This window comes from Streptomyces sp. NPDC002845 (assembly GCF_053591955.1).
The window spans coordinates 1-57,671 of the sequence record NZ_JBSFUU010000002.1 but is presented as its reverse complement, the minus strand read 5'-3'; the positions used below and the strand labels follow the sequence as shown (position 1 = coordinate 57,671).

Sequence of the window (57,671 nt, the reverse complement as noted above, 5' to 3'; positions counted from 1 at the left end):
GAGCTCCCCGGTCAGGGCATGGGTTGTGATCTGCCCCTCGGCCGCCGCGTCCAGGACGAGGTCGCGTCGTCGCTTCGATGCCGGTGAGCCTGGAGAAAAGGCATTCGAGCGGGTGGACGCGTCGAAGCCCAGGAGAAGTAGCAGCAGGTTCCAATTCACCTGCGGGGTCTGGTCCTTCGATGCTGCGGGATGGACCGGGATCTTGTTTTGAGGGTCCGCGAGCCACTCCTCAAGTCGTGCGTCGATGCCGAGCACGGAGGGACTCGCGACGGCCAGGAGCTCGCTGATGCGACGGTCAGCGCGCAGGACGTCGGGGGCGAAGTCGTGGATGTAGGCCCAGGCAGCTCTGATCAGCGGGAACCAGGTCTGTGGGGGAACAGCGGGGGTGGAGATCTTCCCCGTCCGGTCCCGGATGTCGCGGGCGACGTTGCGGGCACTCTGGCCCGGCCACGGATCTCCGGCGGGCCAGGGCAGACTGAGGGCCGGCTCCGCCGCCGCCAGGCTCTTGAGGGTACCCACGTGGCTTCTGACCGTTCCCGAGACGGTGCCTGCGGCGGCCAGATCGGTGATGCGTTGCCGCAGGTCCTCCACCGTCCATGCGTCGGGGTGAGCCGGAAGCCCGCTCTCACGGCCCCAACGCGCTGCCGTCCGAAGGCGCGAGGCGATGTGGGTCAGCGTTCGCGGGTCGCCAGCCCTTTCCAGGACGACGCCGCTCTTGAGGACCTGGGGGTGCCGCGGGTTGAAGGCGAACATGATGAACTCACGAGCCAGCAGATTCCAGTACGGGTCCTCCAGCTCCAGGCTGAACATGACCTTCCAGCCACTGGCGGAGATGTTGGCGGGCCGCTTGAGAACCCCGTTGAAGTCCCAGCAGCCCGTGTCGCCGAACCGGGGGACGTAGGCGCCGGGCTCGCGAGCCTGGGGCAGCAGCGAGCGGCCGGCGACGACGGGTTCGTCGTCCTGGAACAAGGACGGGTGTCGTTGCTGGGGCAGTGTGATGATCATGCGTCGAACTCCGTGTTAGCGGCCAGTGGCAGGTCCAGGACGGCCTGGCCGGCTTCGATGTGCTTGAGGGCCAGGGCGGTGTCCTCGGGTGTGCGGTCCTTCAGGACAGCTCGGAGGTTCACCCAGCTCTGGCCCCATAGCCGGGCGAAGACGGGCGGAGTCAGGACCGTACGAAGTTTTTCCAAGTGCCGCTGGAAGAGGAGAAGTTGGGGCAGGTTGGAGGGCAGGATCCAGGCATTGCGGCACTCCAAGCAGCGCAGCGGTGCGACGGCGCAGAGTTCGCCGGGGCGGCTGTAGGGCCCCTGGTAGGGGTTCTTGCAGTGGGAGACGCCCATGTCGAGCTGGCCGGACATGATGCCCTCGGCCTCCTCGGAGGACAAACCGGTGTCCTTGAGCAGGTCGTGGTCGACGGCCGCGGCGACGTCCGGGACGACGGTGGGGCCGTCGACGCGGTCGAGTGCCTTGTCGAACCAGTGCTGCTGAGCCGTAGTGATCGTCCGGCCGGACAGGATCCGAAGGGTGGTGCCCTGTGCGTAATGGCCGGCGAAGGCTTCCTCGGTGTGATCGTCCGCCGCGTCGCTGATGCGGCCTTCGGTCACGATGGCCTTCTCGACCTTGACCGATTTCCGCAGGCGGCCGATGTTCCGGTCGCCCTTGATCTCGATGCCCATGGCGTCCAGCCAGCAGCCGAACGACCTCCGGGACTGGGGATCCCACTTGCCGAACTCAGGGGTGAAGCTGGGCGAGACGGCGCCGGTGACGAAGAGCGTGTCGGTGACGTGCGGTGCCTTGGCGCGGACCCTGGCGGTGGTTTCCAGGAACTGACGGACCACCGCGCTGGCCTCGCGCCGCGGCCAGTCCACGGTGATCTGGTCGTCACTCGCGCTCTGCGGCTCCGGCCCGTCGGTAAGTGCGGGCTGGTCTCGAAAGGCCCTGTGCCGCAGCAGTCCGGCCCTGTTCTTGAGGAGGGTGAGACGGACTCCCTTCGGCAGGAACTCCACCTGTTTCTCGCCGAACCCGGTGACCTCTTCCGAGGTGTAGCCGGTCGCGTCCATCAGCAGGACGCGGAAGGCATGCAGGTCCATGGTGTGCGGATACAACCTCGCGAACAGCTGTCTCACCAGCTGCTGTCGCGCCGACTGCGGAACGAGGGTCCTGCCGGGGGCGGCGGCGAACTCCTTCAGTTCCGGTGGCCACTCGCGGGACGGAGGTATGTGACGGCGGATGTCGTCGGGGGTGATCTGCTCGTGGGCCAGTCCGAAGAGCAGGTCAGCGATGCTGGTCCAGCTGCCCGCGTCGGGATGCTGTCCTTGTTCGGCAAGAGCCCAGCCCTCGTCGAGGCGCTTGCGGGTGGCGTGGACGCTCTGCCAGGCGGCACGGACCAGGGCCCGCTTCTCCGGCCGGGTGAACTCGTCCCGTTCCGTCTTCTCGCCGCTGGCGAGGAGTGCGGGCCCGCGGGCCCACCTGGCCAGGTCCGGCGCAACATCACGATCGGAGTGGTCGTCGCGACGCACGACCAGCAGCCGCAGTCCAGCGGCCATCACCGAGGGGTAGGTCGAGCTGGGAGCGTAGGTCTCGGGCAGGGACAGTTCCCAGTTGATCAGCAGGTCAAAGAGTCCCTGATCCGTCAAGCTCACCGCCTCTGCCTCCGGCCCCAGCTCCTTGTCGACGTACTCGCAGAGCCGGTTGATCGCCATGTGATAGGTCCTCGCGTGGGACGTGATGGCGGTGGCGGCCACGTACTCCACCCACTCGTCCGCCAGTTGCATGGCCAGTCGTGTGCAGCGGAAGCCTGACGGGTCCACTGCCAACAGCTCTCTGGGGATGCTGATCACTCGGGGGCCGATGCCCCCTGGCGTGACGGGATTCGCCAGTGCCATGAGCAGGCGTTCGCGTTCCTGCTTGTTCCGATACTTCCGGCGGGGCTTCGGCATCAGCGAGCGCCCTTCGTGCTGGCCAGGGCGTGGGAGGCGATCTCGGCGTAGGTCGCCTCGTCGTCGCCGACCCAGCTGGAGAACGCGGCCTCGAACTCGTTGATCAGGTCGTCCGTGTACTGGAGGTACTGGTAGGTGGTCTCTGGGTTGGAGTGACCGAGCCGACGGCTGACGATCAGCAGCGGATTGTGCCGGATATGCCCGGTCAAGTAGGAGCGGTGTCGATGGCGGCGAGCCTGCATGTCCGGCTCCTCGCCGTCCATGGCGTTCTCCAGATAGGTCAGCAGCTGCAGAGCGTACGTATGTCTCAGGTCGTGCCATCTCCACCGCCGGGTGGGCAGGTGCGGGGTGGTCCGGTCGGCGAGCTCGGTCATGCGCGTCCATGCCCGGTGGCGGTAGCTCTTCCAGGCGTCCGCCCCCGGCATCAGCCCACCGCGGCAGACGAACAAGGACAGCGCCTCCAGGCCGAACTCGCCCTCGTGGACAGTGATCCGCCGCAGCTTGGCGGGCATGGCGGACATCTGGAACTCGCGCACGACGCCGTCCAGGATGCCCCGCACCCTCCCGCCGGCGACGTCGACCTCACCGACAACGAACAGGTCGCGGGCCTTGCGCTCCAGGCCTCGGGCGGCCCTGCGGACGATGTCCGGACGCTCCAGGAGGCAGAACAGGTCTGCGGAGGCGACCGCGTCCTCGGGGACGTAGATGGTGCGGGCTTTGCCGTACTTCGCGCAGGCCTGAACCGTGTACTCCACGGCCCCGCCCGGCATCCCGGGCCACAGCCCCATCTCGGGAAGCAGCACCGTCGACCATTCCCGCCACCGGCCCCCTGTGCCCAGGGCCAGATCGGAACCGGTCCGGCCACGCAGCGGTGACCATCCGCGAAAGCGCTGGTCAACCGTGGCGTCGGGCAGCTGTCCTCCCAGTCCCACGTCCCGGAAGTACCGGTACTGTTCGAAGTTCAGATGTCGGATGTCCATGCTGGACCGGACCTGCGGCGCCAGCGCGTTGCGTCCTCGTGCCGCTACCCGCGCCGGCCGGTGCGTCAAGATCTTGCGGTCGACGAGGAACCTGTAGAGGTCGTCCTGGACGAACGACTCCTTGCCCCACGCCGACCAGCCGATCGGCTTCTTCTGCCACCGGGTCCGCTGGTCTCGGTAGGAAACGAGATCCGATTCCACTGCCGACAACACGTCACTGCCCAGGCCAACGAGGTGGTCATCCAGGCGGCCGACCGCCCGCCCGTAGTCCTTCAGCGTCGTCTCGTCCAACAACGCCGTCGACAAGTACCTGCCGTACTCGCACAAGGGCGGCACCGGCATCTGCGTCTCCTCGTCGAGGAACACTGGCGTCCCGTCGAGCACACCCCGCCGCTTCAGCAATGCGTCCACCTCCGCCGCGGAGATGACGTCACTGTCCAGGAACCTTTCCAGCAGCCCGGACTGCACAAAAGCAAGATCCACTCTGGCTCCTCCCCAGGGGCCCGGAGAGGAACTCCCGTCGGCTCACCTGTCTCGTACCGCCACAACGGATCGAGACTGAACCACAGATCTCATGAGACAGATCTGAACAGCGGAAAGAAGAAGTGGGTGAGGACGACGAGGGGGACGCGTGTGATGCCGAGGGTGCTCAGACAGCGGTCGACCAGCATCGGATCGGGTCCCGCGTCCACGACCACACCCGTCCCGTCGCCCGCCGCCAGTACGGTCGCGTCTCCCTGCCCGACGTCGCACACCACGAACCGCCAGCCGGACGGCGGCCATCCCGTGATCACCCTGGTCAGGGGTGGTGGCTGCACCACGACCAGGAGGAACGCGACGAGACATGCGCCGCTCAGCCAGGGGTGGCTCAGGAGCCGCCGGCCGACGAGCACGACGACCGCCGTCACAAGGGTGAGCAGCAGCGCCCCCGTCCAGCTGCCCGGCCAGTCCACCCCTGCGCCGGGCATGGCCGCGCCCGTGCGTGCGATGTCCGCGATCCACCCGGCGGGCCAACTCGCGCACCAGGCCAGGGCCTTGGCGACCGGCATGGCCACCGGGGCCGTTGCCAGCGTGGCGAACCCCAGAACCGTGGCCGGTGCCACGGCGAACTCCGCCAGCAGGTTGCACGGCACCGCCACCAGGCTCACCCGGGCCGACAGCACGGCGACGACCGGGGCGCACACCGCCTGCGCGGCGGCAGCGGCGGCCAGCGCTTCGGCAAGACGCGGTGGCACCCGGCGCCGTCGCAGCGCGGCACTCCACCGTGGGGCGAGCGTGAGCAGGGCTCCGGTCGCGAGGACGGAGAGCAGGAAGCCGTAGCTGCGGGCCAGCCACGGGTCGTACAGCACCAGCAGCAGAACCGCCGTGGCGAGCGCGGGAATCAGGGATCTACGGCGTCCGGTGGCGATGGCCAGCAGCGCGATCGACCCGCAGGCAGCGGCCCGCACGACACTCGGGTCCGGTCGGCACACGATCACGAAGCCGAGTGTCAACGCGCCGCCGACCAGCGCGGTCGCCCGCAGCGGAATACCGAGCCGGGGCGCGAGCCCCCGCCGCTCCGCACGCTGGGCGAGCCCGGGCGGCCCGATGAACAGGGCAAGGAGGATGGTGAAGTTGGCCCCGCTCACGGCCAAAAGATGCGTGAGGTCGGTCGCCTTGAACGCCTCGTCCAACTCGACCGGCACCCGTGAGGTGTCGCCCACGACGAACCCCGGCAGCAGTGCCCGCGCATCCGCGTCCAGCCCGTCCGTCGCCTCGCGCAGCCCACTGCGCAACCGCCCCGCGAATCGCTGGGCCCCGGACGGCTCCGCCGCCACTTCCGGTGGCCCGCCGCCGCGCACCCGCAGCACGGCCGCGATCCGGTCGCCCCCGGCCAGGGCCGGCACAACCTGTGCGGTCACCCGCACCCGGGTGGAGGGCAGGAGGGAGAGCCAGGGTGACCGGGATGGATCGCCGGTGCCTTCCGCGCGTGGGCGCCGGTCCGTGTCGACGATCACCAGGACGGGTGTCCGGGTGACCGCTTCCGTTCCGTCCGGGCTCCTCACGCGCCGTACTTCGGCTTTGAGCAGCACGGCGGTCGGGGCCATGTGGCCTCCCCTGATCCGGGGGCGGGTGAGCCGTGGGTCGGAGGTGAGCTCGACCTCGGCCTTCACATGGGCGTACTGGTGCGCCAGGGCGGGGACCGGGCCCCGGCGCAGATCCGCCCCGTGCAACCCGGCGGAGGCGGCGGCCGCGGCGATGCAGAGCAGGACGGCGGCGACGGAGACCTTCGGCCAGGACCTCCACCGGGACACGAGCAGGGCGGCTCCCGAGGTCAGGCAGACGATCACCACACCCGTGACCCACGCGCCGGTGGCGTCCAGCATCAGCGCCGCCGTCGCCCAGGCGGCCAGCGCCGGCGGTACCAACCGCAGGTCCGTCGGTCCTTCCTGTCTGGGGTGCGCGGCACCGAGCCGGCTCCTGGACGTGGCGTGCACAACGGAACGCCCACGGGACGCCTCCGGCGTCGCCCGCGCCGCCGAGCCCCCGGACCCGACCACGGTCCCGGACCCGACGCCACCCCTGGCCTCGGACCCGACACCCCCTCCAGACCCGACACGGACCTCGGACTCGACCTCGGTGGAGCCGTTCGTCCTCGGCGCCCTCATGGCCGTACGAGATTCTGCAGGTCGGCGAAGCGGCGATCACCGATGCCGTTGACCTCGCGGAGTTCGTCGACGGAGCGGAAGCCGCCGTGCTGGGTGCGGTAGTCGATGATGTGCTGGGCGAGCACGGGTCCGACGCCGGGCAGCGTGTCGAGTTGGTCGGGGGTGGCCGTGTTGAGGGAGATCGGGGTCGCGGGAGCCGCTCCGGCGGCGGTTCCGCCCGGTCCGACGGCTGTGGTGCCGACGGCGCCCGGTGCGGTACCCGGCGCGGGCGCGGGAGCGCCGACCACGATCTGCTCGCCGTCGATGAGGAGGCGGGCGCGGTTGAGGCTGTCGGTGTTCGTGCCGGGGCGTACCCCGCCGGCGGCCTGCAGCGCGTCGGCGACCCGGGAACCGGCCGGCAGCTGTTGGATCCCGGGGCTGCGTACCTTTCCGCCGACATCCACCACGATCGGGGGACCGCTCGCGGAGACCGGCGCCGCCGCCGGGGCGCCCGAGGCCGTCCTCTCCCGCTCGTCCTCCACGCCGTACGGGGCCGTCCGTACGACCTCGGGCGCACTCACCGGCTGAGTTCGTCCCGTCCAGAAGTGCTGTGCGGCGAAGACGGCCGCGACGACCAGCACCACGCTGAGCGCCGCCACGCTCTTCCGTTCGAGGCCGCACCGTGTCTGCAGCCACAGCGGCATCCGCTCCCGCAACGCCGGTCCGAGCCGCTCCCGCAGCACACCGCCGGAGTCGTTCGCGGCTCCGTCACCGTCTGCCGCCTCGCGCTCGCGCGGGATGTCCGGTGCCCGGAGCCCGGCCCGCTCGACGGCTTCGCCCGCGGGGCTCCGGCGCGCTGTTCCGGTCGCCCGGGCGGTACCGAGGCCGACGGCATCGTCCGCCCAGGCGACACCGGCCCCGACCGTCGTACTGCCCCTGGGTTCCACCGGTGGTGGCCCGTTGCCCCACTCCCGCCGTTCCCCCGCGCCTTCGGCGAAGAGTGCCTCCGCGCGCAGGCGGAGCGCGTCCGCGGATGCCTGTCGGCGTCGGGCGCGGCTGCGGGGCTGGGGGCGGCGGTGGCGGGTGCGGCCGTCGGAGAGGGGGCCTCGGCCCGGGCCGCTGGTGGCTGTCGCTGGGTGTGAACGTGATCGAAGTGCCATGCGACGAGGATCGGGCAGCCCCGCACCCTCGCGATGATCTTGCTCAGTTTCCGTGGACCACCGGCCAGTTGTGGATAACTCCGTCACCCACACGAGTCACAGCCACCACACCGGTCCCTACCGTCCCCACCAGTCCCCACCGGTCCTTCGCCCCACGGATGCCTCACCGCGGCGAAACAACCGCCCCCAGCAACCCGGGCCCGGTGTGCGCGCCGATCACCGCTCCGACCTCGCTCACATGCAGATCGGCCAGCCCGGGCACCCGCGCCCGCAGCCGTTCGGCGAGGGCCGAGGCCCGCTCGGGTGCGGCGAGATGGTGGACGGCGATGTCGACCTGGGCGCCGCCCGCGCAGTCGGCGACGATCTCCTCCAGGCGGGCGATCGCCTTGGACGCCGTGCGGACCTTCTCCAGGAGTTCGATACGGCCACCGTCCAGTTGCAGCAGCGGCTTCACGGCGAGCGCGGACCCGAACAGTGCCTGCGCCGCCCCGATCCGCCCGCCGCGGCGCAGATAGTCGAGGGTGTCGACGTAGAAGTAGGCGGAGGTGCCCGCGGCCCGCTTCTCCGCGGCGGTGACCGCCTCGTCGACCGTGCCGCCCGCCTCGGCGGACTCGGCCGCGGCCAGCGCGCAGAACCCGAGGGCCATGGCGACCATGCCGGTGTCGACCACGCGCACCGGTACGGGAGCCTCGCGCGCCGCGAGGACGGCCGCGTCGTACGTGCCCGAGAACTCGGCGGACAGATGGAGGGAGACGATGCCGGTGGCGCCCGACTCGGCCACCTTGCGGTAGGTCGCCGCGAACAGTTCGGGGCTGGGGCGGGACGTGGTGACGGGCCGTCGCTTCTGCAGCGCCTGGGCCAGTGAGCGGGCCGAGATCTCGGTGCCCTCTTCGAGCGCCTGGTCGCCGAGGACCACGGTCAGGGGTACCGCTGTGATGCCATGGCGCTCCATCGTCCGGGGCGGCAGGTAGGCCGTTGAATCGGTGACGATCGCGACATGGCGGGACATGAGCTGGAGGTTACCTGTCAGGGCGCGTGCGCGGCAGCCCCGCCCCACTCACCTGCGACCGGACGGACCCGTACGGACAGGATCAAGTCGTGCTCTCGGGGCGGGTCTTCTTCTGCCACGGGTACGTGGGCCGCGGTCCTGGCGGGGTGATCGCCGACCGCGTCGGCTCCTCGGCGGTGCGGGTTTCCGGGGTCTCCGGCCAGGTCTGTCCGCTGGAGGCGGCGGATTCGGGCGCCGGGGCCTCGGGCCACGCGGGTGTGGGCTCCGTGGTCCAGTGCCGCAGGGCGCCCGCCTCGACGTCTATCTGCGCGCTGAGGGTGTCCAGGTCGTCGTCGGCGAACCGGCGGGCCCGGTCGCGTGCCGCCCAGCGCAGGGAGTCGGCCGACTTGGTGATCCGCTCGATGCGCTCGCGCAGGTCGGGCAGGCGCTCGGCCAGCTTGGCGCGGTCCGGTTCGGACTCCAGGCGCCTGAGCTCGGCGTCCAGTTCGTGGCCGTGCGCGCTGAGCCGCTCGAAAAGGCCGAGCGACTCCTTCAGGGACTCGTCCTCGGCCACGCCCGCGTGCAGCGCGTCCTGGGTTGCCCGCATCGACGTGCGCAGCTTCAGCCGCAGCTCGGCCAGCTCGCCCGCGGGGCCGAGCTGGGCCATGCTCTTGGCGCGCAGGGTGGTGTCCTCGACCGTGCGGCGGGCCTGCGTGATCGTACGGTCGACTCCGCGCTTGGCCGCGCCTACCACCTTCACCGTGGCGTAGACGCCGAGGACGAGGAACAGTACGAAGATCAGCACGACGACTGCGATGACGGCCTCCACGGCGCTCCTCCTCCGACCCGGACGGCACTGCGCCCCGCGCGCAATCCGCTCCGCGCGGCAGCTGCCGCGTGCTCTTCAACGGTAAACGCTGCGGGCAGGCCCGGAGTTCCACCAGAACCCCGAACCTGCCCGTACTTTCCCCGTAGGGGACGACCCCAAGCGTCTCTGATTGGCTTAGGGATCCCCCCGTGTTGCTCGGGGATATGAGCCAGTCGCCTTCGTGCCCTGGTGCTGAACAGCGGAAGCCGTCAGCCCTCGTGACACGTCCCTCCGGACGCTGGTCGGTGAACTCTCGCGACCTCACCGAGGAGGGTGCCCGACGTCGCCTGGGCGCCGGGCGTGCGCGTGACATTCCGCCACGGGATCGCTACGGATCGCTAATCCAACTGGTGAGCCTGTAGGGCCCGCCTCGCTACCCCACCCGGCCTCCAGCCTAGGCCGTGACGATGTTCACCAGCTTCGGCGCCCGCACGATCACCTTGCGGATGCCGGCGCCGTCCAGTGCGGCGACGATCTTCTCGTCGGCCAGGGCGGCCTTCTCCAGCTCCTCCTCGGTGATCGAGGGCGGGACCTCCAGGCGTGCCTTGACCTTGCCCTTGATCTGCACGACGCAGGTCACGGCCTCGTCGACGACGTACGCGGGGTCGGCGACCGGGAAGTCCCGGTGGACGACCGAGTCGGTGTGGCCCAGCTTGCGCCACAGCTCTTCGGCGATGTGCGGGGCCAGCGGCGCGACCAGCAACACCAGGGCCTCGGCGACCGGGCGCGGCACGGCTCCCGACGCCTTGGTCAGGTGGTTGTTCAGCTCGGTGACCTTGGCGATGGCGGTGTTGAACCGCAGGCCCTCCAGGTCCTGCCGTACGCCGTCGATCGCCTTGTGCAGGGCGCGCAGGGTGGCCGCGTCGATGTCGGCGTCCTCTGCGTCGGCCACCGTCACCTCGCCGGTCGCCTCGTCGACGACGTTGCGCCACAGCCGCTGCAGCAGCCGGAACTGGCCCACCACCGCGCGCGTGTCCCACGGCCGCGACACGTCCAGCGGGCCCATGGCCATCTCGTACAGGCGCAGGGTGTCCGCCCCGTACTCGGCGCAGATCTCGTCCGGAGTGACCGCGTTCTTCAGGGACTTGCCCATCTTGCCCAGCAGCCGGGAGACCTTCTCGCCCTGGTAGTAGTACGCGCCGTCGCGCTCCTCCACCTCGGCGGCCGGCACCGCGATGCCACGGCTGTCGCGGTAGACGTAGGCCTGGATCATCCCCTGGTTGAACAGCTTGTGGAACGGCTCGGCCGAGGAGACGTGCCCCAGGTCGTAGAGGACCTTGGACCAGAAGCGGGCGTACAGCAGGTGCAGTACGGCGTGCTCGGCGCCGCCCACGTACAGGTCGACGCCACCGTGGGGCATGCCCTCGCGCGGGCCCATCCAGTACTGCTCGACGGCCGGGTCGACCAGCTTCTCGCTGTTGTGCGGGTCCAGGTAGCGCAGCTCGTACCAGCAGGAACCGGCCCAGTTGGGCATGGTGTTGGTCTCGCGGCGGTACTTGCGCGGACCGCGGCCGTCGCCCAGGTCCAGGGTGACGTCGACCCAGTCCTCGTTGCGGGACAGCGGGGGCTCGGGCTGGGTGTCGGCGTCGTCCGGGTCGAAGGTGCGCGGCGAGTAGTCCTCGACCTCGGGCAGTTCCAGGGGCAGCATCGACTCGGGCAGCGCGTGGGCGACGCCGTCCTCGTCGTAGACGATCGGGAAGGGCTCGCCCCAGTAGCGCTGGCGGCTGAACAGCCAGTCGCGCAGGCGGAAGTTGACGGTGCCCTCGCCGATGCCCTTGCGCTCCAGCCACTCGGTGATGCGCGCCTTGGCGTCGACGACGCCCAGGCCGTCCAGCACCGTATCGTCACCCGCCGAGTTGACGATCTTCGCGTCGTACGACACGAAGGCGTCGTCCCACGTCGACGTGTCCGTGCCGCGACCGTCGGCCGGCTCGACCACACAGCGGATCGGCAGCTCGAAGGCGCGCGCGAAGGCGAAGTCGCGGGTGTCGTGCGCCGGTACGGCCATGATCGCGCCGGTGCCGTAGCCCATCAGCACGTAGTCGGCGATGAAGACGGGGATCTGCTCGCCGTTGACCGGGTTGGTCGCGTACGCGCCGGTGAAGACGCCGGTCTTGTCCTTGGCCTCGGCCTGCCGCTCGACATCGGACTTGGAGGCGGCCTGCGCGCGGTAGGCGGCGACGGCCTCGGACGGGGTGGCGTGGCCGCCGGTCCACACGTCGTGGGTGCCCTCGGGCCAGGCGGCCGGGGTGAACTTCTCGACCAGCGGGTGTTCGGGGGCCAGCACCATGTAGGTGGCGCCGAACAGGGTGTCCTGGCGCGTGGTGAAGACCGTGATCGCTTCGCCGTCTACGGGGAAGTCGACGCGGGCGCCCTCGGAGCGGCCGATCCAGTTGCGCTGCTGCAGCTTGATGGCCTCGGGCCAGTCCAGCGCCTCCAGGTCGTCCAGCAGGCGGTCGGCGTACGCGGTGATGCGCATGTTCCACTGGCGCAGCTCGGCCTTGAAGACGGGGAAGTTGCCGCGTTCGGAGCGGCCGTCGGCGGTGACCTCCTCGTTGGCCAGGACGGTGCCCAGGCCGGGGCACCAGTTGACGGGCGCGTCGGAGGCGTACGCCAGGCGGAACTCGCCCAGGACGTCGGCTCGCTCGACGTCGCTCAGCTCGCTCCACGCGCGCGTGTGCCCGGGTACGGCGCGCTCACCGGTCTCGAACCGGTCGATCAGTTCGGCGATCGGGCGGGCCTTGTCGGCTTCGTCGTCGTACCAGGAGTTGAAGATCTGCAGGAAGATCCACTGGGTCCACTTGTAGTAGTCCGGGTCGATCGTGGCGAACGACCGGCGGTTGTCGTGGCCCAGGCCCAGCCGGCGCAGCTGGATCTTCATGTTCTCGATGTTGGCCTCGGTGGACACGCGCGGGTGCGTGCCGGTCTGCACGGCGTACTGTTCGGCGGGCAGGCCGAAGGCGTCGAAGCCCAGGGTGTGCAGGACGTTGTGGCCGGTCATCCGCTGGAACCGGGCGAACACATCGGTGGCGATGTAGCCCAGGGGGTGGCCGACGTGCAGGCCCGCACCGGAGGGGTACGGGAACATGTCCATGATGAACTTCTTGGGCTTGGCGGCCAGTTCGGGATCGCCCGCCAGGTCGCCGCTCGGGTTGGGCGCGGCGTACGTGCCCTCGGCGTCCCAGAAGTCCTGCCAGCGTGCCTCGATCTCGGCCGCCATGGCGGCCGTGTAGCGGTGCGGCGCGGCCTCCGCCGCCCCAGCGGCAGTGGCGGCGGGGTTCGTCTCGCTCATGATCCTCAAAGCTCCATCGATCGTCTCTGCCAGCGGCTGCGACATCCAAGAAACGAAAAATCCCCTCGCACAGGAGGGGACGCCGCGCCGATTCCGACCGCGTTCCACGGGCGGTCGGGACTGATCAGCGCGGCTCGCTAAGCAGAAGGCGTACGGCACGCATGGCGTCAGGGTACCGCAGCCCCCGCGCGCGTCGCGACGAGCTTCCGCGGGCACCTCGGCACCGCTCCGCACGGGTCGACACGCCTCGGCACCGAGTGTCATCCACCACAACCCACCCCGAAAAGCTGAACAATATTCAAATATTACTTCGCGTAACGGGCACTAAGGGGCAACACAAGTGTCCGATTGCCCTTTGGTAACAACGCAATAACTCAAATCTCGTACTGCTCGGTTTGCCCACCACTTAGAGTGCGACGGCGGGACCGCTTTCCCGAACTGTTCGGAGTTGCCCCCATGAACCCTCGTCGCAGTAACAGCTCGCTCCCCATGCCCGGCCGCTCGGCCTATGGGGCGGTGACCGCTGCCGCTCTGCTGCTCATACCCGTGATCGTGCTGGTCGGAGGTGACAACTTCCGGGAGTTCCTCAACTTCGGCGCCGGCGTGCTGTCGCTGGTCTCCTTGTCCTGCTCGGTCATCTGGGGCTTGGTCGCCAGCGACCGGATGTTCCTCAACGTGCGCCAGCGCATCGTGGCGCAGGCCGTGCACCGCACGACCGCCATCGCCTCGGTCGCCTTCCTGGTGGTGCACATCTCGGTCAAGCTCGTGCTCGAACACACGACGTATCTCGGCGCGCTGATCCCCTTCAGCCTCGCCTTCACGGACGAAGACGCCGTCATGGGCACCGGCGTACTCATCGGCTTCGGCTCCCTGGCCGCCATGCTCATGATCATCACGGCCGTCACCGGCGCGCTGCGCAGCGTCTTCGCGTCCCCCGCACTCGCCGCACGCTGGCGGGCCTTCCACATGCTGGCCTACCCGGCCTGGTGTTTCGCGCTGGTCCACGGACTCTACGCGGGTCGAGAGGCCAAGCCGTTCTTCGTGATCCTGTACAGCCTGTGCCTGGTCGGGGTCGCCGCCGCCCTCGCCCTGCGTTCGGCGCCCCTCCGGTTCAAGCGCCAGGTGGCCGACAAGATCCTCGCGGTGCTGGGCTCCGAGACCCCGTCCGCCCGCGAGGCTCTCGACGCGAGCCGCGCCCGGGTCGCGGAGGAGGCCCTGGGGGGCGCCGACCGTGGCCGCCGGGCCGACACGCCGCTGCCGGGCTTCGGCTCCCGCGGTGGGGCGGACCCCTTCGGGGACTCCACGGTGCCGCCGCAGCGGACGCCGTCCCCGACGATCTACGAGTCCATCCAGCGCGTCGACGCGCCGGACACCGGCCCCGGCTTCGCGGCCGCCTACCGTGCCGTGTCAGCGTCCCCGCGCGCGCAGGAACCGGAGATACCCGACCTGCCCCAGTCCGCGCAGTTCCCGGCGGACATGCAGCCCACGCAGACACTGCCGCCCGTCGACGGCGGCAGCACCACGGGCACGCGCTGGCCGGCCCCGTCCCCGCCGCCGGTCGGCGAGGCGCCCCCGTCCGCGTACGACCCGCTGTACGACACCGCCGCGGGCGTCGCGTACCCGGGAATCACCGAAACTCCCTACGGAACGACTGAAACGAACAGCCCCTACGACACGTACAACACGAACGACACGTACGACAGCGGTCCCGCCACTGAAACGCTGCCCGGCGCCTTCGACTCGCCGGGCTCAGGCGAACCCTGGAACGCGCCTTCCGGAGGCTTTAAGTGAACGAGGCCCTTCCCGACGTCCCCGAAGTCCGAGTGGTGGGGCTCCCCCAGCTCACCTCGGGCTTCGACCTCGTCGAGAGACTCGACCTCCCCATGCACCTGAAGGTGCACGGTCCGCTGGAACCGATGGGTGGCGAGCAACTCGCGCAGCTCGCCGAGCGCATCAACCTCAAGGGGCGCGGCGGCGCGGGCTTCCCGTTCCACAAGAAGCTGCGGTCGGTCGCCGAGTCGGCGATCAAACGCGGCATCAGGCCCGTGGTCGTCGTCAACGGCAGTGAGGACGAGCCCGCCTGCCGCAAGGACACGGTGCTGATCAACCGTGCCCCGCACCTCATCCTGGACGGCGCCCTGCTGGTCGCCGAAGCCCTGGGCGCCCGCCAGCTCGTCATCGGGGTGACACGTGAATCCACCCAGCGGTCGATGGAGGCGGCCCTCTCCGAGCGCGGGCTGAGCAACCGGCGCGGCGCGGCGATACGCGCGCGCGTGCAGCGCAATCCGGTACGGATGGTCACCGGGGCGGCCGCCTCGCTGATCCGTTCGATCGACGGCGGCCCGGCCATCCCTCCGGGCCGCAAGGTCAGTGCGTCGCAGAACGGTGTCGGGGGCGCGCCCACACTGCTGTCCAACGCCGAGACCTTCGCCCAGCTGGCGATCGGCGCCCGCATCGGCTCCGAGCGCTACGGCAACACCGGCCTGTACGACGAGCCGGGCACCGTCATGCTCACCGTCTCCGGCGCGGTCGCCCGCCCCATGGTGATCGAGGCCCCCACGGGTGTACCGCTGCGCTACATCCTGCAGCTCGCCGGGGCCCCGCCCGTCCCGCAGGGCGTGCTGACCGGCGGCTACCACGGCAAGTGGATCGACGCGGCCACGGTCAACGAGGCGATCGTCTCGCGCAACTCCCTGGACGCGGTGGGCGGTGCGCTCGGCGCCGGCGCGATCCTCCCCATCACCCAGGAGACCTGCCCGCTGGGCGAGTCGCTGATGGTGGCCAAGTGGCTGGCCGAGGAGAGCGCGGGACAGTGCGGTCCCTGCTACCTCGGCCTGCCCGCCGCCGCGCGCGGCATGGAGGACATCCTCAACGGCGGCGGCCCGGCCGCCCTGGAGGCGGTCAAGCAGGTCGCCAAGAACGTGAAGCGGCGCGGCGCGTGCTCGCACCCGGACGGCTCGGCGATGTTCCTGGAGTCGACCATCAAGGCGTTCACGGACGACCTGGCCGCCCATGTCCTCGGCAACGGCTGCGGAAGGCCCGTGGAGGGCGTTCTGCCGCTCTTCGAGGGCGGCAGGGCCCCGACGGGCATCCCGGGCGCCTCGGAGGGCGAGAACGGCCCCAGCCGCCAGAAGATCCACGTCGACTGGACGCTGTGCCGCGGGCACGGCCTGTGCGCCGACATCCTCCCGGAGGTCTTCGAACTCGGCGCCGACGGCTTCCCCACCGTCGCGCAGGCCGCGGTTCCCCGCTATGCGGAGGCGAAGGCGATGCGCGCCGTGCGCCGTTGCCCGGCGCTCGCCCTGCGCATCGAGGAGCAGACGGAGCGGGCGCCGTCCCGCAACAACCTCCCCGTGCTCTCCCCGGGGCGTGGCCGCCGGGCCCTCGGCAGCGGCCGCTGAGCCGGAGACAGACGAAGGGCGGGCCACCGTGTCGGGTGGCCCGCCCTTCGTCTGTCTCCGACACATCGTCAACAATGCGAAGAGCCCGTCCTGTTGGACGGGCTCTGTTCCATGGAACTTCTGTGGAGCTAAGGAGATTTGAACTCCTGACCCCCTGCATGCCATGCAGGTGCTCTACCAACTGAGCTATAGCCCCTTGCGGCCACGCGGTGGAGCCGCGTATTGACCGGGCCGCCGGTGCCCCGGCGGCGACGCCAACATTACACGGTCATCGGGGGCCAACACCAAATCGTTTCCGTCGCAGCCCGCGCGCGTGACGGTCAGGCCGTCACGAACGAGTAGAACCGCTTGAGCGTGCAGTGCTCCTCCAGGAGCCGGCCGTAGATCGGCTCGCCCTCCAGCTCGCGGTACGTCTCGATCGGGTCGCCTTTTATGATCAGCGCCCTCGCGCATTCCTCGCACCAGTACTGGTAGTCGCTGTTGACCGGTTCCATGTCGCGGACAATCGGCGTACCGCTGCCGCACCAGTCGCATTTCCTCCTGTGCGCACCCATCGATCAGCTCCAGCTGTGGCCGCAGGCCGTGCACACGAACGAGATCCCGCCGTTGTCACCGAGAACTTGGGCGACGTGGAAGGAGCCGCAGGAAGGGCAGTCGAGGCGGGTGGCTTTCTTCCGTATCACCACCGGTTCGAGGAGATCGTCGACCTCCCCGCGGATGCTCGCAGGCATCGCTTTCTCCCTCCCGTCGGGCCGCGCCCCCTTCCGGCCGTTTGATTCTGCCACGGCCGGACCAATACGGTCAGCGACGCCCTCGTACCAGTCCGGACACGGCGGCCGGCGTCCGCAGAGGTATACGCCTCGGGGGCCCCAAGTGACTCAAGCCGGTTCAGGAAGAGTGTGCCGCGTGGGTACGAAAAATCCCGCCCCCTGACGGGAACGGGATCTTCGGTTCGATCTGTGGAGCTAAGGAGATTTGAACTCCTGACCCCCTGCATGCCATGCAGGTGCTCTACCAACTGAGCTATAGCCCCTCGTGCCACGCGGCTGAGCCGCATGGTGTTTCGCCCCGCTCGGCGGGGCGAACAAGAAGAACTTTAGCCTGCGACCTGCCGGAAAGTGAAATCCGGGTCCCAGCACGGGCAGGGGCGTTCAGTCGTCGTCGCCGAGGACCGGCTCGGGCAGGGTGCCGGCGTTGTGTTCCAGCAGACGCCAGCCGCGGGCGCCCTCGCCGAGGACGGACCAGCAGCAGTTGGAGAGACCGCCGAGGCTCTCCCAGTGGTGGGGGTCCAGACCGAGGAGGCGCCCGATCGTGGTGCGGATGGTGCCGCCGTGGCTGACCACCACGAGGGTGCCGTCCGCGGGGAGCTTGTCGGCGTGCCGCATGACCACCGGGGCGGCGCGGTCGGCGACCTCGGTCTCCAGTTCGCCACCGCCGCGGCGGACCGGCTCACCGCGCTTCCAGGCGACGTACTCGTCGCCGTACCGCCCGATGATCTCCTCGTGCGTCAGCCCCTGCCAGACGCCCGCGTAGGTCTCGCGCAGGCCCTCGTCGTGCGTCACCTCCAGGCCGGTGAGCGCGGACAGTTCGCCGGCCGTCTCGGCGGCCCGCTTGAGGTCCGAGGCGAGGATCGCGTCCGGCTGCAGGGAGGCGAGCAGCCGGGCGGCGCGGCGGGCCTGGCCGACACCGGTCTCGGTGAGGTCGACGTCCGTGGTGCCCTGGAAGCGGCGCTCCACGTTCCACGAGGTCTGGCCGTGCCGCCAGAGGATGACGCGGCGGCCCCGCCCCGGCTTCTGCCCGGGCTCTGTACTGGTCGTACTCGTCATGGCACCGCTCACCGCAGCTCCCCGCCCAGCTCGGCGGCGTCCTCGGCCTCCTGCAGCTTGGCGTGCTCCTCGGCCTTGCCGCGGGTGGCGCGGGCATCGGCGGGCAGCTCCAGCTCGGGGCAGTCCTTCCACAGTCGCTCAAGGGCGTAGAAGACGCGCTCCTCGCTGTGCTGGACGTGCACCACGACGTCCACGTAGTCGAGCAGCACCCAGCGGGCCTCGCGGTCGCCCTCGCGGCGCACCGGCTTGGCGCCGAGCTCCTTGTTCAGCCGTTCCTCGATCTCGTCGACGATCGACTTGACCTGGCGGTCGTTGGGCGCGGAGGCGAGCAGAAAGGCGTCTGTGATGGACAGCACATCGCTGACGTCGTACGCGATGATGTCGTGCGCGAGCTTGTCGGCGGCCGCCTGGGCGGCCACGTTGATCAGCTCGATGGCGCGATTGGTGGAAGTCACCCTCATCCTTTCGGGGGAACCCCGGCCTTCAGGACTGGGGCAAGTGCTACTTTCGGCACCGTGCTGAGCGAGAACCAAGCCAGCACGGCAGCACCTTCAAGTACATCATCCACCGGGCAGGTTCCAACCCGGCTGGCGTCGATCGCGTAGGACCAGGCCGTTCGTCGAACGATCTGGCAGTGTGAGCCAGGAATCCCCGTACGGGGAGGGTTCAATACAAGGCTTTCCGTCGGACCCCGACAAGCCTCACTGCATACCGGCGCCCCCTCCCAGAGGGGGCGCCGGATTATTTGCCGGTGTAGTTCTCACCCAGTACGACCGAGACGTCCGCGTTGGACGTGGTCTCGCCCTTCTCGACGGCGCTGGTCGGCAGGCCGAGGGTCTTGGCGACCTCGACCGCGTCGTCCTTGCGGGCCGCGTCGGAGTACGTGATCCGGGACCCGGCCTCGGCGGTGCCCGCGGTGCCGGCGTCGAGGAAGGTGTAGCCGCCGTTGAGCAGGACCACGCGGGCCTGTTCGGAGGCGTCCTTGTCGCCGGTGGCGTTCCTGATGCCGACCCGGACGGCGTCGCCGGCCTCGGGGCTCTTCGCGGTGCCGCCGAGCAGGTCCTTGACCACTCCGTCGGAGTCCTCGGTGCTGAGGGTGCCGTCCTGCTGGACCGGCAGCAGGGCCGTCTCGTAGTCGCCGCCCTTGGCGAGGTCGGCGAGCCTGGCGAGGAAGGCGCCGAGGTCCTTGTCGGTCAGCGAGGGGTCGAGGATCTGGGCCAGCGTCTGCACGGTGACGGTGGCGGCCTGCGAGTCGGAGGACAGCTTGCGCAGCACCCCCTGCATGACCTGCCCGAACCGCTCCAGCTGGGCGTTCTCGGACTCGCCGGAGGCTCGGTAGGTGGCGTAGGCGACGGCCATCTTGCCGCTGAGGGTCTGGCCCTCGCCCTTGCTGACGAGGGGAGCCTGGCCCTTCTTGGCCTTCGGGTCCGGCACATCGGTGTCGGTGTCGATGTCGATGTTGCCGACGAGTTCGACGAGGTTGTTCAGGTAGGGGGTGTCGAGGCGCCAGGTTCCCTCGATGTTGGTGCCCAGGACGGTGTCGAGTTCGTCACGGGTCCCGGAGGAGCCGTCGTCGTCGACGGACTTGGCGAGGGTGGTCGCGGAGCCGTCCTCGGCGGTCAGCGCGAGGGAGTTGGGCAGCAGGACGGTGGCGCCCCGTTCGGTGGTGGTGTTGTTCACCAGCAGCGCCGTGGAGGTGCCGTCCTTGCCGGTGTGGTGCAGGTGGACGACGATCACGTCCCGCTGCTGGGCGCCCGCGGCCGTCGTGGTGCCGGACGTCTCCTTCGCGGACGAGCCGGGCAGCTTGCCCGCGAACCAGAGGTGACCGACCCCGCCGACCGCCACCAGGGCGAGGGTCACGACCAGGGCGATGATCCGGCTGCGGGCGCGGCGCTTGGCCTCCTCGCGGCGCTCGGTGCGGTTCTCGGTGAACTGCAGCCAGTCGATGACGTCCTCGGAGTCGCCGTCGGGCTCCTCGACGAAGGCGAACTGCTCGGTGCGGTAGTCCCGTTCACCTTCGCCGGCCGCTTCGCCCGATCCGTCGCCAGGGCGATCACCAGGGCGGTCACCGGGTCGGGTCCGGCTGTCCCCGGCGGGCTCCGCGGGGCCGGCCTGCTGCGGGATGTAGGCGGTCTGCTCGGCGACCGGGGGCTGCTGCCCGGTGCTCGCGTGCTGTCCGTACCCGTAGGGGTCGTAGCCGGTGGCCGGGCCCGTGGGAGCGCCGCCGCCGTGGGGGTCGTAGTAGGCGGACTGCTGGTGACCGGTGTCGTAGGGGGCGGTCGGGGGCTGCTGTCCGGTGTCGTACGAGGACACCGGCTGCTGTCGGCCGGTGGCGTACGGGTCGTAGCCGTAGCCGTAGCCGTAGCCCTGGTACTGCTGCTGCCCGTTGTTCGCGGCCTGGCCGTAGGGGTCGTGGCCCTGAGGGGCCTGAGGGGGCTGCGCGGAGGGCACCTGCCGGTACACAGGCTGCCCGAACTCGTCGTAGCCGACGAGCTCGTACTGATCGCCCCCGTGCCCAGCGTCGTATCGGTCGTTCACCGGTGCCCCTCTCGGCTCAGTCGCCGCGGTACAGCTGCCGCTTGTCGATGTAGCGCACCACTCCGTCCGGCACCAAATACCAGACGGGGTCACCCTTGGCGACTCTCGCACGGCAGTCTGTGGACGAGATGGCCAGGGCCGGGACCTCGACGAGCGAGACACCGCCCGCCGGCAGGCCCGGGTCGGCCAGGGTGTGGCCGGGGCGGGTGACCCCGATGAAGTGCGCGAGGGAGAAGAGCTCTTCGGCATCACGCCAGGTGAGGATCTGGGCGAGGGCGTCGGCGCCGGTGATGAAGAAGAGGTCCGTGTCGGGGTTGAGCTGGCGCAGTTCGCGCAGGGTGTCGATGGTGTACGTCGGGCCGTGGCGGTCGATGTCGAGGCGGCTCACGGAGAAGTGCGGGTTCTCGGCGGTCGCGATGACCGTCATCAGATAGCGGTCCTCGGCCGGGGAGACCGAGCGGTGGGACTTCTGCCACGGCTGGCCGGTGGGGACGAACACCACCTCGTCGAGGTGGAACTGGGAGGCGACCTCCTGGGCCGCGACGAGGTGCCCGTGGTGGATCGGGTCGAACGTTCCGCCCATGACGCCGAGACGGCGCCTGCCTGGGGCTGACGGGCCGGTTCCGGATGTGTCCGCCACAACCAGGCCGCTCGGACCGTGCGTCCCGCCGTCCGCCATGCCGTGCGTGACGTCGCCCGACGCGCCGGACGTGTCAGACGTGTCGTAGGTCACGTCGGTCGGCGTGCCGTGTATCGGGCCGCTCGTCGTGTCGTGCGCCTGGTCGTCCGCCGTGGTGCGCTCCGGACCGGTAGGCACTGCCTGCTCTCCCATGCGTGCTGACCCTACCGGCCCGGCCGACGCGCCCCGGTCGAACAACCTTTTGCGTGGATTCAGTGGTGAATTCAGCGGTCGCGGTTGAAACGGGTGGTGATCCACAGCAGCAGCATGAGGGCGACGAAGGCCCCGCCGCCGGTCAGGTAGGGGTTGAGGCTCTCGTGGTTGCCGCTGTGCTCCTCGCCCTCGGCGGCGAGGGTGACCAACTGGGCGGCGGCGCTGTGGAAGCTCATCGTCGGCAGGACCTTCGGGTGTGGGATCGGGATAAAGACGTCCGGGCCATCGTATGCGGGGGTCTCGGCCGCGATCACGCCGACTCCGCTGTCGGGGAGGGCGCACGGCCGGTGAACACGTCGGGCGCCGCGTACGTACCCCTCGTACGAGACCGTCGGCCGTCTTCTCGTACGGAACCTTCTCGTACGGAACGGCTGTCAGTCGTCGTCCCGCTTGTACCCCCGCAGCAGGAACCAGGCGAGCAGCACCGATCCGAGGACCATGACGATCAGTACGACGCGGAGCAGATTGCCCGGACCCTGCTGTCCGGCAGCGTTCGCGGCCCCGGTGAGCCAGCCGGCGTGGGACTCCATGGGATCGCTCCGTACCGGTTGCTGCCCTGTCACGGTATCTCCGCCTAGGCTGGACATCGCTTCGGGGGCACACATGGGCCATCAGACGCATGGGGGAAAGACATGTCCGACGACAGCCACGAGCAGAACGGGCACGAGAACGTGCCCAGCAGGCAGCGCAGGCGCTTCGAGGGGATCTCCTCGCGGGCGTACGAACATCCCGCGGACCGCTCGGCGCTGGTGGCGCTGCGCAAGCTCAGCGGCTTCGACACGGTCTTCAAGGCGCTCAGCGGTCTGCTTCCCGAGCGCAGCCTGAGGCTGCTGTTCCTGTCCGACTCCGTACGGGTCTCGGACGCGCAGTTCGCACACCTGAACGACATGCTGCGGGACGCCTGCTACATCCTGGACCTGGAGAAGGTCCCGCCGATGTACGTCAACCAGGACCCGCAGCCGAACGCGATGTGCATCGGCCTGGACGAGCCGATCATCGTCGTCACCACCGGCCTCGTCGAGCTGCTCGACGAGGAGGAGATGCGGGCGGTCGTCGGCCACGAGGTCGGCCACGCGCTCTCCGGCCACTCCGTCTACCGCACGATCCTGCTCTTCCTGACCAGCCTCGCGCTCCGGGTGGCCTGGATCCCGCTGGGGAACCTCGCGATCATGGCGATCGTGACCGCGCTGCGCGAGTGGTTCCGCAAGTCGGAGCTGTCCGCGGACCGCGCCGGGCTTCTGGTCGGGCAGGACCTGCGGGCCTCGATGCGGGGCCTGATGAAGATCGCGGGCGGCAACCATCTGCACGAGATGAACGTGGACGCGTTCCTCGCGCAGGCCGACGAGTACGAGGCCGGGGGCGACCTGCGGGACTCCGTGCTGAAGATCCTGAACGTCCTGCCCCGCTCCCACCCCTTCACCACGGTCCGCGCGGCCGAGCTGAAGAAGTGGGCCGAGTCCCGCGACTACCAGCGGATCATGGACGGGCACTACCCGCGCCGCACCGAGGACAAGGAGACCTCGGTGACCGACTCCTTCCGGCAGTCGGCGGCCAGCTACGCCAGCGACGTCAAGGGCTCCAAGGACCCGCTGATGAAGCTGGTCAACGACATCGCGGGCGGTGCGGGCGACCTCGGCGGCCGGGTACGGCGCGGATTCGGCGGGTTCGGCGGAGGCGGTGGTGCCTCCAACGGCCGGGACACGCGTCCGGACGACGAGTGACCGGACGAGTGACCGGCGGACAGCGGCGCTGAAGAGGGCCGGCTGAGCCTCCCGGGCTCAGCCGAAGCCACACCGGCTCAGCCGGAGCCACCGTTCACGGCCGCTGTGCGGGCCGGGCGCGGGGTCACACCCTGGGCTGGGCGCTCGCTGCCAGGGAGCCGCACAGGGCCGTCGCGCTTCCCGTGGCGTAGGGGTCTGTCCCGGCCGGGCCTCCTGCCTTCGCCGTCTGGTCCGCGAGCAGGGGGCGCAGGTGGTTGGTCGAGTCCTCGGAGCAGGCGAGCGGGCCGGCCTGGACGTAGGAGACGACGAGTTCGGTCTGGCGGGTGCGCAGGTCGTTGTCGTCGAAGCGGAAGTGGAGTTCGCGCCGGACGGTGAAGAGGGAGGCCTTGGCGTCGTCGTCGGCGTCGGCGGGGCGCAGCGCGTAGACGAAGGTGTGGTCGGCGACCACTTCGAGCGTCCTGGAGTCGAACTCGGCGGCCTGCAGGGTGCCTTGGACGCGGACCTTGGGGTCGGCGAGTTCGGCGCGGGACGGGTCGAAGCGGACGAGCCAGCCGGTGGGCGCGTGCCTGCCGTCGGCGGCCGGGCGCTCGAAACTCTGGTCGAACTGGTCGAGTTGCTCCGGGTCGAGCAGCATCCGCGCGGGCCGTACGGTCGTGCCGCTCAGTACCTCCGGGTCGAGGGCGGAGGCGACGAGGTAGTTCTTGACGGTGGTCAGGGCGGTGACCACCTGGCTGTCGGAGAAGTGCTCGGTACGCCGGGTGGGCGGCATGGTGATGCCCTCGGCGCCGGTGCGGAACTGGGCGGCCGGGCTGCTGTCGTACAGGGCCTCGATGTTCGTGGAGCCGGGCACCCGGCCCTGCGGCGACAGGGGGATCACGGTCATCCGCAGCGGTTCGGTGGGCCGCTCGGCGGCCCGGGTGTCGTACGGGTTGCGTACGCCCATGTAGATCGCGGTGCCGAAGGCCACGGCGATCAGCAGGACCAGGATCATCGCCTGCCGGGTCAGGCCGCGGCGCATGGGCGGGCGGCGGCGTACGGCCGGGGCGTGATCGTCTATCCGCTCCTGCGCGGAGAACTCCTGGAGGCGGGCAGCACGGACGAACGATTCGTCGAAAACGACGGATCGGTACTCTTCCTCGCCACCACCGGGAGCGCCCTCGGGTGTCCCCTCAGGTGGGTCTCCAGGTCCGCCCATACCTTCAGAGTAGGTCTCCTGAGGCCCGGGTAAACGCCGTGGTACACGACAACTTCTGACAGGTTCTCACCAGGTTTTCGAACGGATGTCGAACCCCGGGCCAGAGCGCCGACCGGGTGTGCGCAGGCCTTTTCCGCCGCGGCTCTCAGGGGGTGCGCGGGACCGCCGGGACCGGGGGCTGGGAGTAGTCGGCCGAGGCTGAAGGGCTCGTTCCGCTGCCCTGTTCCAGGCCTGTGGAGGCGGGGGGCGGCGGGACCTGGTCCTGGCGGTTCGAGGAGGCGCCCCGGTAGACCGCGGTGAAGGCCAGCGCGACCATGCCGATGCCCATCACGAGGGCGAGCATCCAGGCGACGGGACGGTGCCAGCGGGTCTGCTTGCCGTACAGCCGGCCGTACGTGCCCGGTGCGCCGTAGCGGCCCTCCAGGATCTCGGTGTCGTCGAGGTCGTCGAGATCGCGGTCGTGGCCGGGACAGTCGCCGTCGTCCGGCCCGAAGCCGTCCTCGTAGCGTTCGTCGTCGCCGCGTACGCCCCTGGTGTGCGCCCGGCGCGCTTCGGCCTCCTGCGCTTCGGCGCGGGCCTGGGCGGCGGCGAGGAGTCTCTCCACGGCGGTCGGCTCATGGACCGCGGCCGCCTGTACGAAGGCCTCGTCGAAGACCACGGAGGCGAACTCTTCGTCCATACCCCCGCGGTCGCGGTCGTCGTCGGGCTCCCAGCCGTCAGGGAACGGCGTGCCCTCCACGTCCTCCGGCACGCAATCCAGAGTAGACCTGGGTGGTCAATTTGGGCAGACGGTAAGGAAATTCATCCGCCTGGCGAGACAGTTCACAGGTACGCGACAGCTCCTCGCGTCCCCCCAAGCGCCCCACTGCGCCCCTTTTCCCCTCGGGCGCCCCGCGCACGCGACAGCCCTCGCGAGCCCCGCGCACGCCGGGCGCCCGAAACACAGCCGCCGGCACCACTACCCCGGCAGCACAGCCCCAGCGCGTCAGCGCCGTACGTGCCCGTCCCCCGTCACGATGTACTTCGTGCTGGTCAGCTCCGGCAGCCCCATCGGCCCCCGGGCGTGCAGCTTCTGCGTGGAGATGCCGATCTCGGCGCCGAACCCGAACTGGCCGCCGTCCGTGAAGCGGGTCGAGGCGTTGACCGCGACCGTCGTGGAGTCGACGAGCTGGGTGAAGCGCCGGGCGGCCGGCTGCGAGGTGGTGACGATGGCCTCGGTGTGGCCGGAGGTCCACAGGCGGATGTGCTCCACGGCCCTGTCGAGCGAGTCGACGACGGCGGCGGCGATGTCGTACGAGAGGTACTCGGTCTCCCAGTCGTCGGTCGTGGCCTCGACGACGTTCGCGCGCGTGTCCTTGGCGTACGCCAGCACCCGTTCGTCGCCGTGGACCGTGACCCCGGCGTCGGCCAGCGCGTCCAGGGCGCGCGGCAGGAACTCGGGGGCGATGTCCTGGTGGACGAGGAGCGTCTCGGCGGCGTTGCAGACGCTCACGCGCTGGGCCTTGGAGTTGACGAGGATCTCGACCGCCATGTCGAGGTCGGCGTGCGCGTCCACGTACACATGGCAGTTGCCGGTGCCGGTCTCGATGACCGGGACCGTCGACTCCTCGACGACCGTGCGGATCAGGGAGGCGCCGCCGCGCGGGACGATCACGTCGACCAGGCCGCGGGCGCGCATCAACTCCCGTACGGACTCCCGGCTTTCGCCCGGCACCAGCTGTACGGCGTCGGCGGGCAGCCCGGCGCCGCCGACGGCGTCGCGCAGGACGCGGACCAGGGCGGTATTCGACTCGTACGCCGACGACGAGCCCCGCAGCAGCACCGCGTTGCCGGACTTCAGGCACAGGGCGGCGGCGTCCACCGTCACGTTCGGGCGGGCCTCGTAGATGATCCCGACGACGCCCAGCGGTACGCGGACCTGGCGCAGGTCGATGCCGTTGGGGAGGGTCGACCCGCGGACGACCTCACCGACCGGGTCGGGCAGCGCCACGACGTCCCGTACGTCGGAGGCGATGGCGCGCACCCGCTCCGGCGTCAGCGTCAGCCGGTCGATGATCGCCTCGCTGATGCCGGCCTCGCGGGCGCGCTCGATGTCCTTGGCGTTGGCCGCGACGACTTCGCTCGTACGGACCTCCAGGGCGTCCGCGATGGCGAGCAGCGCGTCGTCCTTCTCGGCGCGCGGCAGCGGCGCGAGGTCGGCGGCGGCGGCCTTGGCACGGTAGGCGGCCTGGGTGACCGGGGACATCGAGTCGTACGGCGAAAGCGTGGTCATGCTGGAAGGGTAGTGCTCCGGACAGGCGGGTCCATCGCCTATCCCCCTCTTTGCGCCTAAACCGGCGCCGCTCTCGCGGACATGGTGCTCGCCGCGATGGCGTCCCGCCTGGGGGTGTAGGGGATCAAGGCGCCGGAATCCGCAGGTCGGGGACGGTGGCTCCGCCGGGTCGGGTGTTCAACCCGCCTCAGCGGGACGCTTCGTGGGCTGCCGCCTCTGCGGAGATCGTCGCGGGCCTCGTACCGGAACGCGTAGCGCTTGATCCCCTACACCACGTCGTGGCACGTCGTGGGACACGACCCTCGCCGCGGGGGTTTCTCACTTGATGGTTGCGGTCCGTGGTCGTCAAAAATCAGAAGGGGTGTACGCCGACGGGAGTCGCGGGCAGCGGACCGTACCCCTCGGCGATGCGCTGGTGGTAGGTCTCGCGGTCGATGACCTCCAGGCCGACGATCTCCCAGGGCGGGAGCTTGGCGGTCTGGCGGTGTTCGCCCCACAGGCGCAGGGCGACGGCGGCCGCGTCGTGGAGGTCGCGGGCCTCCTCCCAGTAGCGGATCTCGGCGTGGTCGTTGGCGTAGCGGCTGGTCAGCAGAAAGGGATGGTCGTGGGCGAGCTGTTCGAGGCCGCGCCGTACCTCCTTCAGCGGGGCCTCCTCACCCGAGACGCTCAGGGTGACGTGCCACAGCCGGGGCAGGTCCTTGGGCTCCACCTCGTCCGGGTGATCCTCCGCGCACGCCTCGCCCTTGTACGCGTCCCCGGCCGCCACGCTGGTCAGCATCCGTTCCTCGCCCACTCCACGGGAGGAACCACCACCGCGGGACGCCGCCGCCCCGGGGCGCACTCGTCTCACGACGGCCTCCTTCTCGCAATGGCTCGCAAGAAGCCCGCAAGGGCTCTCTACGGCTCTCTATGGCTTGATCGCTTGATGGCTTGCATGGGTCGTGCGGAATCTCCCTGAGACAAAGTTGAGCAGGCCGCGGCGGATCGCGGGGCGGTTTTACGGAACGTCAACCCACCGGAGGCCCGGGATTCGGTCGTTCCCGGGCCGGAGCGAGCCCGGGCGATCAGGGATGGAGCACCACGAGGTCGTCCCTGTGTACGACCTCTCGTTCGTACGCGGGACCCAGCTCGCGCGCCAGTTCCCTGGTCGAGCGGCCGATCAGCTGGGGGATCTCCTTGGCGTCGAAGTTGACGAGCCCGCGCGCCACCGCCCGGCCCCCGCTGTCGCGCAGCTCGACGGGGTCACCGGCGGTGAACTCGCCCTCGACCGAGGCGATGCCCGCGGGCAGCAGCGACTTGCGGCGCTCGACGACCGCGCGCACGGCACCGTCGTCGAGGGTGAGCGAGCCCTGCGGGGTGGAGGCGTGCTGGAGCCACAGCAGCCGGTCGGCGGAGCGCTTGCCGGTGGGGTGGAAGTAGGTGCCGGTGTCCCTGCCCGCGAGGGCGTCCGCCGCGTGGATCGCGCTGGTCAGCACCACGGGGATGCCCGCCGCCGCCGCGATCCGGGCCGCCTCGACCTTGGTGGCCATGCCGCCGGTGCCCACGCCGGCCCTGCCCGCGCTGCCGATCTCGACATGGGCGAGGTCCTCCGGGCCCCGTACCTCCGCGATCCGCGACGTACCGTCCCTGCTGGGGTCGCCGTCGTACACGCCGTCCACGTCCGAGAGCAGGACCAGCAGATCCGCCCGTACGAGGTGGGCGACGAGCGCGGCGAGGCGGTCGTTGTCGCCGAAGCGGATCTCGTCCGTGGCAACGGTGTCGTTCTCGTTGACGACCGGCATCGCCCCCATCGCGAGGAGCTTGTCGAGGGTGCGGGAGGCGTTGCGGTGGTGGGCGCGGCGGCTCATGTCGTCGGAGGTGAGGAGCACCTGCCCGACGCGTACGCCGTACCGGGCGCAGGACGCGGTGTAGCGGGCGACCAGCAGCCCCTGGCCGACGCTCGCGGCCGCCTGCTGCCGGGCCAGGTCCTTGGGGCGGCGCCGCAGGCCCAGCGGGGCGAGACCGGCGGCGATGGCACCGGAGGAGACCAGCACGATCTCCTTCTCACCGCCGCTGCGCACCTTGGCCAGCACGTCGACGAGGGCGTCCACCCGGTCCGCGTCCAGGCCGCCCGAGGCCGTGGTCAGGGACGAGGAGCCCACCTTGACGACGATCCTGTGCGCTTCCGCAGCGCCCTGCCTTGCCGCTGACACCCGAATTCCCCAATTGCTCCGACCAGCCCGGTGTGTGCACCCTGCAATCTACGTGAGCGCGCGGGTCGGATGCCGCCGAGTATCGCTGGATGGACGCTGGGGAGCCGTTGCGGCAAGACGCGGTGAGACAGTGAACAGCCCTTCGAGATTCCTGACCTTATGTTCGCTTTTTGGCAATCGTCCTCGCGGCAGATTGCTCCCCGGCCCGCGGAAGCCATACCGTCGGTAGTCGGGCGGCTCTGGCCGCCCTTCACCTTCCCCATCCCCCGCAATCCCTCCGCAGGAGCCCAGCCCGTGCCCTCCGCAGGCCCCACCCCCCGCCGCATCGCACAGCTGTCCGCGCTGCTCGCGATGTTCGTGCTCTTCACGGCCCAGATCGTCTCCGCGCTGCTGCCGAACATCCCGGTGTTCGTGGCCGCGAGCGCGGCGGGCCTCGCGCTGGACGTGTACGTGCAGTACCGCGACCCGGGGCTCCTCTCGGTTCTCAGCAGGGTCCGCTTCGACGCCATGATCCGGCAGCTGCTGCGCGACATGCTGATCCTGGTGGGGCTGCTGCGGATCGACGGCATCGACCCGACGCGCGAGCAGGCGCCCCTGCTGATCGCGCTGTGCGCCTTCCACATACTGAACTTCGCCTGCCAGGCCGTCGCGATCCTGGTCCGCCGCTCCCGGACGCTGCCGATCGTCACCCGCAACATCGACGCGTCCGCGCTGCGCCTGTCCACCGCCCCGCCGCGCATCCTGGCCCGCCGCCAGTCCCACCGGCTGCTGACGTTCTCCCTCCCCGCCACGGCCGGTCTGCTCGCCTCCGCGGCGACCACCGACGCGTACTGGGGCGGCCTCGGCCTCGGCGTCGCGCTCGTGCTGATCAGCGGCGGCACCGCGTACCTGGCGACCTGGCTGCTGCCGAAGAAGCGGGCACTGAGCGAGCGGCAGGTCATGAAGTGGCTGGACACGTGGCTGGCGGACTACAGGCCGACCGTCGCCATGTACTTCTCGGGCGGTACGACATCGGCGTACCAGGCGAACATGTGGCTCTCCACGCTCTCGGCGCTCCCCCAGGTCCCCGGACTCCCCGAGGGCACCGTCAGGCCGCTGATCGTGCTGCGTGAGCGGTTCATGGTGCAGAAGATCGACGCGACCGACGTGCCGGTCGTCTGCCTGCCGACGGTCTCGACGTTGTTCTCCCTGGAGAACTCGACACTGAAGATGATGCTGCACCCCGCCAACGCCGCGAAGACCTCGCAGGTGCTGCGCATCCCGACGATCAAGCACGCGTTCACCAACCACGGCGAGAGCGACAAGCTGTCCTCGTGCAACCCGTACGCGAAGGCGTACGACGAGGTGTGGGTCGCCGGTCCCGCGGCGCGCGAGCGGTACGCGCTCGCCGAGGTCGGCGTCGAGGACAAGGACATCGTGGAGGTCGGCCGCCCGCAGCTCGCGCCGATCCGCCCGTACGCGGGCCCGCCGACGGGTACGTACACGACGGTCCTGTACGCCCCCACCTGGGAGGGCTGGGACGGCAACCCCGGCAACACCTCGGTGGTCCTGGCCGGCGAGAACATCGTCCGCGAGCTGCTGGCCGACGACAACGTACGGCTCCTCTACAAGCCGCACCCGTTGACCGGCTCGGTCGACCCGCGCGCGGGTGCCGCCGACGAGCGCATCAGGGCGATGATCCGCGAGGCGAACACCAAGCGCTCGGGCGCGCGCCCCGGCCCCGAGGCCGCCGCCGAACTGGCCCGCCGCACCGCCGAGTTGGACGCGCTGACCTCGACGTCCTTCCGTGCCAGTGCGGACGAGATGGAGCGGATGCTGCTCCAGGGCGCGCCCAATGGCGACCGAGAGGCCGCCATCGCCGAGGCCGCGCTCGCCTGGGAGCGGGCGTACTGGGCGTCGTTCCCGGAGTGGGAGCACCTGATCATCACGGACGCGCGTCCCGCGATCTTCGCCTGCTTCAACCAGGCGGACCTGCTGGTCAGCGATGTCTCCTCGGTCGTCTCCGACTGGCTGTCCAGCGAGAAGCCGTACGCCGTCGCCAACACCTCCGGCATGACCGAGGAGGCGTTCCGGGCCGGCTTCCCGACGGTGTCGGCGGGCGTCATCCTGACTCCGGACGCGGACGGCGTCCCGTCCCTCCTCGACTCCGTCCGCCACCTCGAGATGGACCACTTCGCCAAGGCCCGCGCCGACCTCAAGGAACACCTCCTGGGCCCGTCCGACCCGCCCTCCCTGGTCCGCTTCGGCCAGGCGGTCCAGGCCTTGTGCGCCAAGGCGGACGGGCGGCGGGCGCGGATGGAGTCCCGGCCGGCGAGCGAGCTCCAGCCGCCCCGGGAGGCGGCCGAGAAGTCCGGCGACGGGGCGGGGGACCCGGTCACCGCGTAGTCGGTGCATAGTCGGTCGCAGGCGGTTCTGTTCTACGACGGCGAAGGGCCCCGGAGGCGTGTGCTGCCTCCGGGGCCCTTCGCCGTCGCGTCCCGTCGCGTCCCGTCGCGTCCCGTCGCGTCCCGTCGCGTCCGGAACGGCCCGATGCCGTCGTCTAGAACGGCTCGAAGTCGTCGTACTCCCGCTCCACATCGTCCCGTTCCGCCTGGCGGTCGCGGCGGCGCTGGGCGGCGGGGCGGGGGGCCTCGAAGCGGTGGTCCTCGCCGCGGCGGCCGAGCATCTCGGCGCCGGCCATGAGGGTGGGCTCCCAGTCGAAGACGACGGCGTTCTCCTCGGGGCCGATGGCGACACCGTCGCCCGCGCGGGCGCCCGCCTTCATGAGCTCCTCCTCGACGCCGAGGCGGCCCAGCCGGTCGGCGAGGTAGCCGACGGCCTCGTCGTTGTTGAAGTCGGTCTGGCGGACCCAGCGTTCGGGCTTCTCGCCGCGCACGCGATACAGACCGTCCTCTTCGCGTACGACGCTGAAGCCCGCGTCGTCGACCGCCTTCGGGCGGATGACGATCCGGGTCGCCTCCTCCTTCGGCTTGGCGGCACGCGCCTTCGCGACCAGGTCGGCCAGGGCGAAGGACAGCTCCTTGAGGCCGGTGTGCGCCACCGCCGACACCTCGAAGACCCGGTAACCGCGCGCCTGAAGGTCGGGCCGGACCATCTCGGCCAGGTCCTTGCCGTCCGGTACGTCGATCTTGTTCAGCACCACGATCCGGGGCCGGTTGCCGAGGCCGCCGTACTCCTTCAGCTCCTCCTCGATGACGTCGAGGTCGGAGACGGGGTCGCGGTCGGACTCCAGGGTGGCCGTGTCGAGGACGTGCACGAGGACGCTGCACCGCTCGACATGGCGCAGGAACTCCAGGCCCAGGCCCTTGCCCTGGCTGGCGCCCGGGATCAGGCCCGGCACGTCGGCGATGGTGTAGACGGTCGCGCCCGCGGTGACCACGCCCAGGTTGGGCACGAGGGTCGTGAAGGGGTAGTCCGCGATCTTCGGCTTGGCCGCGGACAGCACCGAGATCAGCGAGGACTTGCCCGCGCTCGGGTAGCCCACCAGGGCCACGTCGGCGACCGTCTTCAGCTCCAGCACGATGTCTTGGAGGTCGCCGGGCTCACCGAGCAGCGCGAAGCCCGGGGCCTTGCGCCGGGCCGAGGCCAGCGCCGCGTTGCCGAGGCCGCCACGGCCGCCCTGGGCGGCGACGTACGACGTGCCGTGGCCGACCAGGTCCGCGAGGACGTTGCCCGCCTTGTCGAGCACGACCGTGCCGTCCGGCACCGGCAGAACCAGGTCCTGGCCGTCCTTGCCGGAGCGGTTGCCGCCCTCGCCGGGCTTGCCGTTGGTGGCCTTGCGGTGCGGGGAGTGGTGGTATTCGAGGAGGGTGGTGACGGACTGGTCGACGACCAGGGTCACATCGCCGCCCCGGCCACCGTTGCCGCCGTCCGGGCCGCCCAGCGGCTTGAACTTCTCACGGTGGACGGAGGCACAGCCGTGACCTCCGTTACCCGCGGCGACATGCAATTCGACGCGGTCCACGAAGGTGGTCATGGGATGTGCCTCCAGTTACGTACGGGACTGTCTTTTCACCAACACGCGAAAGGCGGACCCGCTTCCCCTGAGGGAAGTGAGGTCCGCCTCGCGAAGAGTCCGGTCAGGCGACCGGAACGATGTTCACGACCTTGCGGCCACGGCTGGTGCCGAACTCCACCGCGCCGGCCTGCAGCGCGAACAGCGTGTCGTCGCCGCCACGGCCGACGCCCGCGCCCGGGTGGAAGTGGGTGCCGCGCTGGCGGACCAGGATCTCACCCGCGTTGACGACCTGACCGCCGAAGCGCTTCACGCCGAGCCGCTGGGCATTGGAGTCGCGACCGTTCCGGGTGGACGATGCGCCCTTCTTGTGTGCCATCTCTCCTCAGTCCCTTACTTCGCAGCCGCGGGGATCTCAGTGACCTTGATCGCCGTGTACTGCTGGCGGTGGCCCTGACGACGGCGGTAGCCGGTCTTGTTCTTGTAGCGCAGAATGTCGATCTTCTGGCCCTTGTGGTGGTCCACGACCTCGGCCTGGACCTTGATACCGGCCAGCACCCACGGGTCGCTGGTCACGGCGTCGCCGTCGACAACGAGCAGGGTCGAGAGCTCGACCGTGTCGCCAACCTGGGCAGTGGAAATCTTGTCAACCTCAACGATGTCGCCGACAGCAACCTTGTGCTGGCGACCACCGCTGCGCACGATGGCGTACACGCGGATCTCACTCTCTCGCTCGGGAACGGCACCCCCGCAGTCCAGCCGCCCGGCACGCGGACGGCCTCTCCCGTGGCGCGCGGCGCCCGGAAGGATGAGGTTTACGGGGATGTGACGCGTCAGTCGACACGCCGACGGTCAAGGTTACGGGGCCTCGGCCGAAAGGGTCAAACCGAGCCCTGGGCTCCGGGGCCCGAGGCCCGGGACCCGGAGGGCTCTTCAGGTGGCGGCCTTCTCGCCGTCCGCCGGCAGCGGCTTCACGCCCTGGCACAGGCCTGCCCTGTCCGCCCGGGCCGGCCAGGCGACCTTGACGATCGCCTCGTCGTTCTCGCGCAGCGAGGGCCCGGTGTCCGGTCCGGTGCCGAACGCGCCGGTGCCCTCGCCCGGCGGTGAAGCTGTCGGGCGAGGGCACCGGTGGAGACTGCTCCGGGCGGGCGGTTCAGCCCTCGTCGGTCGCGGTCGTGTCGGCCGTGGAGGCCGTGACCGTGGACGAGGCCTTCTGGGCGGCCGCCGCCGTCTTCTTCGACGTCGCCTTCGTCGCCTTCGTCGCCTTCGTCGCCTTCTTGGTCGTCGCCTTCTTCGCGGCCGTCTTCTTGGCCGCGGTCTTCTTGGTGGCGGCCTTCTTGGCCGTGGCCTTCTTCGCCGTCTTACGGGCCGTCTTCTTGGCCGGGGCGGCTTCCTCGGCTTCCCCGGCGACCCCGGCGGCCTCGGCTGCCTTCGCCGTGTCTATGGCGCCCTCGGCCTCCTCGGCGTCTCCGGCCTCCTTGGCCTCCTTGGCGCCCGCCGGAGCCTCGGCCTCGATGGCCGGAGTCGACGGGACGACCACGACGGCCGCTTCCGCGGGCGCCGTGGGCGCGGTGGCCTTGCGGACGGCCCGACGGCGCGGACGGGCGGGGGCCGCGGCCTCGGAGGGTGCCTCGGACGGCTCCTCCGCGGCAGCGGGCTCGGGCGCGGGCTGTTCGACGGCAGCCTCCGCCTGCTCCGGCGCCGCGACCGGCTCCGTCACCACGGCCTCCTCCGCCCCCGCGGGCGGCCCGGCCGGCGCGGACACCTTACGGGTGGCCCGGCGCCGCGTACGGCCCTTGGGCGGCTCCTCCACGGCGGTCACCGGCTCGGCGCTCACCGGCTCGGCGGCCTTGGGTGCGGCCTCCTCGACCTCGGCCGGCGTCTCGACGACCGGGTCCTCCACCGCGACCGGCTCCGCCTCGGCGGCCTCCCGCGACTTGGGCACCCGCTCGGCGGCCTCCCGCGACTTCGGGGCACCGGACGGCGCCGACGCCCGCCGGGACGCCCGGCGGCGCGAACGCCCACGGGACACCGCGGCCTCCGCCTCGGCAACGCTGCTGTACAGCTCCTCGTCCGGCTCGACTGCACCCATGAGCGGCTCCGCCGCGGACGGCGCGGCCGGCGCCACCGGCTCCGCGACCTCGGCGGCCACCTCGGCCTCGGTCTCGACGACGTCGGCCTCCGCCACCTCCGGCACGACCTCGTGGACGTGCTCCTGCTCGGCACCCCCACGCCCGCGCTTGCGGCGCTTGCCGCCACCGCCCGCGGAGGTCGGCTGGTCCATGTGCACGATCACGCCACGCCCGTTGCAGTGGACGCAGTTCTCGGAGAAGGACTCCAGCAGCCCCTGGCCGACCCGCTTCCGCGTCATCTGCACCAGCCCCAGCGAGGTCACCTCCGCCACCTGGTGCTTCGTACGGTCCCGGCCCAGGCACTCCAGCAGGCGCCGCAGCACCAGGTCCCGGTTGGACTCCAGCACCATGTCGATGAAGTCGATGACGACGATGCCGCCCAGGTCACGCAGCCGCAGCTGGCGCACGATCTCCTCGGCCGCCTCCAGGTTGTTCCTGGTGACCGTCTCTTCGAGGTTGCCGCCCTGACCGGTGAACTTGCCGGTGTTGACGTCGACCACGACCATCGCCTCGGTCTTGTCGATCACCAGCGAACCACCGCTCGGCAGCCACACCTTGCGGTCCAGCGCCTTGGCGAGCTGCTCGTCGATCCGGTACGTCGCGAAGACGTCGACCTCACTCGTCCACTTCTGCAGACGGTCCGCGAGGTCGGGGGCGACATGGGAGACGTACCCGTGGATGGTCTCCCAGGCGTCGCCACCGCTCACGATGACCTTGGAGAAGTCCTCGTTGAAGATGTCGCGCACGACGCGGACGGTCATGTCCGGCTCGCCGTACAGCAGGCTCGGCGCGTTGCCGCTCTTCGCCTTCTTCTTGATGTCCTCCCACTGCCCCTGGAGCCGCTCGACATCGCGGCGCAGCTCGTCCTCGCTCGCGCCCTCGGCGGCGGTGCGCACGATGACGCCCGCGTCCTCGGGGACGATCTTCTTGAGGATGGTCTTCAGCCGGGCCCGCTCGGTGTCGGGCAGCTTGCGGCTGATGCCGGTCATCGAGCCCTCGGGGACGTACACGAGGTAACGGCCCGGCAGCGAGACCTGGCTGGTCAGACGCGCGCCCTTGTGCCCGATCGGGTCCTTGGTGACCTGCACGAGCACGGACTGCCCGGACTTGAGGGCGGACTCGATACGACGGGGACCGTTCGCGAGCCCCAGCGCCTCGAAGTTGACCTCACCGGCGTAGAGCACCGCATTGCGGCCTTTGCCGATGTCGATGAAGGCGGCCTCCATCGACGGCAGGACGTTCTGCACCTTGCCGAGGTAGACGTTGCCGACGTACGAGGTCGACTGCTCCTTGTTGACGTAGTGCTCGACGAGCACGTTGTCCTCCAGGACGCCGATCTGCGTACGGTCGCCGTACTGACGTACGACCATGACGCGCTCGACGGCCTCACGGCGGGCCAGGAACTCGGCCTCGGTGATGATCGGAACGCGGCGACGCCCCTGCTCACGGCCTTCCCGACGCCGCTGCTTCTTGGCCTCCAGACGGGTCGAGCCCTTGATCGACTGCACCTCGTCCGACGGCTCGTCCTTCTTGCGCGGCTCGCGCACCTTGACGACCGTACGCTCCGGGTCGTCCTGCGTCGGCTCGGCTTCGGTGGACGAGTCCCCGGCACGACGGCGACGGCGACGGCGCCGACGGCTGCTGCTGGAGCCGGCTCCGCCGGACTGCTCGTCGCGGTCCTCGTCCTCGGCGTCCTCATCGGCACGCTCGGCAGTGTCCGCGGCGTCCTCATCGGCCCGCGCGGTCTGCTCGGCGGCGTACTCCTCGCCCTCTGCGGACTCGCCCTCCGCCTCGGCGGACTCGCCCCGGCGACGGCGACGGCCACCACGACGACGGCGACGGCGCGACCCGGTCTCCTCGGCTTCGTCACCCTCGGCCGTGTCCTCGGCCTCGGTGGCCTCCTCGGCCTCCTCCGCCTCGTCGACGGTCGTCTCCACAGCCGCGGGCGCGTCCTCCGCACCCCGGCGACGGCGACGGCGCCTCGGCCCGGTGCTCGCCTCCTCGGGAAGCACGGCGGCCTCGGGCGCCTCGGTCTCCTCGGGCTCCTCCTCCACGGCCTCGGCGGCAGCGGCGGCAGCCGCCCGCTCCGGCGTCTGGAACATCGGCTCGGTGAACACCGGCGCCTGGAACACCGCCACCGCGGGCCGCGCCGGACGACGCGCCCCCTCGTCGGCCTCGGGGACCTCGGCGGCCTCGGAGGCGGGCTGCGGCGCGGGCGCCGCGAACCCGGCGGCGGCCTTGCTCACGGCCCGACGACGCGTACGACGCGGGGCGGCCTTCTCGACCGGCTCGGTCTGCTCAGCCTGCTCGGCCTTCTCGACCGACTCGGCTTCCCTGACTTCCTCGGCTTCCTGGGCGGCGGGCGCCTGCGCCTCCTCCGGCTCCTCGGCAGCGGCCATGGGCTCCTCCTCGGTCACGGGCGCGGACACGCGACGCGTGGCCCGACGGCGGGTACGACGCGGAGTGGTCTCCTCGGCAACCTCCACGGCTTCTACGGCCTCGACGACCTCGCCGTCAGCGACCACGGGCACCTCTTCGGCAGCCTCGGCCGCCTGGGGCGCACCGGCGGGAGCGGAGGCACGCCGGGTCGTACGACGACGCGTACGACCGGCGGGCGCGGCCTCCTCAACGGCGGCGGCCGGCACCTCGGCGACCTCGGCGGTCTCGGGGGCCCCGGCAGGCGCGGACACGCGACGCGTGGCCCGGCGGCGGGTACGGCGGGGAGCGGCGTCCTCGGAAGCGACGACCTCCTCGGCGGGGGTCTCGGTCTCGACAGCGGTCACCGGGGCGGCAACCGCAGCCTCGGCCGCAGCCGCGGGCACGACCGTCTCGGCGGCCGCGTCGCTCTCCGCCGCCTTCGGCGCACCGGCCGGCGCGGAGGCACGCCGGGTCGCACGACGACGCGTACGACCAGCGGGCGCGGCCTCTTCAACAGGTTCAACAGCGGCCTCAACCGCTTCCTGGACCTCTTCGGCCTCTTCGGCGCCTTCAGCCATGGCCGTTGTGATGTCCATGACCTCGGCGTCGGCCGCCGCAAGGTCCTTGGACTGTGCGACCGCCACGGTCGGCGCCGTGGTCTCGGCCACGGCTTCGGCGGCGGCCTCGGCTTCGGCGGAGGCGGCCGGGGGTCCCGCGGGGCGGGACGCGGCGCGACGGCGCCGCCGGGGCGGCAGGGTGTCGCTGGGGGTGTTGTGTTCGGAACCCTCTGTGGGTTCGATCGGTTCGAGCATGCGGGCGGTTCTCCCGTCAGGCTCCCGGGCGCCGCGCCTGGTCCGGCGATGTCGCCGTTGACGTCCGCGGCTCGCGCGATGCGCGCTGCCGCCGTCCGGGGCGCGGGCGCCGCACGGGAGCTCTCTGTGTCCTGTCTCGCCGGTTCCGTACGCCGTGTTGCGTACGGCCTGGCGAAAGTCTTCTGGTCGGTGCGCTGCCCGACCCAGGTGGCTCCCGGATACGAGGGCGGCGCTTCGGCGTCCGTCCTTACGCGAGACCTTCCTTACGCCGGCGCCTTCGCGGCGGCAGCGGAAGCGGCCGTCGAGAGGGCCACCGCTGCCTCGCGGTCGGGCGCGAGCGGGTCGGTCACCGTGCCGGTCTCTTCATCGAACAGCCCCTGCGCCAGCCTGGTCACCGCTGCGGGGACCGGCGGCGCCAGGTCGGCCACGGCGCGGAGACCGGACAGGACGTCGTCGGGTCGTACGGCAGGCGTCACGTGCCGAACAACCAGCCGCAGTATCGCACAGGGCTGGTCGGTCGGCCTATCAGCCTCGGAACTGTGCGTCTGGAGAGCGGCTCCCTGGCCGACCTCAAGACTGGCAACGGCGGCGCGGGCGTCGAACGTCCGCACGCCGTTCTTGGTTCTGCGCTGGACCTCGACGATCTCGGCGGCCTTGAATGCCTCGACCGCGCGCCCAGCCTCCGCCGGGTCCACGCCGTCCAGGCGCAGCTCCCACACGGACGCGGTGAGCCGGTCGGCGAGCCCGGAGGTGTGGGCCTCGACCGCGTCGATGATGTCGAGCCCGGTGGGGAGCGACTCGTCGAGGAGCTCGCGCAGCTTGTCCGGATCGCGCGCCTCGGTGAGCGCGATCTCCAGGAACTCCGCCTCACTGCCCGTGCCGGTGGGTGCGGCATTGGCGTACGACACCTTCGGGTGCGGCGTGAACCCCGCCGAGTACGCCATGGGTACCTCGGCGCGGCGCAGCGCGCGCTCGAAGGCACGCTGGAAGTCGCGGTGGCTGGTGAACCGGAGGCGGCCGCGCTTGGTGTAGCGCAGTCGGATGCGCTGCACCGCGGGTGCGGGCGGCGGGCCTTCGGGCTGTCGCTTGCCCAGTGTCCTAGTCCTTCGTGAGTGCGGTCGTACTGCTACCAAGAGTACGTGCCGCACCGGCTCCGTGTTCCCGCCGGGCCACCGCCGGCTGCTTCGCCCGTTCCCCGAAGACCATCCGCCGGAAGTCGGCCCTGGCCTGCCGCGCCGCCTCCCCCGCCGAGGCCAGGGCCTGCCGCGTGACCCTGCCCACACCACGCGCGGCCTCCGCCGCGGGCCGCCACAGCACGTCCCGTACGACGTGCCCGACGGGCGTGAGCACGGTCCGGTACGCCCATCGCGCCGGCTCCACGAAGGTCCACCGGAAGAGGTTCGCGAGGAACCGCCCGACGACCAGCGAGACGTGCCCCGCCACCCGCCACGCATGCCCCAGCGCCTCCCCCACCTCCCGCACGACGACACCGAGGGCCCGCCCGACCGGCACGAGCACCCAGCGCCACACGGCGAGCACGGGCAGCACGAGCAACACCCGCACCGCCCAATAGACCACCACGTCAACCCCGGCGAAAACCCTCCGGACGAGCCACAGCACCCCACCGCCCACCCAAACGACCCCATGCCCGACAGGCGTGAGCACGTACTGATACAGCCACAGGGACGGCACCACGAGGAGGTACCGCACCAGCCACTCCGCAGCCCCGTACACCCCCAGCCCGACGGCGGCGAGCACAAGCCCGACTCCCCTGCCCACCCAAGCGATCCCCTGCCCGACCGGCGCAAGCACCCACGCGTACACCCAGCCGACCCCGGCCCCGACCCCCCGGGCCACCCGGACCACCCCGGCCCAGACCCCCCGGCCGACCCAAGCGACCCCACGCCCGACCGGCGCCAGCACACACCGGTACAGCCACACACCAGGCACGACGACGACCCGATACCCGAGCCACCCCACCCCCCGCCCGACCGGCGCCACGACATACCGCCACAACCCCACCCACGGCCACACGAACAGCGCCCGCCCCACCCACCCCAACGCCCGCCCCACCGGCCGCAACACGACGTCCCTCAGCACCCGCCCACCCACGACGAGCGCGTCCCACGCCACCCGCACGGGCACGACAAGCACGAACACCACAATCCGCACGGGCAGCCGAATGGCGACGACGAGGCAGCCTTCAGAGGACTGTCCGGCGGACTGATCAGCGGGCCGACCGGTCGGTGGCTTTTCGAGATCCATGACTGGGTAGACGCGTCACATTCCCCATTGGATGCGACTGGATGCGACGGCCGGTGGGCGCCGGTGCCCGCGCGACGTCACTCCACGTCGATGCCGTATTCCTGAACGAGCGCCTCCAAGCCGCCCACGTACCCCTTGCCACCGAGGACGAAGTCCCAGTCACCGTTGGCGCGGCGGCGGAAGGAGCCGAGGACCAGGGCGGTCTCGTGGACACGTCCGTCGGAGACGTCGAGTTGGCCGAGCTCGTTCCTGGAAGGGTCCAGTAGGCGGATGCGGGCGTCGGTGAAGCCGGACAGGTCAGCGTCGGGATTCACGGTGGGGTCGATCGCGGCGACGAGGACGAGCCGGTCGGCCCGCTGCGGCAGTGCGTCGAAGGACACCCGGATCGCGGCCTTGTCCGGTGCGGGAACGGCGAGGGCGTGGACGGCGCCGTCAGGGGTCCGGGGGTTGTTGAAGAAGACGAAGTGGTCGTCGCTGAGGACCCGGTTGCCGGAACAGACGAGTGCGCACACGTCCAGCGCCACGTCTCCGGCCCAGGACATGCCCAGCACACTGTGGTCGTCCATCGGTTCCCGCTCGTCCGGTGCCGTCCGCTGGGCGGGAACGGCGCGGCCGCCGCCGCTGCCCAGGCGCCCGCGGAGGCCGTGCCGGTGCAGCAGGTCGACGAGTTCGCCGCCCGAGACCAGTTCGAGGGGCTTGCCGTTGGCGAAGGTGTGCGAGCCGGGTCCGAACCGGGACGTCGTGACCAGGACGCCCTTGTTGGCTCCGGCGCCCTGGACCGTTCCGTACAGGTCACGGACGGCGCTCGGGGACACGGTGCCGCGATACCGCTTGACCTGGACGACGATCTTGCCGCCCCGGATCGGGGCCGGATCCAGCGCGTCGACGTCCACGCCGCCGTCGCTGGAACGCTGCGTGGTCACCGCCTGCATGCCCATGGCCCGGAACAGGTCCGCAACCAGCGACTCGAAGGCGATCGGGTCCATCTCGTACAGATCCGGTTCCTCGTCGCCCCCATGCGTGACGACGCCACCGCCGACCTCCTCGGGCCGACGGCTCGGCCGCACAGCGGCACGTTGGTCGGGCCGGGCCGACAGCTGGCCCCGGAGCCCGTCCATCAGGCAGTCGACCGCGCTCACCTGCTCCAGATGCAGCCCGGTAAACACGGACCGTGGAGCCATGACGGTCGCCAGGAAGATCTGTGCCTGTCTGCCGGTCGCCGGATCGTGATCGTCCACGAATCCGTTCAGCGCCACCGACTCGAGCGCGTCGAACTCGTCGGCCGCGAAGAGATCGTGCAGCACCAGCAGAACACACTGCGCGAGCACGTCCCGGTACAGCGCCCGGCGCTGGGCGACCGGCCGGGCCGTCTCCTTGTCCTGGTCGGCGGTGGGCATGTACCGCACGGACTTCGCCTCGGGGACGATCTCGCACTTCGGCAGCTCCCAGTCCACCACCAACTGCCGTGCGGCCGGGTCGTACGCAGCGGACACCTGGCGCGGCATGTCCTCGGGCCATGAGGAAGAGGAGTAGAGGGCAGCGGAGAAGTAGTCGACGGCGGCCTCGGGATCCTTGTTGCGCAGGGCCGTTGTCATCTCGGCGATGCCGGTGTTGTGCCGACGGATGTCCGCCAGTTGCGCTTCGGCCCACTGCTCGTACTGCCGCTGGTACGCGGCCAACTGCTGCTGGCGCTGCGCCTCCGCGGCCTGCGCCGCGTACCAGTCGTGCTCGAACCGGGCCCGCGACTCCGCCTGCGCCTGTGCCCGCCGGTTGGCCGTCCAGCCGCCCTGCGCCTGGTAGCTGTCGGGGTGCGGCATGGGGATCGGGTGCGCAAGCGTTCCCGGCGCGAACGGCTCCAGCCGTTCGGAGCGGGTGAGCATGGCCGCTCTGAACGCCGGAGCCCGGGACCCCGCCGCCAGCAAGCCCTGCAGGGCCTCGACCCGCGCGTCCAGTTCGTCGGTCCGTCGCTGGGCATCCGCCTCACGCTGCTGCCGGTACGCCGCCCGCTGCTCCCGGTGAGCACGCGCCAGTTCCCTTTGATACGCGCGCTGTTGTCGCTCCTGGTCCCGCTGCCACCGGGCCTGCGCCTCCATCTGACGCTGCTGCTGGCGTTGCGCCTCGGCCCAGACATTGATCAACCCATTGGAGCGACGACTCATCTGCGTACAGGTCCTCCCCACCAGAACCAGGTCTCACCCACCCACAGTCCTGGCCCCACAACCACCAGTAATCAGACAACTTTATCCCGCAACCGCCAGCTCGCCCATCCACGTGCCTCAGGCAATTCCGCAGCGGCGCAACGTCTGCTCAATGCCGTCACCCATTCGGGTGACACGGCGCCACTCCATAGTCCGCTCGGGCCATTGCGGACGAGTCGTAACTAGGGTGTTGGGCCACTCCCGCCCTGCGCAAAGATGAAGCGCGGCGGAAAAGCATCAGCCCTGCCTGGTGGAACGCCGAGGCGGACGGTCCGTCGGTCACGTGCCGAGCGTCGCCGTCCACTTCCCTCGGGACAGATGGCACACCCCGTCCGGGGTGACCTCCACACGGCTGCCGTACAGCGGCAATCCGCCCTCGGCGTTGAGGCGGTTACGGATGCGTTCCAGTTGGCTCCACAGGCGCCGTGGGCCGCCCTGGTGGACTTCCGGCGGGTCCAGCCGTTCGGCGGAGGCTCGGGCCCATGAACCGTCCGCGTGCACCATGTACGCCGTCCGGCGCCGCCCGTGTTCCTCGTAGTCGAGTTCCACCCCCGGTGTGGTGATCTCCAGCATGGACCGCAGCTCCCACGCGGAGGCCACGTCGAGGACGGGATACCAACCCACCGCTACCTCTGTCCCCTCGGCCTCGCGCGCGTGCGCGAGCAGGTCACCGAGGCCGGGGACGTAGTCAGTGCCGTGCCGGGTCTTCATGAACCCCGCCCAGTCCCGCTCGATCTGCCCCACCGCCCCGCCATCCTCGGTCTTCCACGCGGTGAGGATCAGCGACGTATTGGCGAGAGTGGTCACCAGGCGCCCGCCAGGGCGAAGAGCGCCCAGCACGGGCACCAGCCCTTGTCCCGGCTCCAGAGCCACCGTCGCGACGATCCGGTCGTACAAGCCGGGAATGCTGCGGGTGGCGTCCATGGCGACGAACTGCGGATGGAGGCCCATGTGCGCGAGCCGACCGGACGCCGCATCGGTCAGGTACCGGTCGACGTCCAGGCTCGTCACGTGCCGACTCCCCAGGCGCCGCGCCGCGTACGCCGCCAGCCCACCCGCGCCCGTGCCGAGGTCGAGCAGGTCCAGGCCCTCAGCCAGCCTGGCGTGCCGCAGGAAGCGCACCACGAGGCTGGGCAGCGTCGACGACGAGGTGGGCAGTCCGCACGGCCTGTCGTCGTCCCGAGCGTGGTCTGCGTGCAGTCCACCCACACGCGTGACCAAGGACGTATCGGAGTACGCGGCAACCAGCCACCCCTCAGGGTCGGACCGCCCATCACGCAGCACCCACCCACCCTCCGCCCGCTCCCACCAGCGCGGCACAAGATCATGGCGTGGCGTGCTCGCCACCGGATCACGCCATCGGGACACGGGGTCGGTCACCTCGTCCGCCAGCCTCGCGGCGTGCTTCTCCCACTCCACGCCGTTCCTCCTAGTCGTACGCGAGGTCACACGCTTCGGTGTTCGCCGGATCGCAGTCGCCCGAGTCGTCCGGCGTGCAGGCACCGCGCGAGCGGGGCGGGATACCGGCAAGCATCTGCGACCATTCGGGACTTCCCAGGATGTCAGCCAACCGCCGCTCCCGGACGTTGCCCGTGGGCAGGAACCGCGACAGCACGCACCCGGACAGGTTCCCGTTCGGCAGCACGGCAGCCCGCCCGCGCCCGCAGTTCCCGCACAGCTCGTCCACGGTCGGTGTCCGGCCCGGCAGAGCAGCGCGCCCGACCGCCCGTACACGATCGGTGTTGATCTGTGTCACGCCCATGGACAGCAGTTCCTCACGTGCTTCGGCAGCATGCTGGCCCGGGAGGACCGCGACGATTCCGGCGCGCACGGGGATGCCCCGACGGACAGCCTCGCGGATATTGCACCGGGTCCGCATGTAGCTGCCCGATCGCCCCGTGATCCTGTCGTGTTCCGCCGGGTCGTTGCTGTAGTAGCTCGTCCCCAGCGTCACGTCGTCCCGCTGGAACACCTCCCACCACTCGTCCCGCACATGGAACAGATTGCTGTAGACCTGCACCCGCAGCCCAAGGGAAAGTGCAAGATCCGTGTACTCGATCCAGTGCGGGTTGACCGTCGGCTCACCGCCGATGAGCTGGACCTGAGGAATCTCCAGCGCCGCCGCGTCGACGATCACCGCCCGCCAGTCCGCCGGAGTCATGGCGCCGTGGGTCGCTTGCGGGTGGGACTCGGAAAAGCAGTGCTGACAGGCGAGTTGGCACTTGCCGCTGATCTCCAGTTCAAGCATGTTGATCCCTGCGAAGGATTTCGAGATCGGGACGTCAATGAGTGTGGTCACGGGCTGCACTCCTCCGACTGTTGGACTGCCTGGCGTTGTGCTCGTCTGGCGAACTGGCATCACGCCCTCCGCCAGGCGCGGTATGGCCGCGTGATGTTTTCCCGGTAGGTGTGGTGCGACGGGTGCCGACCGAATGCTCCAGCACCCAGTCCTGCGGCTCGGCGAAGTTCTCACTCGGGGGCGACGTCTCACCGTCCATCGAGTGCACGCTCACAGCGACTGCTGAATGCGCTCCCACAGCGCACGCCCCGATCGTTCGTTGGCGGCCTTGACACCCGCGCTGAGCCGCTCTTCCGATGTCGCCGGCCGGACCAACGCCGGATCGGCCTCCCACTCACGACCACCGCCCACCGGGCGCAGCATGGAGTACGGGCCGACTATGTCCTGGAACTCGCCGACCCTGCGCGTCGCCGGGTCGTAGACGAGGGCTCCAGCCTCAGGTACCGCCGTCTCTGCCGCTCTGCCTTGAGTCGCCATACCGATAACGCTAGGTAGCAGTACGGACACGCCTCAATGGCACTTTGGCGAGGTGCCAGCGCGAAGTGCCACACGGCGTCACAGCGGTACGCCGATAGCGTCGGCAAGGCTCCGCATCTCCGGGGTAAGCGTGCGCCGACGTGCGATCACCCGGCCGAAGATGTCCCGCGCGTACCGCTGGTTGGGCAGCCACTGGGGGGCGTCTGCGCGGATGCCTTGCAGCACCTCGACCGTCTTCGCGTAATCGTGCGAGCGGGCATGGGCCTCCGCCACGTCGAGGAGGTGACGGTTGCGGTTGTTGGAGGCGGGCCGCATGCCTCCGGTCGGGATGCGCGCCGAGAGCTTGAGCACCAGGTCCGGCTTGTCGACGATCATGGCGTTCTCCGCACGTTTCAGAGCCACCGTGACCGGACCGAAGGCTTGCAGGAAGTCACCACGCGGCGCGAACTCACGCCCCATCGCAACCGCTGCCGAGTTGGCGTACCGCAAGGCGTCTTCCGCCTCCCCGGGCCGGTTGTCGCGGATGGCCGCAGCAGAGGCACGCAGCAGCAGCCAGCCCCACGCACTCAGCTCCGCCGGAGTCGCCCGCGAAATACGCGGCTCTGCCTCATCGGCCCACCGGGTCGCCAGCTCCCGTGCCTCAGCCAGCCGCCCACGACGCAACAGCAGCCAGCACTGCGTGTTCACCGTCACCGCCGCCTGAAGCCGGTCCGAGGCATCCTCCAGAGACCGGGTCAGAGCAATGTCCGCCGCTTCGAACTGCCGCGTCTGCGTCAGCAGCCAGCCCGTCAACTGCGAGAGCCGAACACGCACCGCCCGCCCCTCAGCGCCGCTCTCGGCGACGAGATCCGCGTCCCGGAGCAACGGCGGCAGAACGACGCTCAGCTCCGCGAACCGGTCCCGGGAGAAGAGCGGAAGGGCGGACTCAACGGCCGTCCGTACACCATCCACGGTCGGCTCTTCACTCGGCCCATCCGCACCCACCGGAGCCACGAGCGCACGACGGACAGCCTCCCAGCGTTCTGAAGCCCCGGGCGCCGCGTCATTCCCGTCTTCGTATTCAGCGATGAGACTCGTCGTGGGCACACGCAACGCCCCCGCCAGTCGGCGCGCGGTCTCCAGCCGTGTGTCATCCCGCTCCCCCTGTCCCAGTTTCCGGATCAGAGACAGAGACACACCGGACTCGCTCGCCAGCTGACGCTGCGTCATGCCGCGCCGCTTGCGTACCTCCTGGAGCCGCTTGCCGATGTTGGTGCTCATGATTCGAGCCTACGGCGGCAGCCAGGGCCTGACGCAGCCTTCGCATTACGTCACTGCGCCATGCCCCCTCAGTCCCACTCAAATCTTCGAGTGAAGTCCTGACCAGTCCTCACCCTCAAGGAGCACCTCAGGAGACGACGACCTCATCCTCGCTATGTCGACCGCCACGATGCACCGCAACGTCACCTCTCAACGAAATGCCCGGATCAGCCGGTCGCCGCAGGCTTCTTCACCGTCAGCGGCAGCAACTTCTTGCCCGTCGGCCCGATTTGAATGGAAGTGTCCATCTGAGGACACACACCACAGTCGAAGCACGGCGTCCACCGGCAGTCCTCGACCTCCGTCTCGTCGAGGGCGTCCTGCCAGTCCTCCCAGAGCCAGTCCTTGTCGAGGCCGGAGTCGAGGTGGTCCCAGGGGAGGACTTCCTCGTAGGTGCGCTCGCGGGTCGTGTACCAGTCGACGTCGACGCCGAAGTCGGCGAGGGCCTTGTCGGCGCAGGCCATCCAGCGGTCGTACGAGAAGTGCTCGCGCCAGCCGTCGAAGCGGCCGCCGTCCTCGTAGACGGCACGGATGACGGCGCCGATGCGGCGGTCGCCGCGGGAGAGCAGGCCCTCGACGATGCCGGGCTTGCCGTCGTGGTAGCGGAAGCCGATGGAGCGGCCGTACTTCTTGTCGCCGCGGATCTTGTCGCGGAGCTTCTCCAGGCGGGCGTCCGTCTCCTTCGCCGAGAGTTGCGGGGCCCACTGGAAGGGGGTGTGGGGCTTGGGGACGAAGCCCCCGATCGAGACCGTGCAGCGGATGTCGTTGGAGCCGGAGACCTCGCGGCCCTTCTGGATCACGCGCGTCGCCATGTCAGCGATCTGGAGGACGTCGTCGTCCGTCTCCGTCGGCAGGCCGCACATGAAGTACAGCTTCACATGGCGCCAGCCGTTGCCGTAGGCGGTGGCGACCGTGCGGATCAGGTCCTCTTCCGAGACCATCTTGTTGATGACCTTACGGATGCGCTCCGAGCCGCCCTCGGGGGCGAAGGTCAGGCCCGAGCGGCGGCCGTTGCGCGTCAGCTCGTTGGCGAGGTCGATGTTGAAGGCGTCCACTCGGGTAGAGGGGAGGGAGAGGCCGATCTTGTCCTCCTCGTACCTGTCCGCCAGGCCCTTCGCGATGTCGCCAATCTCCGAGTGGTCCGCCGAGGAGAGGGACAGCAGGCCCACCTCCTCGAAGCCCGTCGCCTTCAGGCCCTGGTCGACCATGTCGCCGATGCCCGTGATCGAGCGCTCGCGCACCGGGCGCGTGATCATGCCCGCCTGGCAGAAGCGGCAGCCGCGCGTGCAGCCGCGGAAGATCTCGACCGACATGCGCTCGTGCACCGTCTCCGCCAGCGGGACCAGGGGCTGCTTGGGGTACGGCCACTCGTCGAGGTCCATGACCGTGTGCTTGGACACGCGCCACGGGACGCCTGAGCGGTTCGGGACAACTCGGCTGATGCGGCCGTCGGGGAGGTATTCGACGTCGTAGAAGGACGGGATGTAGACCGACCCCGTCTTCGCCAGGCGGAACAGGGCCTCTTCGCGGCCTCCCGGGCGGCCCTCCGCCTTCCAGGCGCGGATGATCTCCGTCATGTCCAGCACGGCCTGCTCGCCGTCGCCGATGATCGCCGCATCGATGAAGTCGGCGATCGGCTCGGGGTTGAAGGCCGCGTGGCCGCCGGCCAGGACGATCGGGTCGTCGATCGTGCGGTCGCGCGACTCCAGCGGGATGCCCGCCAGGTCCAGGGCGGTGAGCATGTTCGTGTAGCCAAGCTCCGTCGAGAACGACAGACCCAGGACGTCGAAGTCACGCACCGGACGGTGGCTGTCCACCGTGAACTGCGGGACGCCGTGCTCCCGCATCAGGGCCTCCAGGTCCGGCCACACGCTGTAGGTGCGCTCGGCGAGGACGCCCTCCTGCTCGTTCAGGACCTCGTAGAGGATCATGACGCCCTGGTTGGGCAGCCCGACCTCGTACGCGTCGGGGTACATGAGCGCCCAGCGGACATCACAGCTGTCCCAGTTCTTGACCGTGGAATTGAGCTCGCCGCCCACGTACTGAATCGGCTTCTGCACATGCGGGAGCAGGGCTTCGAGCTGTGGGAAAACCGACTCGACAGACATCGCGGGATTACCTTCATGAGCTGACAGGGGTGGCCCTCCAGCCTAACGCGCTCCGGGCCACCCCTTGCACGGCGATCACAGCAACCCCGCGTTGGCGGGGACCACGTATGCCTGGACACACGCCACGGCACTCCCGACGGACCACCCCCGCGTCGGCGGGGAAGCCGTGCATCAGATCAAACGACCAACGGCCCGCCAGGTCACGCCCTGAGTCCGCTCAGACCGCCATCGCGCCCTTCATCGTCTTCCAGGCCTCGGGCAACGTCGCCTCCGCGTCCGCCGCCCGCCGCTCCTCCCGCCCGTACAGCACCCCGTACGTGAACGAGCTCTCCCCCGCCGCGTGCGCCTGGGCCGCGATGTCGCGCAGGGCCTCGCGGGTCATCACGCTGTCCTGGTGGTCGCCGAGGAGGCCCTGGAGGGACTTCATGGAGCGGACCAGGTCCTTGGCCGGTCCGCCGAGGAGGGGCGTGGCCGCCTCCGCCGAGTACCGGGTGCGCTTGGCCTTCTTGCGGGCCTCGTGCATCGCGAGGTCGCGGTCGGGGCCGGGTGGACGGCCGACGGCCTGCTCGACCAGGGCCGACAGCTTGGCGAAGTCCCGTCCGACCGCCTTGCGGATCACCTCCTCCGGGTCGCCCGTGGCCGCCTTGAGCAGCGGCGGGTCCTCGACGAGGGTGTCCAGGGTCTCCAGCAGTTGCAGGTACCGCTTTCCGTCCAGTACGGCGATGAGCCGGCGCCGGGAGCCGGAGCCGCGGGCGTGGGACCAGGTGCGCAGCCGGGTGCGGACCGGGCCGGTCACCAGCGTCCTGGGGAGCTCGGAGAGCGCCTCCGTGAGCCGTTCGTCCAGCACCTCCTGATCCCGGTCGACGCCCAACTCCCCCGCCAGCCACTTCAGTTCCTCACCGATCGGGTCGGTGACGGCACGGTCCAGGATCTTGGCGTACGACCGGAAGGCGCTGCGCATCCGGCGGGTGGCCACGCGCATCTGGTGGACGGAGTCGGGCAGGTCACGGCGGACGGCGGGGTCGAGGGCGACGATCGCTTCGCGCTGGGCGCGGACGTAGGCGAGGACGTGGTCGCCGGGCGTGACCGGCGACGCCTTGGGTGCCTTGGGTCCCTTGGACGCCTTGCGCTTTTTCTTGGGCGCCGTCTCCGCCAGGGCCCTGGCCAGCTTCGAGGGTGACGCGGACGGTCGTACGCCCGCCTTGCGCAGCTTCTTCTCGGCCTTGTCCAGGAACGCCGGGTCCCCGCCGTCCGCGAGCTCCACCTCGATCTCGGACCACTGGGCGGTACGGCCCCCGTCGACGAGCCGTTCCGCCCGTACGGCGTCGACGCTGACCTCGGCGAGCAGGGTGCCGTCGGCGTCGAGCAGGTCGCTGACGTCCCGGGTCGAGCGGAGGCGGACGAGGGGGGCCAGCTCGGCGTCCCGGACCCGGGAACGGACGAGCCCTGCCAGGGTGCGGGGCACGGTGTCGGAGAGCGGGGCGCGGATCTCGTCCCGTACGCCGGAGGAGACGGGGAACTTCAGGTGCCAGCCGGCGTCGTCCCCTCCGGTACGGCGGCGCAGGGTGATGGCGGAGGCGGCGAGCCGTTCGTCGGGGGTGTCGTAATAGACGGCGTCCAGTTCGGCGACGCCCTTGTCGATGACGCTCGCGACCCCGGCCACCCCGGTCAGGTCCGGCAGCCCGCTTTCGTCGGACTCGTACTTCCGCTCGATCTCGCGCTTTGTGTCCGCCATGACCTGAATTTAGTCGCTCACGCGTTTCACCGGCAGACCCCAAAGCGACACAAGCCCGACATCATCCGTTCCCCCATGGTTAACCCGGGCGACGATTGACCCCGGCGACGCCCCACCCGCCCCCGAGCGGAGCGCTCACGCCGACATGGGCCGCTCGACCCGGATCGACTGCAGCAGCCCCACCGCCACCCACACGGCGAACATCGACGACCCCCCGTACGACACGAACGGCAGCGGCAGCCCCGCCACCGGCATGATCCCCAGGGTCATCCCGATGTTCTCGAAGGACTGGAAGGCGAACCAGGCGATGATCCCGGCGGCGACGATCGTGCCGTACAGCTCGGTCGTCTCCCGGGCGATCCGGCACGCCCGCCACAGCACGACGCCCAGCAGCACGATGATCAGCGCCGCGCCGACGAAGCCGAGTTCCTCCCCCGCCACCGTGAACACGAAGTCGGTCTGCTGCTCGGGCACGAACTGTCCCGTGGTCTGCGAGCCGTTGCCCAGTCCCGTCCCGAAGAGCCCGCCGGAACCGATCGCGATACGTGCCTGGTTGGTGTTGTAGCCCACGCCGGCCGGGTCGAGGTCGGGGTTGGCGAAGGCGGCGAAGCGGTTGATCTGGTACTCGTCGAGGATCTTGAGCTGCCACACCGCGATCGCGCCGATCGCACCCGTGCCGATCAGCCCCAGCACCCACCGGTTGGAGGCGCCGGAGGCGAGGAGCACGCCGAGCACGATGACGACCATGACCATGACCGAGCCGAGGTCGGGCATGAGCAGGACGATCAGTATCGGCACGGTGGCGAGGCCGAGGGACTGCATGACCGTGCGGTGGTCGGGGTACGGCTTGTCGCCCGCGTCGACCCGGGCGGCCAGGAGCATCGCCATGCCCAGGATGATCGTGATCTTCACGAACTCGGAGGGCTGGAGCGAGAAGCCGCCGCCGATGACGATCCACGCGTGGGCGCCGTTGATCGTGGCGCCCAGTGGGGTGAGGACGAGCAGGATCAGGAACACCGAGATGCCGTACAGGATCGGCACCGCCGTGCGCAGCGTGCGGTGGCCGAGCCAGACCGTGCCGACCATCAGGGCGAAGCCGATGCCGGTGTTGAGCAGGTGCCGGAACAGGAAGTAGTACGGGTCGCCCTGGTTGAGCGCGGTGCGGTTGCGGGTCGCCGAGTAGACGAGGGCCGCGCCGATGAGGGAGAGCGCGATGGCCGACAGCAGTATCGGCCAGTCGAGCCTGCGGGCCAGCGAGTCGCGGGCGAACAGCCGGGTCCAGCCGGAGCGTTCGGGCCCGTACCCGGAGACGGAGAAGGTCTTCGCGCCGGTCATACGGTGGTGTTCCTTCGGTTCCTTCGGTTCCTTCGGTTCCCTCGATTACTTCGGTTCCCTCGGCTACTTGGGTTCCTTCGCCTCTTGCCCCGGCGTGCCGAGCGCCTTCGGGTGTCGCGGTTGCCGGTGGCGGGCGTGGCGACGGTCGCGGCCGGGTCGCCGGCGGCCACCGTCCGCACGCCTTCCTCCTCGTCCGTCGCCTGTTCGGTCTCCTTCGGCGGGTACGCCTCGACCTTCGGCGCGTCGATCACGCCGTCGGACTCGATCTTCGGCAGGCCCTTCTGCGGGGTGGAGAGCAGGGCCTTCTTCTTGTCGATCGTGCCGTCCTCGGAGACGCCGTACAGCGCGTTGTAGAGCTTGCGTACGGCCGGGGCGGAGGCGCCGGAGCCCGTACCGCCCTGGGAGATGGTCATGACGATCGAGTAGTCCTTGGTGTACGTGGCGAACCACGAGGTGGTCTGCTTGCCGTAGACCTCGGCCGTACCCGTCTTGGCGTGCATCGGGATCTCGTCCTGCGGCCAGCCGGTGAACCGCCAGGCGGCCGTACCACGGGTGGCGACTCCCGCGAGGGCTTCGTCTATCTCGTCGCGGGTCTTCTTCGTCATCGGCAGCTTGCCGTGCGACTTCGGCTCGATCTCCGTCACCCGCTGCCCGTCGGGGCTGATGATCGCCTTGCCGACGGTGGGGTCGTAGAGGGTGCCGCCGTTGGAGATCGCCGCGTAGATGGTGGCCATCTGGATGGGGGTGACGAGGGTGTCGCCCTGGCCGATGGAGTAGTTGACGGAGTCACCGGCGCGCATCTGGTTGCCTTCGAGGCAGTTCTCGTACGCGATCTGCTCGGCGTATGTGCCGCCCCTCTTGCCGTACTTGCACCAGGCGTCCTTGTTGGCCTCCCAGTACTCCCGCTTCCACCGGCGGTCGGGGACGCGGCCGGTGACCTCGTTCGGGAGGTCGATGCCGGTCTCGGCGCCGAGGCCGAACTGGTGGGCGGTCTTGTAGAACCAGTCCGCCGTGTTCTTCTTCGGCTTGATGCCGCCGTCCCGCTTCCACTCCTCGTGGGAGAGCCGGTAGAAGACGGTGTCGCAGGAGACTTCCAGGGCGCGGCCGAGGCTGATCGGACCGTAGCTCTGGGACTCGAAGTTCTTGAAGACCTGGTTGCCGATCGAGTACGAACTGGAGCATTCGTAGGGGCCGTCGAAGGAGTAGCCGGCATTGACCGCGGCCGCGGTCGGGATCACCTTGAAGATGGAGCCGGGGGCCGACTGGCCCTGGATCGCCCGGTTCAGCAGGGGGTAGTTGGACTTCTTGCCGGTGAGCCTGGCGTAGTCCTTGGCGGAGATGCCGCCGACCCAGGCGTTCGGGTCGTACGTCGGGTTGGAGGCCATCGCGACGACACGGCCGGTCTTGGCCTCCATGACGACGACGGCGCCGGAGTCGGCCTTGTAGTTCTCGCCGGTGTTGTCGTCGAACTGCTTGCGGGCTTCCTTCATCGCCTCGTTGAGCTCGTACTCGGCGATGCGCTGCACCCGGGCGTCGATGCTGGTGACGAGGTTCGAGCCGGGCTCGGTGGGGTCGCTCTGGGCCTCGCCCATGACCCGGCCGAGGTTATCGACCTCGTAGCGGGTGACGCCGGCCTTGCCGCGCAGCTCCTTGTCGTACTGGCGTTCCAGTCCACTGCGGCCGACCTGGTCGGAGCGCAGATACGGCGAGTCGGTGTCCTGGGCCTGCTGGATCTCCTCGTCGGTGACGGGCGAGAGGTAGCCGAGCACCTGGCCGGTGTTGGCGCCGCCGGGGGCCGGGTAGCGGCGTACGGCCTGGGGCTCGGCGGTGATGCCGGGGAAGTCCTCGGAGCGCTCGCGGATCTGCAGGGCCTGGCGGGCGGTGGCCTCGTCGGTGATGGGGATCGGCTGGTACGGGGAGCCGTTCCAGCACGGCTGCGGGGTCTCGGAGTCGCAGAGGCGGACCTTGTCCATGACCTCCTGGGGCTTCATGCCCAGGACCCCGGCGAGCTTGGTGAGGACCGCCTTGCCGTCGTCCTTCATCTTCAGCAGGTCGGTGCGGGAGGCGGAGACGACCAGCCGGGTCTCGTTGTCGGCGATCGGCACGCCGCGCGCGTCGAGGATCGAGCCGCGTACGGCGGGCTGCACGACCTGCTGCACGTGGTTGCCGGACGCCTCCTTGGCGTAGGCCTCGCCCTCGCGGATCTGGAGGTACCAGAGGCGGCCGCCGAGGGTGAGCAGGAGGGAGACGACGAGGATCTGGATGATGACGAGCCGGATCTGTACCCGTGGGGTCCGTCCGGTCTCCGGGATGTTGGTCATGTTCCCCTCCCCTCAGTTCGTACGGCGTGCTGCGGTCGTACGGCGTGCCGCTGTCATACGGTGTCCTGCCGTCGCACGGTGTGCTGCTGTCAGCTGCCCTGCTGCCAACTGCCTTGCTGTCAACTGTCTCGCTGTCAACTGGCCCGCTCTCACAGCCGCTTGACCCCCTTGATGCGTCCCGCGCGGGCCATCCGCGACCGGGCCGCCTTCATCCGGAGCCCGCCGCGCTGGCTGCCGATGCGCAGCCCCGTGCCGGAGGAGACATCGGCAGCCTTGGTGGCGGAGTTGGTCTCGGCGAGCGGATCGTTCTCGGCGCGCCGGGCCAGGGCGATGATCCCGGGGACGACGAAGGGCGCGAGCAGCAGGTCGTACAGGGCGGCCGTGAACAGCAGGCTGCCGAGGCCGACATGGCGGGCGGCGGTGTCGCCGACGAGGGCGCCGACACCGGCGTACAGCAGGGTCGTGCCCACGGCGGCGGCGACCACGACGGCCATCGGCCCGGTGGCGGACCTCAACTGCCCGTTGTCGGGCTTCACCAGGCCGGCGAGGTAGCCCACGACGCACAGCACGAGCGCGTACCGCCCGGCCGCGTGATCGGCGGGTGGGGCGAGGTCGGCGAGCAGACCGGCGCCGAACCCGACGAGGGCGCCGCCGACATGGCCGTACACGAGCGCCAGGCCGAGGACGGTGAGGAGCACCAAGTCCGGTACGGCGCCCGGGAGATGGAGGCGGGAGAGGACGCTCACCTGGACCACCAGGGCGACGATCACGAGGGTGGCGGAGAGCAGCATCCGGTTGAAGCGCATGGGGTGTCAGCTCCTACTGCTCTTGCTCTTGGTTCTGCAGTTGCTGTTGCAGCTGTCCGTCGGCGGGCGCGAACGCGTCCGGGGTGACCGTCACCGTCACGGTTGGTGTGGGGGTCGGCTTCGGCTTGTCCGGCAGTACGGTGTCGCGCGGGTCCTTGCGGGGCGCCTGGACGACGACGCCGACGATGTCGAGCTTGGTGAAGCCGACGTACGGCGTGACGTAGACCGTGCGGGTGAGATCGCCGCCGGAGGGGTCGACGCGCGAGACGACGCCCACCGGTACGCCGGGCACGAACGGCTTGTCGGCCTGCGAGCCGAAGGTGACGAGCCGGTCGCCCTGCTTCACCTTGGCCTTGCCGTTGAGGAGCTCCACGCGCAGCGGGCGGTCGCCCTGCCCGGAGGCGAAGCCGAGTTCGTCGGTGGCCTCCATGCGCGTACCGACGGTGAAGTCGGGGTCGTTGGCGAGGAGCACGGTGGAGGTGTGGGGCCCGACGGTGGTGACGCGCCCGACGAGCCCGTCGCCGTTGAGGACGGTCATGTCGCGTGTGATCCCGTCGCTGGACCCGATGTCGATGGTGACGGTCCAGGAGAACCCCTGAGCGGCCCCTATGGCGATGACCTCGGCGCCCTTGATGCCGTACTGCCCGTTGGCGGCGGTCTTGAGCATCTTGTCGAGCTGGTTGATCCGGCTGCGGTTGCGGTCGTCGCTGCCGAGGCGCGCCTTCAGCGCCGCGTTCTCCTTCTCCAGTGTGGCGAGCCGGTCGTGGCGGTCGCCGGAGTCACGGACCGCGGAGATCGCGTTGCCGATGGGGTCGACCGCGGTCGCCACCCCGTCCTCGATCGGGCCGAAGACGGCGGCCGCGGCCTGTCGGGCACCGTCGACCGGTGAGTCCTCCCCGCCGCGGATGTCCACCGTGATCAGTGCGAACGCGATGGCGATCAGCAGCACCAGGAGCAGCCGGCTCTCTCGTGTGTCCCTCACGTGCGGCGGCCGTGCCTTCCTCGTCGGAATGGTCAGGAGTGGTCAGGAGTGGTCAGTTCGAAATACTCACATACTCAACAAGGAGTCCGCCCCGAGCGCGAGGCCCTCCGCGAGGCACTCACGGGTGTGAAGCGGGATGGTGAAGCGGGATGTCATGGGGGAGCCTATGCCTCCATGCCAACGATCCGCCGTACGAGAAGGGTTCGTCTCGTACGGCGGAATCGAAGCGTTACGTCATCTGCGGGGCTGGGCGTCGAGCACCTGCTGCAGCGCCTCGAACTCCTCGACACACTTGCCCGAGCCGAGCGCCACGCTGTCCAGCGGGTCCTCGGCGATGTGGATCGGCATACCGGTCTCACGGCGCAGCCGCTCGTCGAGACCGCGCAGCAGGGCTCCGCCGCCGGTCAGAACGATTCCGCGGTCCATGATGTCGCCGGAGAGCTCGGGCGGGCACTTGTCGAGGGTGGTTTTGACCGCGTCGACAATGGCGTTGACGGGTTCCTCGATGGCCTTGCGTACTTCGGCCGCGGAGATGACGACGGTCTTGGGCAGCCCGGAGACGAGGTCCCGGCCGCGGATTTCGGTGTGTTCGTCAGCGTCGAGGTCGTACGCCGAACCGATCGTGATCTTGATCTGCTCGGCCGTCCGCTCACCAAGAAGCAGGCTGTACTCCTTCTTGATGTGCTGGATGATCGCGTTGTCCAGCTCGTCGCCCGCGACGCGGATGGACTGTGCGGTGACGATGCCGCCCAGGGAGATGACCGCGACCTCCGTGGTGCCGCCGCCGATGTCCACCACCATGTTGCCCGTGGCCTCGTGGACCGGCAGGCCGGAGCCGATGGCCGCGGCCATGGGCTCCTCGATGATGTGCACCTGGCGGGCGCCGGCCTGGGACGACGCCTCAATGACGGCACGGCGTTCGACGCCGGTGATCCCGGAGGGCACACAGACGACGACCCGTGGGCGGGCGAGATACCTCCGCTTGTGGATCTTCAGGATGAAGTAGCGGAGCATCCGCTCGGTGATCTCGAAGTCGGCGATGACGCCGTCCTTGAGCGGACGTACGGCGACGATGTTGCCGGGCGTCCGACCGATCATCTTCTTTGCTTCCGCACCGACCGCGAGGATGCCACCGGTGTTGGTGTTGATCGCGACGACGGACGGCTCGTTGAGTACGATCCCGCGACCCCTGACGTACACCAGCGTGTTGGCGGTCCCGAGGTCGACAGCCATGTCACGGCCGATGAACGACATTGAGTTCCCCATCAGGATTCGTCTGGCCTTCCCAAGTGGAGCGTTGACGGCTTTTCGGGTTGGCGAAGTGGGTGCTGTGACGTGAAGGCTTACATCGTAGTCTCGCCCGCACGGACACTGCGCGAGGGTCTTCGCCATTGTCAGCAGATGGCGAGCCGCCTCGCTTGTGGAGACGGGCCATCGGGGGCACTCGTTCCCCCGATCGGCACGCATATGCCGCTGGGGCGGCGGAGTTCTCGGGAGGGGTGGGGGTCGACCGCGTGGTTTCCTCGCCCCCGCCGCCCCTACCCGTCCCATCCCCCAGGGGCTCCGCCCCTTCGACCCCGGCCCGTGGGGGCTCCGCCCCCTGGGCCCCGGGCTGAGGTGTGGGTGGGCAGTGTGCGG

At 70.2% G+C, this 57,671-nt stretch carries 43 protein-coding genes, 2 tRNA genes and 1 pseudogene (1 of these 46 running past the window's edge); 4 read left to right on the top strand and 42 right to left on the bottom strand.

Annotated features, from left to right (window positions below):
- The 8 genes and pseudogenes from ACWD3C_RS01505 to leuS form a co-directional block, all read right to left on the bottom strand.
- A protein-coding gene (locus ACWD3C_RS01505) for an integrase (RefSeq protein ID WP_451138854.1) crosses the window boundary here: on the bottom strand, positions 1 to 1,005 show its 5' end (the start). Its footprint begins 1,098 nt before the window's first position; only the first 1,005 of its 2,103 coding nucleotides appear in the window; the start codon lies at positions 1,003 to 1,005; the stop codon falls past the left edge of the window.
- Complete coding sequence (locus tag ACWD3C_RS01500; RefSeq protein WP_451138852.1) at positions 1,002 to 2,939, bottom strand: hypothetical protein; 1,938 nt, start codon at positions 2,937 to 2,939, stop codon at positions 1,002 to 1,004. Before ACWD3C_RS01500 ends, ACWD3C_RS01505 begins: the two co-directional genes overlap by 4 nt.
- A complete protein-coding gene (locus ACWD3C_RS01495) occupies positions 2,939 to 4,402 on the bottom strand; it encodes a hypothetical protein (RefSeq protein WP_451138850.1) in 1,464 nt (487 codons plus the stop codon). The genes ACWD3C_RS01500 and ACWD3C_RS01495 overlap by 1 nt, the downstream gene beginning before the upstream one ends.
- Before the next feature lie 119 nt (positions 4,403 to 4,521).
- Positions 4,522 to 6,396, bottom strand: a pseudogene (locus tag ACWD3C_RS01490) (ComEC/Rec2 family competence protein); the annotation flags it as partial.
- 167 nt (positions 6,397 to 6,563) lie between these two features.
- Positions 6,564 to 7,706, bottom strand: a complete 1,143-nt coding sequence (locus ACWD3C_RS01485; RefSeq protein ID WP_451138848.1) for a helix-hairpin-helix domain-containing protein — start codon at positions 7,704 to 7,706, stop codon at positions 6,564 to 6,566.
- A 163-nt stretch (positions 7,707 to 7,869) separates the two neighbouring features.
- A complete protein-coding gene (locus ACWD3C_RS01480; RefSeq protein ID WP_451138846.1) occupies positions 7,870 to 8,715 on the bottom strand; it encodes a DegV family protein in 846 nt (281 codons plus the stop codon).
- 82 nt (positions 8,716 to 8,797) lie between these two features.
- Positions 8,798 to 9,523 carry a hypothetical protein gene (locus tag ACWD3C_RS01475; RefSeq protein ID WP_451138844.1) on the bottom strand — a complete coding sequence of 242 codons (726 nt, stop codon included), beginning with the start codon at positions 9,521 to 9,523 and terminating at the stop codon, positions 8,798 to 8,800.
- A 433-nt stretch (positions 9,524 to 9,956) separates the two neighbouring features.
- Positions 9,957 to 12,854 (bottom strand): leucine--tRNA ligase, encoded by a 2,898-nt coding sequence (gene leuS, locus ACWD3C_RS01470; protein WP_451138842.1) that lies wholly within the window; start codon positions 12,852 to 12,854, stop codon positions 9,957 to 9,959.
- 456 nt (positions 12,855 to 13,310) lie between these two features.
- Between leuS and ACWD3C_RS01465 the strand changes: the two genes are divergently transcribed.
- Positions 13,311 to 14,645, top strand: coding sequence for a cytochrome b/b6 domain-containing protein (locus ACWD3C_RS01465; protein WP_451138840.1), 1,335 nt, complete (start codon positions 13,311 to 13,313; stop codon positions 14,643 to 14,645).
- Positions 14,642 to 16,255 carry an NADH-ubiquinone oxidoreductase-F iron-sulfur binding region domain-containing protein gene (locus ACWD3C_RS01460; RefSeq protein WP_451138838.1) on the top strand — a complete coding sequence of 538 codons (1,614 nt, stop codon included), beginning with the start codon at positions 14,642 to 14,644 and terminating at the stop codon, positions 16,253 to 16,255. Before ACWD3C_RS01465 ends, ACWD3C_RS01460 begins: the two co-directional genes overlap by 4 nt.
- A gap of 123 nt (positions 16,256 to 16,378) precedes the next feature.
- Here the strand turns inward: ACWD3C_RS01460 and ACWD3C_RS01455 are convergent.
- The 10 genes from ACWD3C_RS01455 to ACWD3C_RS01410 form a co-directional block, all read right to left on the bottom strand.
- A tRNA-Ala gene (locus tag ACWD3C_RS01455) sits at positions 16,379 to 16,451 on the bottom strand.
- 124 nt (positions 16,452 to 16,575) lie between these two features.
- Entirely contained in the window at positions 16,576 to 16,809 is a 234-nt protein-coding gene (locus ACWD3C_RS01450) for a hypothetical protein (RefSeq protein WP_356572862.1), read from the bottom strand.
- Positions 16,810 to 16,812: 3 nt separating this feature from the next.
- A complete protein-coding gene (locus tag ACWD3C_RS01445; RefSeq protein WP_451138836.1) occupies positions 16,813 to 16,986 on the bottom strand; it encodes a hypothetical protein in 174 nt (57 codons plus the stop codon).
- Between the two features lie 229 nt (positions 16,987 to 17,215).
- Positions 17,216 to 17,288, bottom strand: a tRNA-Ala gene (locus ACWD3C_RS01440).
- Positions 17,289 to 17,406: 118 nt separating this feature from the next.
- The gene (locus ACWD3C_RS01435; protein ID WP_451138834.1) at positions 17,407 to 18,081 is read right to left on the bottom strand and encodes a histidine phosphatase family protein; all 675 of its coding nucleotides are present in this window, start codon (positions 18,079 to 18,081) and stop codon (positions 17,407 to 17,409) included.
- Between the two features lie 8 nt (positions 18,082 to 18,089).
- Entirely contained in the window at positions 18,090 to 18,536 is a 447-nt protein-coding gene (gene rsfS / locus ACWD3C_RS01430) for a ribosome silencing factor (protein ID WP_451138832.1), read from the bottom strand.
- Positions 18,537 to 18,822: 286 nt separating this feature from the next.
- A complete protein-coding gene (locus ACWD3C_RS01425; RefSeq protein WP_451138830.1) occupies positions 18,823 to 20,619 on the bottom strand; it encodes an LCP family protein in 1,797 nt (598 codons plus the stop codon).
- Positions 20,620 to 20,635: 16 nt separating this feature from the next.
- Entirely contained in the window at positions 20,636 to 21,298 is a 663-nt protein-coding gene (gene nadD, locus ACWD3C_RS01420) for a nicotinate-nucleotide adenylyltransferase (RefSeq protein ID WP_451139212.1), read from the bottom strand.
- Positions 21,299 to 21,522: 224 nt separating this feature from the next.
- The gene (locus ACWD3C_RS01415; protein WP_451138828.1) at positions 21,523 to 21,687 is read right to left on the bottom strand and encodes a hypothetical protein; all 165 of its coding nucleotides are present in this window, start codon (positions 21,685 to 21,687) and stop codon (positions 21,523 to 21,525) included.
- Between the two features lie 198 nt (positions 21,688 to 21,885).
- Entirely contained in the window at positions 21,886 to 22,041 is a 156-nt protein-coding gene (locus ACWD3C_RS01410) for a hypothetical protein (RefSeq protein WP_451138826.1), read from the bottom strand.
- Between the two features lie 102 nt (positions 22,042 to 22,143).
- On the opposite strand from ACWD3C_RS01410, the gene ACWD3C_RS01405 reads away from it, so the two are divergent.
- Positions 22,144 to 23,232, top strand: coding sequence for a M48 family metallopeptidase (locus ACWD3C_RS01405; protein ID WP_451138824.1), 1,089 nt, complete (start codon positions 22,144 to 22,146; stop codon positions 23,230 to 23,232).
- Between the two features lie 124 nt (positions 23,233 to 23,356).
- On the opposite strand, the gene ACWD3C_RS01400 is transcribed toward ACWD3C_RS01405, so the two are convergent.
- The 5 genes from ACWD3C_RS01400 to proB all read right to left on the bottom strand — a co-directional run bounded on the left by ACWD3C_RS01400 (position 23,357) and on the right by proB (position 28,891).
- Positions 23,357 to 24,427: an SCO2583 family membrane protein gene (locus tag ACWD3C_RS01400; RefSeq protein WP_451138823.1), complete on the bottom strand. Its 1,071-nt coding sequence runs from the start codon at positions 24,425 to 24,427 to the stop codon at positions 23,357 to 23,359.
- A 145-nt stretch (positions 24,428 to 24,572) separates the two neighbouring features.
- The gene (locus tag ACWD3C_RS01395; protein WP_451138821.1) at positions 24,573 to 25,178 is read right to left on the bottom strand and encodes an SCO2584 family spore wall biosynthesis protein; all 606 of its coding nucleotides are present in this window, start codon (positions 25,176 to 25,178) and stop codon (positions 24,573 to 24,575) included.
- A 234-nt stretch (positions 25,179 to 25,412) separates the two neighbouring features.
- Complete coding sequence (locus ACWD3C_RS01390; RefSeq protein WP_451138819.1) at positions 25,413 to 26,699, bottom strand: glutamate-5-semialdehyde dehydrogenase; 1,287 nt, start codon at positions 26,697 to 26,699, stop codon at positions 25,413 to 25,415.
- A 352-nt stretch (positions 26,700 to 27,051) separates the two neighbouring features.
- Positions 27,052 to 27,540: a hypothetical protein gene (locus tag ACWD3C_RS01385; RefSeq protein ID WP_451139210.1), complete on the bottom strand. Its 489-nt coding sequence runs from the start codon at positions 27,538 to 27,540 to the stop codon at positions 27,052 to 27,054.
- Between the two features lie 223 nt (positions 27,541 to 27,763).
- Positions 27,764 to 28,891, bottom strand: a complete 1,128-nt coding sequence (proB, locus tag ACWD3C_RS01380; RefSeq protein WP_451138817.1) for a glutamate 5-kinase — start codon at positions 28,889 to 28,891, stop codon at positions 27,764 to 27,766.
- Between the two features lie 294 nt (positions 28,892 to 29,185).
- On the opposite strand from proB, the gene ACWD3C_RS01375 reads away from it, so the two are divergent.
- Positions 29,186 to 31,276 (top strand): hypothetical protein, encoded by a 2,091-nt coding sequence (locus ACWD3C_RS01375; RefSeq protein ID WP_451138815.1) that lies wholly within the window; start codon positions 29,186 to 29,188, stop codon positions 31,274 to 31,276.
- A gap of 154 nt (positions 31,277 to 31,430) precedes the next feature.
- On the opposite strand, the gene obgE is transcribed toward ACWD3C_RS01375, so the two are convergent.
- The 19 genes from obgE to ACWD3C_RS01280 all read right to left on the bottom strand — a co-directional run bounded on the left by obgE (position 31,431) and on the right by ACWD3C_RS01280 (position 57,287).
- On the bottom strand, positions 31,431 to 32,867 hold the full coding sequence (obgE, locus tag ACWD3C_RS01370) for a GTPase ObgE (RefSeq protein WP_451138813.1): 1,437 nt from the start codon (positions 32,865 to 32,867) through the stop codon (positions 31,431 to 31,433).
- A gap of 103 nt (positions 32,868 to 32,970) precedes the next feature.
- Positions 32,971 to 33,225: a 50S ribosomal protein L27 gene (gene rpmA / locus ACWD3C_RS01365; RefSeq protein WP_030051735.1), complete on the bottom strand. Its 255-nt coding sequence runs from the start codon at positions 33,223 to 33,225 to the stop codon at positions 32,971 to 32,973.
- 14 nt (positions 33,226 to 33,239) lie between these two features.
- The gene (gene rplU / locus ACWD3C_RS01360; RefSeq protein WP_007449531.1) at positions 33,240 to 33,560 is read right to left on the bottom strand and encodes a 50S ribosomal protein L21; all 321 of its coding nucleotides are present in this window, start codon (positions 33,558 to 33,560) and stop codon (positions 33,240 to 33,242) included.
- Between the two features lie 439 nt (positions 33,561 to 33,999).
- Positions 34,000 to 38,208: an Rne/Rng family ribonuclease gene (locus tag ACWD3C_RS01355; RefSeq protein ID WP_451138810.1), complete on the bottom strand. Its 4,209-nt coding sequence runs from the start codon at positions 38,206 to 38,208 to the stop codon at positions 34,000 to 34,002.
- Between the two features lie 263 nt (positions 38,209 to 38,471).
- The gene (locus tag ACWD3C_RS01350) at positions 38,472 to 39,260 is read right to left on the bottom strand and encodes a TIGR03936 family radical SAM-associated protein (RefSeq protein WP_451138808.1); all 789 of its coding nucleotides are present in this window, start codon (positions 39,258 to 39,260) and stop codon (positions 38,472 to 38,474) included.
- Between the two features lie 46 nt (positions 39,261 to 39,306).
- Positions 39,307 to 40,473: a hypothetical protein gene (locus ACWD3C_RS01345; RefSeq protein ID WP_451138806.1), complete on the bottom strand. Its 1,167-nt coding sequence runs from the start codon at positions 40,471 to 40,473 to the stop codon at positions 39,307 to 39,309.
- 77 nt (positions 40,474 to 40,550) lie between these two features.
- Positions 40,551 to 42,632 (bottom strand): restriction endonuclease, encoded by a 2,082-nt coding sequence (locus ACWD3C_RS01340; protein ID WP_451138804.1) that lies wholly within the window; start codon positions 42,630 to 42,632, stop codon positions 40,551 to 40,553.
- A 318-nt stretch (positions 42,633 to 42,950) separates the two neighbouring features.
- Positions 42,951 to 44,090: a methyltransferase domain-containing protein gene (locus ACWD3C_RS01335; RefSeq protein WP_451138802.1), complete on the bottom strand. Its 1,140-nt coding sequence runs from the start codon at positions 44,088 to 44,090 to the stop codon at positions 42,951 to 42,953.
- A 10-nt stretch (positions 44,091 to 44,100) separates the two neighbouring features.
- On the bottom strand, positions 44,101 to 44,970 hold the full coding sequence (locus ACWD3C_RS01330) for a radical SAM protein (protein WP_451138800.1): 870 nt from the start codon (positions 44,968 to 44,970) through the stop codon (positions 44,101 to 44,103).
- 59 nt (positions 44,971 to 45,029) lie between these two features.
- Positions 45,030 to 45,119, bottom strand: a complete 90-nt coding sequence (locus ACWD3C_RS01325) for a DUF7848 domain-containing protein (RefSeq protein ID WP_451139208.1) — start codon at positions 45,117 to 45,119, stop codon at positions 45,030 to 45,032.
- Positions 45,120 to 45,180: 61 nt separating this feature from the next.
- Complete coding sequence (locus ACWD3C_RS01320; protein WP_451138798.1) at positions 45,181 to 45,447, bottom strand: hypothetical protein; 267 nt, start codon at positions 45,445 to 45,447, stop codon at positions 45,181 to 45,183.
- Between the two features lie 78 nt (positions 45,448 to 45,525).
- On the bottom strand, positions 45,526 to 46,707 hold the full coding sequence (locus ACWD3C_RS01315) for a helix-turn-helix domain-containing protein (RefSeq protein WP_451138796.1): 1,182 nt from the start codon (positions 46,705 to 46,707) through the stop codon (positions 45,526 to 45,528).
- 206 nt (positions 46,708 to 46,913) lie between these two features.
- Positions 46,914 to 48,854: a TIGR03960 family B12-binding radical SAM protein gene (locus ACWD3C_RS01310; RefSeq protein WP_451138794.1), complete on the bottom strand. Its 1,941-nt coding sequence runs from the start codon at positions 48,852 to 48,854 to the stop codon at positions 46,914 to 46,916.
- Between the two features lie 217 nt (positions 48,855 to 49,071).
- Complete coding sequence (locus tag ACWD3C_RS01305) at positions 49,072 to 50,589, bottom strand: CYTH and CHAD domain-containing protein (protein WP_451138792.1); 1,518 nt, start codon at positions 50,587 to 50,589, stop codon at positions 49,072 to 49,074.
- Positions 50,590 to 50,724: 135 nt separating this feature from the next.
- A complete protein-coding gene (gene rodA, locus ACWD3C_RS01300; RefSeq protein WP_451138790.1) occupies positions 50,725 to 51,924 on the bottom strand; it encodes a rod shape-determining protein RodA in 1,200 nt (399 codons plus the stop codon).
- Positions 51,921 to 54,245, bottom strand: a complete 2,325-nt coding sequence (mrdA, locus tag ACWD3C_RS01295; protein WP_451138788.1) for a penicillin-binding protein 2 — start codon at positions 54,243 to 54,245, stop codon at positions 51,921 to 51,923. The genes rodA and mrdA overlap by 4 nt, the downstream gene beginning before the upstream one ends.
- Before the next feature lie 149 nt (positions 54,246 to 54,394).
- Positions 54,395 to 55,051, bottom strand: a complete 657-nt coding sequence (gene mreD, locus ACWD3C_RS01290) for a rod shape-determining protein MreD (protein WP_451138786.1) — start codon at positions 55,049 to 55,051, stop codon at positions 54,395 to 54,397.
- A 13-nt stretch (positions 55,052 to 55,064) separates the two neighbouring features.
- Complete coding sequence (mreC, locus tag ACWD3C_RS01285; protein WP_451138785.1) at positions 55,065 to 56,033, bottom strand: rod shape-determining protein MreC; 969 nt, start codon at positions 56,031 to 56,033, stop codon at positions 55,065 to 55,067.
- Positions 56,034 to 56,267: 234 nt separating this feature from the next.
- Positions 56,268 to 57,287: a rod shape-determining protein gene (locus tag ACWD3C_RS01280; RefSeq protein ID WP_004931372.1), complete on the bottom strand. Its 1,020-nt coding sequence runs from the start codon at positions 57,285 to 57,287 to the stop codon at positions 56,268 to 56,270.
- Positions 57,288 to 57,671: the final 384 nt, after the last annotated feature.

Coding starts and splice junctions, on each gene's coding strand:
- ACWD3C_RS01500 (WP_451138852.1), bottom strand. CDS start 2,939: ATGCCGAAGCCCCGCCGGAAGTATCGGAACAAGCAGGAACGCGAACGC.
- ACWD3C_RS01485 (WP_451138848.1), bottom strand. CDS start 7,706: ATGGCACTTCGATCACGTTCACACCCAGCGACAGCCACCAGCGGCCCG.
- ACWD3C_RS01480 (WP_451138846.1), bottom strand. CDS start 8,715: ATGTCCCGCCATGTCGCGATCGTCACCGATTCAACGGCCTACCTGCCG.
- leuS (WP_451138842.1), bottom strand. CDS start 12,854: ATGAGCGAGACGAACCCCGCCGCCACTGCCGCTGGGGCGGCGGAGGCC.
- ACWD3C_RS01465 (WP_451138840.1), top strand. CDS start 13,311: ATGAACCCTCGTCGCAGTAACAGCTCGCTCCCCATGCCCGGCCGCTCG.
- ACWD3C_RS01450 (WP_356572862.1), bottom strand. CDS start 16,809: ATGGGTGCGCACAGGAGGAAATGCGACTGGTGCGGCAGCGGTACGCCG.
- ACWD3C_RS01445 (WP_451138836.1), bottom strand. CDS start 16,986: ATGCCTGCGAGCATCCGCGGGGAGGTCGACGATCTCCTCGAACCGGTG.
- ACWD3C_RS01435 (WP_451138834.1), bottom strand. CDS start 18,081: ATGACGAGTACGACCAGTACAGAGCCCGGGCAGAAGCCGGGGCGGGGC.
- nadD (WP_451139212.1), bottom strand. CDS start 21,298: ATGGCGGACGGCGGGACGCACGGTCCGAGCGGCCTGGTTGTGGCGGAC.
- ACWD3C_RS01415 (WP_451138828.1), bottom strand. CDS start 21,687: ATGAGCTTCCACAGCGCCGCCGCCCAGTTGGTCACCCTCGCCGCCGAG.
- ACWD3C_RS01410 (WP_451138826.1), bottom strand. CDS start 22,041: ATGGAGTCCCACGCCGGCTGGCTCACCGGGGCCGCGAACGCTGCCGGA.
- ACWD3C_RS01405 (WP_451138824.1), top strand. CDS start 22,144: ATGTCCGACGACAGCCACGAGCAGAACGGGCACGAGAACGTGCCCAGC.
- ACWD3C_RS01400 (WP_451138823.1), bottom strand. CDS start 24,427: ATGGGCGGACCTGGAGACCCACCTGAGGGGACACCCGAGGGCGCTCCC.
- ACWD3C_RS01390 (WP_451138819.1), bottom strand. CDS start 26,699: ATGACCACGCTTTCGCCGTACGACTCGATGTCCCCGGTCACCCAGGCC.
- obgE (WP_451138813.1), bottom strand. CDS start 32,867: ATGACCACCTTCGTGGACCGCGTCGAATTGCATGTCGCCGCGGGTAAC.
- rpmA (WP_030051735.1), bottom strand. CDS start 33,225: ATGGCACACAAGAAGGGCGCATCGTCCACCCGGAACGGTCGCGACTCC.
- ACWD3C_RS01355 (WP_451138810.1), bottom strand. CDS start 38,208: ATGCTCGAACCGATCGAACCCACAGAGGGTTCCGAACACAACACCCCC.
- ACWD3C_RS01345 (WP_451138806.1), bottom strand. CDS start 40,473: ATGGATCTCGAAAAGCCACCGACCGGTCGGCCCGCTGATCAGTCCGCC.
- ACWD3C_RS01340 (WP_451138804.1), bottom strand. CDS start 42,632: ATGAGTCGTCGCTCCAATGGGTTGATCAATGTCTGGGCCGAGGCGCAA.
- ACWD3C_RS01320 (WP_451138798.1), bottom strand. CDS start 45,447: ATGGCGACTCAAGGCAGAGCGGCAGAGACGGCGGTACCTGAGGCTGGA.
- ACWD3C_RS01315 (WP_451138796.1), bottom strand. CDS start 46,707: ATGAGCACCAACATCGGCAAGCGGCTCCAGGAGGTACGCAAGCGGCGC.
- ACWD3C_RS01310 (WP_451138794.1), bottom strand. CDS start 48,854: ATGTCTGTCGAGTCGGTTTTCCCACAGCTCGAAGCCCTGCTCCCGCAT.
- ACWD3C_RS01305 (WP_451138792.1), bottom strand. CDS start 50,589: ATGGCGGACACAAAGCGCGAGATCGAGCGGAAGTACGAGTCCGACGAA.
- rodA (WP_451138790.1), bottom strand. CDS start 51,924: ATGACCGGCGCGAAGACCTTCTCCGTCTCCGGGTACGGGCCCGAACGC.
- mrdA (WP_451138788.1), bottom strand. CDS start 54,245: ATGACCAACATCCCGGAGACCGGACGGACCCCACGGGTACAGATCCGG.
- mreD (WP_451138786.1), bottom strand. CDS start 55,051: ATGCGCTTCAACCGGATGCTGCTCTCCGCCACCCTCGTGATCGTCGCC.
- ACWD3C_RS01280 (WP_004931372.1), bottom strand. CDS start 57,287: ATGTCGTTCATCGGCCGTGACATGGCTGTCGACCTCGGGACCGCCAAC.